General features: G+C 70.9%; 51 protein-coding genes (2 of these 51 only partly in view). 31 read left to right on the top strand and 20 right to left on the bottom strand.

The genetic code is table 11. From position 1 onward, the window contains the following. Positions 1-451 carry the 3' portion of a GntR family transcriptional regulator gene (locus EWH70_RS27455; protein WP_130478414.1) on the top strand. The gene continues 203 nt to the left of window position 1, outside the view, so the window shows 451 of its 654 coding nt (coding positions 204-654); its start codon lies off the left edge, out of view; the stop codon is at positions 449-451. On the opposite strand, the gene EWH70_RS27450 is transcribed toward EWH70_RS27455, so the two are convergent. Next, complete coding sequence (locus tag EWH70_RS27450) at positions 452-1,342, bottom strand: TetR/AcrR family transcriptional regulator C-terminal domain-containing protein (protein WP_130478413.1); 891 nt, start codon at positions 1,340-1,342, stop codon at positions 452-454. It abuts the gene before it with no gap. A 123-nt stretch (positions 1,343-1,465) separates the two neighbouring features. Here EWH70_RS27450 and EWH70_RS27445 point away from each other — a divergent pair, with 123 nt between their 5' ends. Further along, positions 1,466-2,335, top strand: coding sequence for an alpha/beta fold hydrolase (locus tag EWH70_RS27445; RefSeq protein WP_130478412.1), 870 nt, complete (start codon positions 1,466-1,468; stop codon positions 2,333-2,335). Then, positions 2,332-3,912 carry a carboxylesterase/lipase family protein gene (locus EWH70_RS27440; RefSeq protein WP_130478411.1) on the top strand — a complete coding sequence of 527 codons (1,581 nt, stop codon included), beginning with the start codon at positions 2,332-2,334 and terminating at the stop codon, positions 3,910-3,912. The genes EWH70_RS27445 and EWH70_RS27440 overlap by 4 nt, the downstream gene beginning before the upstream one ends. Here the strand turns inward: EWH70_RS27440 and EWH70_RS27435 are convergent. Continuing rightward, entirely contained in the window at positions 3,826-4,707 is an 882-nt protein-coding gene (locus EWH70_RS27435; RefSeq protein ID WP_240687256.1) for a helix-turn-helix domain-containing protein, read from the bottom strand. The two genes, EWH70_RS27440 and EWH70_RS27435, sit on opposite strands and share 87 nt — an antisense overlap. A 66-nt stretch (positions 4,708-4,773) precedes the next feature. On the opposite strand from EWH70_RS27435, the gene EWH70_RS27430 reads away from it, so the two are divergent. After that, entirely contained in the window at positions 4,774-5,667 is an 894-nt protein-coding gene (locus EWH70_RS27430; RefSeq protein WP_130478410.1) for an alpha/beta fold hydrolase, read from the top strand. Positions 5,668-5,922: 255 nt separating this feature from the next. Here EWH70_RS27430 and EWH70_RS27425 read toward each other — a convergent pair whose 3' ends face one another. Beyond that, complete coding sequence (locus tag EWH70_RS27425; protein WP_165436441.1) at positions 5,923-6,222, bottom strand: ArsR/SmtB family transcription factor; 300 nt, start codon at positions 6,220-6,222, stop codon at positions 5,923-5,925. A gap of 58 nt (positions 6,223-6,280) precedes the next feature. Between EWH70_RS27425 and EWH70_RS27420 the strand changes: the two genes are divergently transcribed. From EWH70_RS27420 to EWH70_RS27385, 8 genes are all read left to right on the top strand, one after another. Next, positions 6,281-7,045 carry an SDR family NAD(P)-dependent oxidoreductase gene (locus EWH70_RS27420; RefSeq protein WP_130478408.1) on the top strand — a complete coding sequence of 255 codons (765 nt, stop codon included), beginning with the start codon at positions 6,281-6,283 and terminating at the stop codon, positions 7,043-7,045. Between the two features lie 114 nt (positions 7,046-7,159). After that, on the top strand, positions 7,160-8,554 hold the full coding sequence (locus EWH70_RS27415; RefSeq protein ID WP_130478407.1) for an aminobutyraldehyde dehydrogenase: 1,395 nt from the start codon (positions 7,160-7,162) through the stop codon (positions 8,552-8,554). Further along, positions 8,551-9,666: a C45 family autoproteolytic acyltransferase/hydrolase gene (locus EWH70_RS27410; RefSeq protein ID WP_130478406.1), complete on the top strand. Its 1,116-nt coding sequence runs from the start codon at positions 8,551-8,553 to the stop codon at positions 9,664-9,666. The genes EWH70_RS27415 and EWH70_RS27410 overlap by 4 nt, the downstream gene beginning before the upstream one ends. Continuing rightward, positions 9,663-11,279, top strand: a complete 1,617-nt coding sequence (locus tag EWH70_RS27405) for an ABC transporter substrate-binding protein (RefSeq protein ID WP_130478405.1) — start codon at positions 9,663-9,665, stop codon at positions 11,277-11,279. Before EWH70_RS27410 ends, EWH70_RS27405 begins: the two co-directional genes overlap by 4 nt. Further along, complete coding sequence (locus tag EWH70_RS27400; protein ID WP_130478404.1) at positions 11,279-12,223, top strand: ABC transporter permease; 945 nt, start codon at positions 11,279-11,281, stop codon at positions 12,221-12,223. Before EWH70_RS27405 ends, EWH70_RS27400 begins: the two co-directional genes overlap by 1 nt. Beyond that, complete coding sequence (locus EWH70_RS27395) at positions 12,220-13,059, top strand: ABC transporter permease (RefSeq protein ID WP_130478403.1); 840 nt, start codon at positions 12,220-12,222, stop codon at positions 13,057-13,059. Before EWH70_RS27400 ends, EWH70_RS27395 begins: the two co-directional genes overlap by 4 nt. Beyond that, the gene (locus tag EWH70_RS27390) at positions 13,059-14,009 is read left to right on the top strand and encodes an ABC transporter ATP-binding protein (protein WP_130478402.1); all 951 of its coding nucleotides are present in this window, start codon (positions 13,059-13,061) and stop codon (positions 14,007-14,009) included. The genes EWH70_RS27395 and EWH70_RS27390 overlap by 1 nt, the downstream gene beginning before the upstream one ends. Further along, the gene (locus EWH70_RS27385) at positions 14,006-14,785 is read left to right on the top strand and encodes an ABC transporter ATP-binding protein (protein WP_130478401.1); all 780 of its coding nucleotides are present in this window, start codon (positions 14,006-14,008) and stop codon (positions 14,783-14,785) included. Before EWH70_RS27390 ends, EWH70_RS27385 begins: the two co-directional genes overlap by 4 nt. Here EWH70_RS27385 and EWH70_RS27380 read toward each other — a convergent pair. After that, positions 14,707-15,654 carry an alpha/beta hydrolase gene (locus tag EWH70_RS27380; protein ID WP_130478400.1) on the bottom strand — a complete coding sequence of 316 codons (948 nt, stop codon included), beginning with the start codon at positions 15,652-15,654 and terminating at the stop codon, positions 14,707-14,709. The genes EWH70_RS27385 and EWH70_RS27380 overlap by 79 nt on opposite strands. A 150-nt stretch (positions 15,655-15,804) precedes the next feature. Between EWH70_RS27380 and EWH70_RS27375 the strand changes: the two genes are divergently transcribed. The 4 genes from EWH70_RS27375 (at position 15,805) to EWH70_RS27360 (ending at position 19,410) form a co-directional block, all read left to right on the top strand. Continuing rightward, positions 15,805-16,572: an IclR family transcriptional regulator gene (locus tag EWH70_RS27375; RefSeq protein ID WP_130478399.1), complete on the top strand. Its 768-nt coding sequence runs from the start codon at positions 15,805-15,807 to the stop codon at positions 16,570-16,572. A 12-nt stretch (positions 16,573-16,584) separates the two neighbouring features. Further along, entirely contained in the window at positions 16,585-17,055 is a 471-nt protein-coding gene (locus EWH70_RS27370; protein ID WP_130478398.1) for an Lrp/AsnC family transcriptional regulator, read from the top strand. A gap of 358 nt (positions 17,056-17,413) precedes the next feature. After that, entirely contained in the window at positions 17,414-18,754 is a 1,341-nt protein-coding gene (locus tag EWH70_RS27365; RefSeq protein ID WP_240687255.1) for an aspartate aminotransferase family protein, read from the top strand. A gap of 17 nt (positions 18,755-18,771) precedes the next feature. Beyond that, on the top strand, positions 18,772-19,410 hold the full coding sequence (locus EWH70_RS27360; protein WP_130478396.1) for an HD domain-containing protein: 639 nt from the start codon (positions 18,772-18,774) through the stop codon (positions 19,408-19,410). Here EWH70_RS27360 and EWH70_RS27355 read toward each other — a convergent pair. Next, on the bottom strand, positions 19,407-21,431 hold the full coding sequence (locus EWH70_RS27355; RefSeq protein WP_130478395.1) for an AfsR/SARP family transcriptional regulator: 2,025 nt from the start codon (positions 21,429-21,431) through the stop codon (positions 19,407-19,409). The genes EWH70_RS27360 and EWH70_RS27355 overlap by 4 nt on opposite strands. A gap of 93 nt (positions 21,432-21,524) precedes the next feature. Here EWH70_RS27355 and EWH70_RS27350 point away from each other — a divergent pair, with 93 nt between their 5' ends. Further along, complete coding sequence (locus EWH70_RS27350; protein ID WP_130478394.1) at positions 21,525-24,299, top strand: AfsR/SARP family transcriptional regulator; 2,775 nt, start codon at positions 21,525-21,527, stop codon at positions 24,297-24,299. Between the two features lie 33 nt (positions 24,300-24,332). Here the strand turns inward: EWH70_RS27350 and EWH70_RS27345 are convergent, their stop codons facing one another. Beyond that, the gene (locus EWH70_RS27345) at positions 24,333-25,286 is read right to left on the bottom strand and encodes a helix-turn-helix transcriptional regulator (protein ID WP_130478393.1); all 954 of its coding nucleotides are present in this window, start codon (positions 25,284-25,286) and stop codon (positions 24,333-24,335) included. A gap of 84 nt (positions 25,287-25,370) precedes the next feature. On the opposite strand from EWH70_RS27345, the gene EWH70_RS27340 reads away from it, so the two are divergent. From EWH70_RS27340 to EWH70_RS27330, 3 genes are all read left to right on the top strand, one after another. Continuing rightward, entirely contained in the window at positions 25,371-25,856 is a 486-nt protein-coding gene (locus tag EWH70_RS27340; protein ID WP_130478392.1) for a VOC family protein, read from the top strand. Between the two features lie 22 nt (positions 25,857-25,878). Continuing rightward, the gene (locus tag EWH70_RS27335; RefSeq protein ID WP_130478391.1) at positions 25,879-26,451 is read left to right on the top strand and encodes a TetR/AcrR family transcriptional regulator; all 573 of its coding nucleotides are present in this window, start codon (positions 25,879-25,881) and stop codon (positions 26,449-26,451) included. A gap of 70 nt (positions 26,452-26,521) precedes the next feature. Further along, positions 26,522-27,688 (top strand): Cmx/CmrA family chloramphenicol efflux MFS transporter, encoded by a 1,167-nt coding sequence (locus tag EWH70_RS27330; RefSeq protein ID WP_130478390.1) that lies wholly within the window; start codon positions 26,522-26,524, stop codon positions 27,686-27,688. On the opposite strand, the gene pip is transcribed toward EWH70_RS27330, so the two are convergent. Then, the gene (gene pip, locus EWH70_RS27325) at positions 27,658-28,629 is read right to left on the bottom strand and encodes a prolyl aminopeptidase (RefSeq protein ID WP_130478389.1); all 972 of its coding nucleotides are present in this window, start codon (positions 28,627-28,629) and stop codon (positions 27,658-27,660) included. The two genes, EWH70_RS27330 and pip, sit on opposite strands and share 31 nt — an antisense overlap. Before the next feature lie 42 nt (positions 28,630-28,671). Between pip and EWH70_RS27320 the strand changes: the two genes are divergently transcribed. Then, positions 28,672-29,154 (top strand): MarR family winged helix-turn-helix transcriptional regulator, encoded by a 483-nt coding sequence (locus tag EWH70_RS27320; protein WP_130478388.1) that lies wholly within the window; start codon positions 28,672-28,674, stop codon positions 29,152-29,154. Here the strand turns inward: EWH70_RS27320 and EWH70_RS36525 are convergent. The 3 genes from EWH70_RS36525 to EWH70_RS27310 form a co-directional block, all read right to left on the bottom strand. After that, on the bottom strand, positions 29,142-29,270 hold the full coding sequence (locus EWH70_RS36525; RefSeq protein WP_276320582.1) for a hypothetical protein: 129 nt from the start codon (positions 29,268-29,270) through the stop codon (positions 29,142-29,144). The two genes, EWH70_RS27320 and EWH70_RS36525, sit on opposite strands and share 13 nt — an antisense overlap. A gap of 159 nt (positions 29,271-29,429) precedes the next feature. Then, positions 29,430-30,263, bottom strand: a complete 834-nt coding sequence (gene ku / locus EWH70_RS27315) for a non-homologous end joining protein Ku (protein WP_130478485.1) — start codon at positions 30,261-30,263, stop codon at positions 29,430-29,432. Between the two features lie 107 nt (positions 30,264-30,370). Next, on the bottom strand, positions 30,371-32,131 hold the full coding sequence (locus EWH70_RS27310; RefSeq protein WP_205669281.1) for a hypothetical protein: 1,761 nt from the start codon (positions 32,129-32,131) through the stop codon (positions 30,371-30,373). A gap of 116 nt (positions 32,132-32,247) precedes the next feature. Here EWH70_RS27310 and EWH70_RS27305 point away from each other — a divergent pair, with 116 nt between their 5' ends. After that, a complete protein-coding gene (locus EWH70_RS27305; RefSeq protein ID WP_130478387.1) occupies positions 32,248-34,710 on the top strand; it encodes a tetratricopeptide repeat protein in 2,463 nt (820 codons plus the stop codon). A 217-nt stretch (positions 34,711-34,927) separates the two neighbouring features. Here the strand turns inward: EWH70_RS27305 and EWH70_RS27300 are convergent, their stop codons facing one another. Further along, positions 34,928-36,769, bottom strand: coding sequence for a ricin-type beta-trefoil lectin domain protein (locus EWH70_RS27300; protein WP_240687254.1), 1,842 nt, complete (start codon positions 36,767-36,769; stop codon positions 34,928-34,930). Between the two features lie 186 nt (positions 36,770-36,955). Between EWH70_RS27300 and EWH70_RS27295 the strand changes: the two genes are divergently transcribed. Continuing rightward, positions 36,956-38,077 (top strand): serine hydrolase domain-containing protein, encoded by a 1,122-nt coding sequence (locus tag EWH70_RS27295; protein WP_130478385.1) that lies wholly within the window; start codon positions 36,956-36,958, stop codon positions 38,075-38,077. Positions 38,078-38,231: 154 nt separating this feature from the next. On the opposite strand, the gene EWH70_RS27290 is transcribed toward EWH70_RS27295, so the two are convergent. Then, a complete protein-coding gene (locus EWH70_RS27290; protein ID WP_130478384.1) occupies positions 38,232-39,845 on the bottom strand; it encodes an FAD-dependent monooxygenase in 1,614 nt (537 codons plus the stop codon). Continuing rightward, positions 39,832-40,857 carry an amidohydrolase family protein gene (locus EWH70_RS27285; RefSeq protein WP_205669280.1) on the bottom strand — a complete coding sequence of 342 codons (1,026 nt, stop codon included), beginning with the start codon at positions 40,855-40,857 and terminating at the stop codon, positions 39,832-39,834. Before EWH70_RS27285 ends, EWH70_RS27290 begins: the two co-directional genes overlap by 14 nt. A 134-nt stretch (positions 40,858-40,991) precedes the next feature. Here EWH70_RS27285 and EWH70_RS27280 point away from each other — a divergent pair, with 134 nt between their 5' ends. The 5 genes from EWH70_RS27280 to EWH70_RS27260 all read left to right on the top strand — a co-directional run bounded on the left by EWH70_RS27280 (position 40,992) and on the right by EWH70_RS27260 (position 45,051). After that, positions 40,992-41,732: an IclR family transcriptional regulator gene (locus tag EWH70_RS27280; protein ID WP_240687253.1), complete on the top strand. Its 741-nt coding sequence runs from the start codon at positions 40,992-40,994 to the stop codon at positions 41,730-41,732. Between the two features lie 67 nt (positions 41,733-41,799). Next, positions 41,800-42,804: an ABC transporter substrate-binding protein gene (locus EWH70_RS27275; protein ID WP_130478381.1), complete on the top strand. Its 1,005-nt coding sequence runs from the start codon at positions 41,800-41,802 to the stop codon at positions 42,802-42,804. Then, positions 42,801-43,568 (top strand): ABC transporter permease, encoded by a 768-nt coding sequence (locus EWH70_RS27270; protein ID WP_130478380.1) that lies wholly within the window; start codon positions 42,801-42,803, stop codon positions 43,566-43,568. The genes EWH70_RS27275 and EWH70_RS27270 overlap by 4 nt, the downstream gene beginning before the upstream one ends. A gap of 3 nt (positions 43,569-43,571) precedes the next feature. Next, the gene (locus EWH70_RS27265) at positions 43,572-44,351 is read left to right on the top strand and encodes an ABC transporter ATP-binding protein (RefSeq protein WP_130478379.1); all 780 of its coding nucleotides are present in this window, start codon (positions 43,572-43,574) and stop codon (positions 44,349-44,351) included. Beyond that, positions 44,344-45,051, top strand: coding sequence for a class II aldolase/adducin family protein (locus EWH70_RS27260; protein WP_130478378.1), 708 nt, complete (start codon positions 44,344-44,346; stop codon positions 45,049-45,051). The genes EWH70_RS27265 and EWH70_RS27260 overlap by 8 nt, the downstream gene beginning before the upstream one ends. Here EWH70_RS27260 and EWH70_RS27255 read toward each other — a convergent pair. The 6 genes from EWH70_RS27255 to EWH70_RS27230 all read right to left on the bottom strand — a co-directional run bounded on the left by EWH70_RS27255 (position 45,009) and on the right by EWH70_RS27230 (position 52,797). Beyond that, positions 45,009-46,190 carry a CaiB/BaiF CoA transferase family protein gene (locus EWH70_RS27255; protein WP_130478377.1) on the bottom strand — a complete coding sequence of 394 codons (1,182 nt, stop codon included), beginning with the start codon at positions 46,188-46,190 and terminating at the stop codon, positions 45,009-45,011. The two genes, EWH70_RS27260 and EWH70_RS27255, sit on opposite strands and share 43 nt — an antisense overlap. Then, entirely contained in the window at positions 46,187-47,605 is a 1,419-nt protein-coding gene (locus tag EWH70_RS27250) for an aldehyde dehydrogenase family protein (RefSeq protein ID WP_130478376.1), read from the bottom strand. The genes EWH70_RS27255 and EWH70_RS27250 overlap by 4 nt, the downstream gene beginning before the upstream one ends. Further along, positions 47,598-48,545 carry an ornithine cyclodeaminase family protein gene (locus tag EWH70_RS27245; protein WP_130478375.1) on the bottom strand — a complete coding sequence of 316 codons (948 nt, stop codon included), beginning with the start codon at positions 48,543-48,545 and terminating at the stop codon, positions 47,598-47,600. The genes EWH70_RS27250 and EWH70_RS27245 overlap by 8 nt, the downstream gene beginning before the upstream one ends. Continuing rightward, positions 48,542-50,116, bottom strand: a complete 1,575-nt coding sequence (locus tag EWH70_RS27240; protein WP_240687263.1) for a thiamine pyrophosphate-binding protein — start codon at positions 50,114-50,116, stop codon at positions 48,542-48,544. The genes EWH70_RS27245 and EWH70_RS27240 overlap by 4 nt, the downstream gene beginning before the upstream one ends. A 76-nt stretch (positions 50,117-50,192) precedes the next feature. Further along, entirely contained in the window at positions 50,193-51,176 is a 984-nt protein-coding gene (locus EWH70_RS27235; RefSeq protein ID WP_130478374.1) for a glutathione S-transferase family protein, read from the bottom strand. Between the two features lie 10 nt (positions 51,177-51,186). Beyond that, positions 51,187-52,797, bottom strand: a complete 1,611-nt coding sequence (locus tag EWH70_RS27230; protein ID WP_165436440.1) for a glycosyl hydrolase family 28-related protein — start codon at positions 52,795-52,797, stop codon at positions 51,187-51,189. Positions 52,798-52,996: 199 nt separating this feature from the next. Here EWH70_RS27230 and EWH70_RS27225 point away from each other — a divergent pair, with 199 nt between their 5' ends. After that, positions 52,997-54,370, top strand: coding sequence for a WS/DGAT/MGAT family O-acyltransferase (locus EWH70_RS27225; protein WP_130478372.1), 1,374 nt, complete (start codon positions 52,997-52,999; stop codon positions 54,368-54,370). 435 nt (positions 54,371-54,805) lie between these two features. On the opposite strand, the gene EWH70_RS27220 is transcribed toward EWH70_RS27225, so the two are convergent. Next, positions 54,806-55,795: a PQQ-dependent sugar dehydrogenase gene (locus tag EWH70_RS27220; protein ID WP_130478371.1), complete on the bottom strand. Its 990-nt coding sequence runs from the start codon at positions 55,793-55,795 to the stop codon at positions 54,806-54,808. 334 nt (positions 55,796-56,129) lie between these two features. Between EWH70_RS27220 and pqqA the strand changes: the two genes are divergently transcribed. Beyond that, positions 56,130-56,228, top strand: a complete 99-nt coding sequence (gene pqqA / locus EWH70_RS27215) for a pyrroloquinoline quinone precursor peptide PqqA (RefSeq protein WP_130478370.1) — start codon at positions 56,130-56,132, stop codon at positions 56,226-56,228. A gap of 78 nt (positions 56,229-56,306) precedes the next feature. Further along, positions 56,307-56,667, top strand: the 5' portion of a protein-coding gene (pqqC, locus tag EWH70_RS27210; RefSeq protein WP_130478369.1) for a pyrroloquinoline-quinone synthase PqqC. The gene runs 335 nt beyond the window's last position; 361 of the gene's 696 nt are visible here — the first part of the coding sequence; the start codon lies at positions 56,307-56,309; its stop codon lies beyond the right edge, outside the window.

The following is a 56,667-nucleotide window of genomic DNA, read 5'->3' as shown; positions in this document are numbered from 1 at the left end:
CCGCGGTGTCGCGCTGGCGGTCACCCGGATCGACCGCGCGGACGTGGTGGAGATCTACACCGCGCGGTTCCACCTCGAAACGGCCGGAGCGCGGGCGTTCAACACCGCGACACCGCAGGCACGGGAGGCACTGGAGCACAGCGTCGAGGCACTCGAAGCCGGGATCGCCGCGGCCGACCGGCGGTCACAGAGCAAGCTGGACTCGGCCTGTCACACCGCCGCCGTCGCCCTGACCGGGTCCCGGAAGCTGGTCGCGCTGCACAAGCAGCTCCTGGTGGAAGCGCGGCTGGCGACGCTCGCGGCCGGCCGTCCCGACCACGAGATCGTCGTCGCCAACCACCGGCAGTTCGTCGACCTGCTCAAGGCCGGCCGGATCGACGACGCGTGCGATCAGCTCAAGCAGCGCATGGACGTCGCGATGGAACGCCTGCTCCGGATACTGCCCGAGTAGTCAGCCCCGCACCAGCACGGCGAGGCCGTCGAGGTGCCGGGCGAGGCCGTACTCGAACAGACCGTCCAAATCGGACACCGTTTCCTCCGGAATCGCCGCCAGCAGCGGAAACCGCTGCCCGTCGACCCGGTTGCGCTGCGCGGTGAACCAGCCGGCGAGGGGCACGCCGGTGTCGTGTTCCGCCTCGACCTCCGCCGCCATGGTCAGCGCGACGGTGACGACGAGCGAGTGCAGCGTGAGCGCTTCCCGAACCCGCGTCGCCATGGGCAACCCGAGCCCGCCGAGTGCCCGCAGGGTCCATTCGGTGCAGGCCATCATGTTGGGCGCGGGCAGCGGGCGGGTGAACGACACGGCCTTGGACAGCCAGACGTGCCTGCGGCACAGCCGCCACTGCGCGCGGGCGACCAGTTCGAGCTTGGCCCGCCAGCCCTCTGGCCCGTCGTCGGGCAGGTCAATCCCGGCGAACGCCTCGTCGACCATGCGGGTCACCAGTTCGTCCTTGCCGGCCACGTGGCGGTACAGCGACATGGGACCGACGCCGAGCGCGGCGGCGACCCGCCGCATCGACACGGCTTCCAGCCCCTCGGCGTCGGCGATGGCGATGGCGGCACGCAGGACCTGCCCGCCGTCGACCGCCCGCCCGGGCCCGGTGCCCGGCCGCGCTGTCCCCAGCCGCGCGCTGACCACCGTGCCCGAACCGACCCTCGCCTCGACCAGCCCCTCGTCGCGGAGCGCGCCGACGGCACGGTTCGCCGTCGCGGTCGCGACACCCCAGCGGCGCGCGAGATGCCGGACCGAGGGCACCCGGTCGCCGGGCCGCAGCTCCCCCGCCAGTATCCGGCCGCGGATCTCGGCGACTATCCGGAGATACGGCGGGTCCGTCCGCGACATGGAATCCCCCCTCGTTAGGACACGCATACACCGTAACTGTACTAGTTCGATCAGAATTGAGGCAGCACACTTTCTCCCATTTCTTGTTGCCGCTCCCGCGTATGGGCGGAATATCTTTGTCGCATGACCTCGAATACTCTGGTTTTCGTCCACGGCACCAATTCCAACTCGTACGGCTGGTCCGGGCTGATCAGCGAACTGACCTTGCGCGGCCACCGGGCGGTGGCCGTCGACCTCCCCGGTCACGGGAACGAGCAGTTCATTCCCCGCGCCTATCAGGCGCCACAGGACCTCGACGCGCTGGCGACCGAGCCGTCGCCGCTGGCGAAGTTCACCATCGAGGACTACGTCGAACGTGTCGTGGACGTGCTGCGCCGCGCCCGCGAGCACGGGCGCGTGATCCTGGTCGGAGCCAGCCAGGGCGGGATCACCGTGAGCAGGGTCGGCAACGCCGTTCCGGAATTGCTCGACCGGGTGGTCTACGTGGCCGCGTACTGCTGCGTCGATCTGCCGAACCTGCACGCCTATCTCGAAACGCCGGAAAACGGCGACAGCCTGCTGCCCCGGGTGGCGGCACTGGCGGTGGGTGACCCGATGACTCTCGGGGTGAGCCGGGTCAACTGGCGTTCGGCCGATCCCGCGGCGATGGAGGCGGTCCGGGAATGCCTGGCGGGCGATTTCACCGACGAGGGACTACGGTGGTTGCTCAACATGCTCGAACCGGACGAGACCGCCACCATTCCCGTGGCCGAAGCCCGAGGACAAGCAGACACCTGGGGCCGGATTCCCCGTACCTATGTCCGGTTCACCCGCGATCGCCTGATCCCGCCCGCGCTGCAGGACCGGTTCATCGCCGAAGCCGACCGCCTCACGCCGGACAACCCGACCGACGTACGCAGCGTCGACGCGCCCCACGTCGGCCCGTTCCACCGCCCCGACCTGGTGAAGCTGTTCGCCGAACTCGCCTGCGCCGAGAAAGGATTCCCCTCATGACGCGATGGCAATGGTGCGTGCCACTCGCACTCGTCGCGGTGCTCGCGGCCTCCGGCACCAGCCAGGCCGCGATCCCGGACGACGCGGTGGTACGGACCGAGGCCGGCGCGGTCCGCGGCACGGTGACCGAGGATGCCCGGGTGTTCCAGGGAATCCCCTACGCCGCGCCACCCGTGGGCGCGCTGCGCTGGCGGGAACCGAAGCCCGCACCGCACTGGAGCGGGGTACGGGATGCGACCCGTCCCGGTCCGCCGTGCCCGCAGGGCCCCGGGGAGATTCCCGGCGGCAGCACCAACGAGGACTGCCTCTACCTCAACGTAACCACGCCGTCCGCCGGCGCGGCGAAACCCCGGCCGGTGGTGGTGTGGGTGCACGGTGGCGGCTTCTACATGGGCGCGGGAAGCAACTACGACGCGCACCGGCTGGCCGCACGCGGTGACGTGGTCGTCGTGACGATCAACTACCGGCTCGGCATCTTCGGATTCTTCGGCCATCCCGGCCTGCCCGGGTCGGGCACTTTCGGGTTGAGCGACCAGCAGGCCGCGCTGGCGTGGGTCCGCCGCAACGCCGCCGCGTTCGGCGGCGACCCGGGCAACGTCACCGTCGCCGGTCAGTCCGCGGGCGCGATCAGCAACTGCGCGCATCTGACCGCTCCCTCGTCGCGTGGCCTGTTCGACAAGGCCGTGCTGCAGAGCGGTTCCTGCGAGACGAGCTGGCTGCGCAACTTCGACTACCGCGGCCAGCCCGCCGACGCGATCTACGAACCGCTGCCGAGCCTGCGGGACCAGGGAAGCCGCGTGGCGGCCGAACTCGGCTGTACCGGCGCGGACGCGGTCGCCTGCCTGCGCGAGCTGCCCGTCGGCGCGTTGATGCCGAAGCTGCAGAAGTTCATCCAGCCGGCGTACGGCACGGCAATACTGCCGGTGAACCCGGCGGACGCGGTGCGCGCCGGGCGCGTCCACCGGGTACCGGTGCTGTCCGGCAGCACCCGCGACGAGACGACGCAGTCCACCGCCCTGTACGACAAGGGCAAGCCGATGGGCGAGGAGACCTACCGGGCGGTGCTCGGCGACACCTTCGGCGACCGCCTGCCGCAGGTCGAGGCCGAGTACCCGCGGCAGAGCTTCGATTCGGCCGCGCTCGCGTGGTCGGCCATCACCACCGACCGGAAGTGGGCGTGCACCCAGTACGGCACCTCGCTGCACCTGGCCCGGCGAGTCCCGGTGTACCAGTACGAGTTCGCCGACCCGGACGCGCCGCTGCTGTCGCCGCTGCCACCCGGGATGCCGATGGGCGCGCAGCACGCGTCCGACCTGTGGTCGCTGTTCGACCTCCGCGGCATCCCGCCGAAGTTCACCCCGGAGCAGCAGCGGTTGTCCGACCAGATGATCGCCTACTGGGCGAACTTCGCGGCGACCGGCGACCCGGGCAACGCCGAGGGTCCGCGCTGGCCCCGGTTCGATCCGGCGGACCGGCAGCCGTACGTGCAGTCACTCGCGCCCGGCGCGGGTGGCGTGCGGCCGGTCGACCTGCCGGCCCAGGACCACTGCCGCTTCTGGGCGGGGTTCGAACGCTGACCCGGGCCAGGCCGAGGCGTCGGCGGCCAGCCACGGCTCGTTCGCCGCGACGGCGGGAGTCGTCCCGGTGAACGCCCGGATCTCGTGATGCAGGTGGGACTGGTCGACGTAACCGCCGTCGGCCGCCACCCGCGCGGGCGCGTCCCCGCGGACGAGGCGGTGGACGGCGTGGTCGAAGCGCACCAGCATGGCGGCACGTTTGGGGGTCAGGCCGAGCTGCGCACCGAAGCGGGACCACAACCGCCCGCGGCTCCAGCCGACCCGCGCGGCGAGGTCGCCCACCCGTGCCCGGCCGCGGCTGCCGACGATCTCCCGCCACGCCCAGACCACCTCGGGATCGGCCCGCCTGCCCCGGTGCAGCCGGGCGGCCAGCTCCGACTCGATCAACGCGAACCGCTCCGGCCAGGAGCGCGCACCGTGCAGCCGTTCCCGCAGGCGTGACGTCGCGTTGCCCCACAGGTCGTCGAGTGCGAGGACGCCGTCGGTCAGCTCACCGAGCACGGCGTACGCGACGACCGGGGACAGGCGGATCTGCACGCACTCCACCCCGTCGGTGCGCACCCTGAACGCGCCGAAGCCGAGGCCGGCGGCCAGCGTCCCCGTCCGCATCCGGCCCTGCGCCCCGTGGATGTCGAACGCGCGATCGCCGAACTCGACGCCCACGGTGACGGCCGGATGGGGAATGGCACGAAGCTCGGTGAGACCGTCCGCGCGGATGCGGAATCCGGCCATGTCCACACCGGGCAGCGCGACCTTCCGCGGCCGCGCGATCTCCCAGCCGGAAAGGTCTCGCACCTGCCCGACTGTACGCGCGGAACATTTCTCCAATACCCGTCGGTCCGGCCACGCGAGGCTGTCGGCATGGGTGCGAAGAAACGCCGGATCGTCCTGCTGACCGTCGGTGCGCTGGCCGTCCTCGTCACCGGGAACACGGTGGCCGTGCTGACCGAGACGGCCGAAGCCGCCGGTGAGCGGATCGTGCGGGACCTGCACGTCGTGCGCCAGGGTCCCGCCGACGCGCCGACCGTCGTGCTGTTGCACGGGCTCGGCGGTTCGACGGGATGGTGGGATCCGGTGCTGCCGGCGCTGCGTGACCGGGACCTGGTGCGGATCGACCTGCTCGGCCACGGCCGGTCGGCGAAACCGGTACGCGGCTACGGCATCGCGGAGCAGGCACGGCGGATCGGCGCCGTGCTCGACGAGCTGGGCGTGCGCCATGCGACCGTCGTCGGGCACTCCACCGGCGGTGCCGTCGCGACGTCCCTGGCCGAGCAGCGTCGTGACCTGGTGGCGGGGATCGGGTTGATCGCCACCGGCCCGCGCGTCGACGCGTTCCTCGGGGAGAGTTTCGCCGGCAGGCTGATGACCACGCCGGTGATCGGGGAGCTGATCTGGCGGCTGCGTTCCGACGGCACGATCCGCGACGCGATGAGCACGGCGTTCACGCGCGAGGTGCGGGTGCCCGACCAGCTCGTGGCCGACGTCGCGGGGATGACCTACCGCGGCCTCACCGGGACCGACGAGGCGGTCAGCGAGTACCTGACCGAACGGCCCGTCCCCGACCGGCTCGCCGGGCTCGGCCTGCCGGCGCTGGTGGTCTTCGGCTCGCGGGACCGGCGGTGGCAGCCCGCGTCCGCGCAGGACTACCGCCGGGTCCCCGGGGCGCGGATCGAGATCCTCGACGGGGTCGGCCACACGCCGATGTTCGAGGACCCCGGCGTCACCGGCACCCTCCTGCACGACTTCACCGGCTGAGCCGCCGGGGCCACCGGCTCACCCACGCGCCAAAGCACGTGAAGGCCACCTTCACCACGTCTGGCGACAGGAACTCGGCCTTCACGCGATCCCAGGTGTCCCGCTGGCATCGCGGGCCACGGCAGTCCCACCAGCCACACCCGTAAGGCAGCAAGGGAGCTTTACTACCCTTCTTCGCCAGTAAAGCTCCCTTGCGCACGCACCCCACGCCCGACTTTGCCGGGGCCCTGACGTCTCACGTGGTGAAGGTGGCCTTCACGTGCCTGTGCCCGACCGGTCGACCAGCGCGGTCAGGCTGCGGACCAGGTCGGCGACCTCCGGCGAGGCGAGCCGGTAGCGGACGAGCCGCCCGTGCCGTTCGGCGGTGACGAGGTCCGCGGCCCGCAGGACGGCGAGGTGGTTCGACACGTTCGGCTGAGTCGTGCCCGAGCGCCGGACCAGGTCGCTCACGCACGTCTCACCCTCGGCGAGCACCTGCAGCATGACCAGCCGGAAGCGGCAGTTCAACGCGCGGCCGAGTGCTTCCAGCCGCTCTTCGGTTCCGTTGCCATCCATCAGTATCCGATGATACCTTGCCGAATATATCAGCAACCCATGATGCTTTGGGGGATTCATGCCACGGAACGCAGTCGTCACCGGCGCCAGCAAGGGCATCGGACTGGCCACCGCCCGAGCCCTTGCCGACGAGGGGTACCGCGTCGTCGCCGGCGCGCGCACGATCAGCGCCGAACTGAAGGAGGTCACCCCGCACGCGGTGCCCGTCGACCTGACGACCGCCGAAGGCCCGGCGCGGCTCGTCGGCACCGCGCTGACCGAGCTGGGCGGGATCGACCTGCTGGTCAACAACGTCGGCGGCACCCGGCCCCGCACGGAGGGCTTCCTCGCCGCCACCGACGACGACTGGCAGTACACCCTGGACCTGACACTGTTCAGCGCGGTCCGCGCCACCCGGGCGGCATTGCCCAGCCTCGTCGAGCGGCGCGGGCAGGTGGTGAACATCGGGTCGGTCAACTCGCGGAAGTCGGCTCCGCACCTGCTGGCCTACTCGGCGGCGAAGGCCGCGCTGGCCAGCTTCGGCAAGGGGGTCGCCGAGGAGTTCGGGCCACGCGGGGTGCGGGTCAACACCATCTCGCCGGGACCGGTGCGCACCGCCGTGTGGACCCAGCCGGACGGCACCGGCGACGTCCTGGCCAGGCAGGCGGGCCTGCCCGTCGAGGAATTCCTGACGACTTTCCCGGCGAAGATCGGCATGTCCACCGGACAGATGACCGAGCCGGAGGAGGTCGCCGCACTGGTGGTCTTCCTGGCCTCCGGCAAGGCGCCCAACATCAACGGCTCGGACCTCGTCATCGACGGCGGCATGCTCAAGGAAGGCTGACCAGCCAGATCGCGGGTTGACAACGCGAAAAAATAGGTTCCAGCCAGCTCTTGCTATCGAACCAGTTGTATCGCACTATCTTCGCAACGGTTTTCGTCGTTCGAAGGGTGCACGATGGCGGCAAAGCGCAGGCTGTACAACCTTATCGACGGGAAGCGGGCCGACAGCCGTGACGGCGGGGAGACCGAGCTGGTCGACCCGGCGACCGAGGAGGTCACCGGCACGGCACCCCGGTCCGGTCCCGCCGACGTCGACGCCGCCGTGGCTGCCGCCGCACGCGCACAGGCCGCGTGGCGCGCCACCACCCCGGCTGACCGGCAGCTGGCACTGCTGCGCATCGCCAACGCCGTCGAGGCCCGCGCGGACGAACTGATCGACGCCGAGTGCGCCGACACCGGCAAGCCGCGCGGGCTCACCGCGACCGAGGAACTGCCGCCCGCGATCGACCAGCTCCGGTTCTTCGCCGGGGCGGCCCGGATGCTGGACGGCCGCGCCTCCGGCGAGTACCTGGCAGGCCACACGTCCTGGCTGCGCCGCGAGCCCATCGGGGTCTGCGCGCAGGTCACACCGTGGAACTACCCGCTCATGATGGCGGTGTGGAAGATCGCGCCGGCACTGGCCGCGGGCAACACCGTCGTCCTCAAACCCGCCGACACCACGCCGTCGTCGACGGTGCTGCTCGCCGAGATCTGCGCGGACGTCCTGCCACCCGGGGTGTTCAACGTGATCTGCGGCGACCGGGAGACCGGCCGGGCACTCGTCGAGCATCCCCGCCCCGACCTGGTTGCCATCACCGGCTCGGTGCGCGCCGGACGGGAGATCGCCGCGGCCGCCGGGCTCCGGCGCACCCACCTGGAGCTGGGCGGCAAGGCACCCGTGCTGGTCTTCGCCGACGCCGACCTCGCGGCCGCCGCCGAAGGCATCGCCGAGGCCGGCTACTTCAACGCGGGCCAGGACTGCACCGCGGCCACCCGCGTGCTGGTCGCCCGCGAGGTGCACGACGAGTTCGTCGCGGCACTGACCGAACAGGCCCGCGCCACCACCGTCGGCCCGCTCAACAACGCCGCCCAGCTCGCCAGGGTGAGCGGCTTCGTCGACCGCCTGCCCGCCCACGCGACCGTCCACACCGGAGGCGAACGGGCAGGCGACCGGGGCTACTTCTACCGGCCGACCGTCGTTTCCGGACTGCGGCAGGACGACGAGGCCGTCCAGGAGGAGATCTTCGGCCCGGTCATCACCGTGCAGCCGTTCACCGGCGAGGACGAGGCGATCGCGCTGGCCAACGGCGTCGACTACGGCCTGGCCTCCTCGGTATGGACCCGCGACCACGCGACGGCCATGCGTACCAGTGCCGCGCTGGACTTCGGCTGCGTCTGGATCAACACTCATATCCCCCTCGTCGCGGAGATGCCGCACGGCGGTTTCAAGCACTCGGGCCACGGCAAGGACCTCTCGCTGTACGGCCTGGAGGAATACACCCGGATCAAGCACGTGATGAGCGCACTATGAGCATTCCGACGATCGAGATCAGCGGCGACCCGCACACGCGGGGAACGCAGTACGGCGAGCAGACCCGCGAGGCCGTCGCCACCGCGATCGGGTACTACACCGAATCGCTCGGCAAGGCCACAGGCCTGACCTGGGCACAGATCCGGGACAAGGCACGGCGCTGGCTGGAGCCCGCCCGCGAGTTCGCCCCCGAACTGGTCGAGGAGATGGACGGCATCGCCGCGGGCGCGGGCGTCCACCCCGGCGACATCCTGGTGCTCAACGTGCGCGGCGAGGCCAGCTACGACCCGACGTTCCGCGACGTACCGGACGGCTGCACCTCGTTCGCCATGACAACCGCCAGCGGCGACGGCCACGTCTACTGTGGACAGAACTGGGACTGGCGGGACGGCGTCCGGGACACCGTCGTCCTGCTCCGGATCGTGCAGCCACCCAAGCCGACGGTCGTCATGCACGTCGAAGCGGGCCAGGTCGGCAGGCAGGGCGCCAACTCGGCGGGGATCGGCCTGAACGCCAACGGGCTCGGCGGCCGCTTCGACGCGACGATGGGCGTCCCGCAGACGCTGATCCGCCGCAAGGCGCTGGACTGCGCGTCGCTGTCGGACGCACTGGACGTCCTGGTCCGCACACGCGGGCACATCGCCAGCAACGCGCTGCTCACCCATCGGGACCGGTTCGCGATCGACGTCGAGACCACGCCCGGCGCCTGCGGCTGGATGTACCCGGACGACGGTCTCCTGGTCCACGGCAACCACTTCCAGGCGTTCGTGCCGCCCCAGCTCGCCGCCGAGCACCGCCCGTTCTCCCCTGACTCGCTGATCCGCGTACCCAGGGCGACCGAGGGCCTGCGGCGCTGCGCCGACGCCACCGACCCGGCCGAGGTCCGCAAGCGCATCCGCACCGCGCTGTCGGATCATCTCGGCTACCCGGACTCGCTGTGTGCCCACCCCGACCCGGCCCGCGAGCCGGTGCGCCGCTGGGCCACCCTGCTGTCCAGTTGCGTCGACCTGACCGCCGGCGAGTACCGGGTGACGCCGGGCAACCCGTGCGCGAACGAGTACCAGCTCGCGCCGTGGAACCTCTACGACGGCCCCGGCGAGGTGCGACCGTGAGGCGCCGCTGGGCGGCCATCGCCGGACTCGCCGCCGTCACCACCGCCTGCTCCGGCGCGCAGGCCATCGACCCCGGCGCCATCCGGCTCGACGACACCACCCCGCGGGCGTCCGGCGCCGTCGACAACGTCACCTGGCTGCTGGCGTCCGAACCCCGCAGCCTCGACCCGGACCGCAAGGGCGGCACCAACGAGGGCACGGTCACCGCGAACATCTGCGACCGGCTGTTCCAGCTCCAGCCCGACCTGTCCCCCAAGCCGCACCTGGTCGCGCGCTTCGACTATCCGGACCCGCGCACGCTCGTGCTCACCCTGCGCGAGGGCGTCCGCTTCCACAACGGGAGCACGATGACCGCCGACGACGTGGTGTGGAGCCTGCGCAGGCACGCCGAGCCGAGCAGGCAGCAGGCCGACGAGTTCGGCAACGTCACGGCGATCGAGGCGACCGGCCCGCTCACCGTGACCGTCCGGTTCAGCAAGCCGGACTCGATGTTCCAGCAGGCCCTCGCCGGTGACGCCGGCGTGGTGTACGACCGCGAGTACGTCGAGCCGCTCGGCAAGGACTACGGCACGCCGAGCAGCGGCGACGGTTGTTCCGGCCCGTACCGGCTGGCCCGCTGGCGCTCCGGCACGGACCTGGTGATCGAGCGGGTCGACGACTACTGGGACCCCGCCGTCCGCCCGCTCGTGCGGACCGTGACGTTCCGCTGGGCCGACGACTCCACCGTGGTCAACAACCTGACCACCGGCGCCGCCGACGGCACCTACCTCAAGTCGCCGACCCCGGCGGTCCCGCTCACCCGTAACAGCGACATCTCGGTGTTCTACGGCCCGACCACGGCCGTCTGGTCGCTGATCCCGACCGCCCGCGGCGCCATGGCCGACACCCGGGTGCGGCGCGCGCTGTCGCTGGCGATGGACCGTTCCGGCATCGCGAAGGCCGGATTCACCGGGCTGGCCCAGCCGTGGAAGGCACCGGTCGGCTCGGGTTCGTGGAGCTACCAGCGCGAGCGGTTCGCCGCGGCCTACGACCGGCTCGGCGGCGCACCGGCCAGCCCGGGCGACGCCGACCTGGCCGAGGCCGCCAGGCTGGTGCGGGAGGCAGGCAGTCCGGCTAAGCCGATCGTGGTGGCCAGCGACGGCAGCCAGGCCCGCTCGGTGGTCGCCAACGCCGTCGTCGACGCGGCGCGGCGGATCGGGCTGACCGCCGAGATCAGGACGATGTCCAAGCAGCAGTTCTCCGCGATGTACACCGACGAGGCCGCCCGCGCGGACATCGACCTGAGCCCGGAACCCTGGTACATCACCAAGAGCGACCCGATCGGCTTCTACAAGAACGCCGCCACCGACGCCCCGAACAACTGGGTGGGCTACTCCTCGCCGGACTACGACCGGCTGATGACCGAGGCACTGCGGGCGCTGGACGACGGTGAGCGCGCCCGACTGGCCATCGAGCTGCAGGACCGGTTCACCGCCGACGCCGTGTGGATCCCGCTGGTGCAGGTCCCGAACGTCCTGGTGCTCAACCGGAAGCTGACCGGCCCGCCCGCGTCCATGGCGTTCGTGAGCTACCCCTGGGCCGCCCACCTCGGCGCGAGCCGGACGGAGGACTGATGCGCATCGTCCGCAAGACACTGGGGCTGCTGGTCACGCTGCTGGTGACCTCGTTCGTGGTGTTCGCAGCGATGTTCGCGGCACCCGGCGACCCGGCCGCGTTCCTGGTCGGCGGCCCGGACAAGGCCACCCCGGAGAACCTGGCCGCGGTCCGCGCCGAGTACCACCTCGACGAGTCCCTGCCCGCCCAGTACTGGCACTGGCTGACCGGGGTGCTCCAGGGCGACCTCGGCCGCTCGTTCCACTACGACGAGCACGTGCTGGACCTGATCGCCGCCCGCGCGCCGACGACGCTGCTGCTGGTCGCCTACGCCACCGTGTTGTTCGTCCTGCTCGGCGTCGGGCTCGGGGCACTGGCCGCCGTCCGCCGCGGTGCCGTCGACTCCGCGGTGGTGACCTCGACGACGCTGGCCTCGTCGATCCCGCAGTTCGTGGTCGCCATCGCGCTGGTGTCGCTGTTCGCCGTGCAGCTGGGCTGGTTCCCGGTCAGCGGCACCGGAACCGGCCTGCTCGGCACGCTGTACCACCTGACGCTGCCCGCGCTGTCGCTGGCGCTGGGCGCGATCGCCATCACCACCCGGATCACCCGGCAGACGATGGTCGAGCAGTTCTCCCGCGACCACGTCGAGGCCGCCCGCGCGGCCGGGCTCAGCGAACGGGCCATCGTGTGGCGGCACGTGTTCCGCAACGCGCTCGGCCCGGTGCTGACCATGTGCGGCCTGATCACCGCGAGCCTGCTGGCCGGGACCGTCGTGGTGGAGACGGCGTTCGGGATCAGCGGCGTCGGTTCGCTGCTGGTCAACGCCATCAACACCCAGGACTTCCCGATCACCCAGGCCGTCCTGTTGCTGATGGTGGCCGCCTACGTGCTGGTGACCACGCTGATCGACCTCGCCTACCCGCTGCTCGATCCGCGGGTCCGCGCCGAGAGGAGCGCGTTGTGACCGTGCTGACGTCCACAGTGGACATTAAGAAGCGGGGTATCGCGGCCGGGATCTCCGCCGGCTTCCTCGGGATCGTGGTGATCGCCGCGGTGTTCGCCCCGTGGATCGCCCCCTACGAGCCGGACGGCATCGACCTGTCGGCCACGCTGGAGGGGCCGAGCTGGCAGCACCTGCTCGGCGTCGACCAGTCCGGGCGCGACCTGCTGTCCAGGATCATCTGGGGTGCGCGGGAAACGCTGCTCGGCCCGCTGGCGCTGCTGGCCATCGCCGCCGTGCTCGGCGTCGTCCTCGGCACGGTGGCGGCCTGGCGTGGCGGCTGGCTGGACACGGTGATCTCCCGGCTGACCGACGTGATGTACGCGTTTCCCGGGCTGCTGTTCGTCGTGCTGGTGGTGGCGGTGTTCGGCGACGGCATGGTCACCGCGGTGATCGCGCTCGGGCTGGCGTTCGCGCCGACGATCGCCAAGTTCACCCGCAGTCTCGCGCTGGCCGAACGGACCCGGCCCTACATCGACGCCTACCGCGTGCAGGGCGTCGGCGGTGTGCAGCTGTGCACCCGGTACCTGGTGCCGAACATCGCCCCGGCGATCCTCGGCTACCTGGTGGTGCTGTTCGGTGAGGCGCTGATGGGCCTGGCGACGTTGAGCTACCTGGGTTTCGGCGCGCAGCCGCCGAGTGCCGACTGGGGTCTGATGGTGCAGGAGGGCCAGCCCGCGCTGGTGCTCGGCGCCGCGCTGCCGGCGCTGGTGCCGGGCCTGACCATCGCGCTGGTGGTGGTCGCGTTCAACGTGGTCGGCGTCCGGCTGGCCGACCGTCTCAAGCCTGGAGGCCGCTGATGTTGCTGGAGATCTCCGACCTGACCGTCGAGGTGGGCACCGCGCGGCCGGTGCTGCGGGAGGTGTCGCTGCGGGTCGCGGCAGGCGAGGTGGTCGGGCTGGTCGGCGAGTCCGGTTCGGGCAAGTCGACGACGGCGAAGGCGGCGCTGGGCATGTTCCCCGCCGGGGCACGGGTCCGCGGCGGCGTGCGGTTCGCCGGCACGGACGTGCTGGCACTGGACGGCGCGGCGCTGCGGCGGCACCGGGCGCGACGGGTGGCGATGGTCCACCAGGACCCGCGTGCCGCGCTCAACCCGATGCGGCGGATCGGCGACTTCCTGGTCGAGCGGCAGCCGGATCTGTCCAAGAAGGACGCCCGGCGGCGAGGCGTCGAGCTGCTCGGCAGAGTCGGCCTGCGCGAACCGGAACGCCGGATGCGGCAGTACCCGCACGAGCTGTCCGGCGGGATGCTCCAGCGGGTCGTGCTGGCCGCCGCGCTCGCCCGCGAACCGGAACTGCTGCTGGCCGACGAGTCGACCAGCGCACTCGACGTCACCACGCAGGCGGAAACGCTGGCGCTGCTGCGGTCGGTCCAGGCCGAACGTGGGCTCGGTGTGTTGTTCGTGACCCACGACCTGCACCTGGCCGCCGCCTACTGCGACCGGGTGTGTGTGCTCTACGCGGGACAGGTCGTCGAGGACCGGCCGGCGGCGTCGCTGTTCACCGGGGCGCGGCATCCGTACACGACCGGCCTGCTCGACTGCGCGCCCGCGCTGGGCGAGCACCGGCCGATCGTGCCCATTCCCGGTCAGCCGCCGTCACTGGACGACCTGTTGCCGGGCTGCCCGTTCGCGCCGCGCTGCGGGCAGGCCGAGGCGGAGTGCGCGGACTGGACCGTGCGGATGCTGCCCGCAGGCGACGGCGAGGCGGCCTGCCGGCGGATCGACGACCTGGTGAGGGAGCCCGCATGAGCGTGTTACGGGTGGACGGCCTGCGAAAGACGTTCGGCGACCTGGTGGCCGTCGGCGACGTGTCGTTCGAGCTGAACGAGGGCGAGGCACTCGGACTGGTCGGCGAGTCCGGTTCGGGCAAGTCGACGCTGGCCCGCATGCTGGTCGGCCTGTTGCGGCCGGACGCGGGCACGGTGACCGTGCACGGCGAACCCCGCGAGTACCGCACGCGGGGCAGGGCGGCACGGCTGCACCGGGCCAGGCAGCTGCAGATGGTGTTCCAGGACCCGTACCTGTCGCTGGACCCGCGGTTGCGGGCGGCCGACTGCCTGCGCAGGGTCCTGCGGCTGCACGGCAAGGACGAGTCCACTGTGGACGCCCTGCTGGCGCGGGTGGGGCTCGGCTCCCGGGAGGCACAGGCCCGCCCCGGAGAGCTGTCCGGCGGGCAGCGGCAGCGGCTGGCGATCGCACGGGCACTGGCCGTCGAACCGGCCGTGCTCGTGCTGGACGAGGCCGTCGCCGCGCTGGACGTGTCGATCCAGGCGCAGATCCTGCGGCTGCTCGACGAGATCCGCGAGGAGTCCGGCGTCGCGCTGTTGTTCGTCAGCCACGACCTGGCGGTCGTCGGTCAGGTGACGCAGCGGACGATGGTGCTGCGGCTGGGCGAGGTGGTCGAGTCCGGGCCCACCGGGCAGGTGCTCGGTGAGCCGCGGCACGACTACACGAAGCTGTTGCTGGCTTCCGTGCCCGGACCCGGATGGGATCCCGCCAGGGTGGCGGAACTGCGCCCGGCGTAGAAGTCGTCCAGCAGGCGGACCAGATGCGCGAAGGTGGGGTGATCGTCGTGCATCCACTCGGTGTGCCCGGCGCCCTCGATCAGTTCGAGGCGCTTGGGTTCGCGGGCGCAGGCGTAGAGCGAGTAGGCCTCCTCCGGCGAGTGCAGGCCGTTGCGGGCGCCGTGGACCAGCAACAGGGGACGCGGCGCGATCCGGGCCGCGGCCAGCTCCGGGCGGAAGCGCAGCAGCAGGTCGCCGGATTCGAGGCTGACGCCGGAGCCGAACCCGGGCGCGCGGTAGAGCTCCGAGCTGACGTAGCCGTCGGTTCCGGTGTCCCGGTCGAGACGGACGATGTCCCATGGCGAGGTGATCTCCGAGCGGCCCAGCTCGGCCCTGCGGCCGCGGTCGCCGTCGATCCGCTCCAGCAGGCTCGTCCAGGACCGCTCGTCGTGCATGCCCCGGACCGACCGGGCGCCGTCGCCGATGCCGTTGACCGCCGCGACGGCGGCGACCCGCGGATCGTCGGCGGCCTCGGCGACCACCACCCCGCCGCCGAGCCCCCAGCCCAGCAGGAAGATGCGGTGCGGGTCGACCAGGTCACAAGCGGCGAGCCGGTCGACCGCGGCGCGCACGTCGTCGACCCAGTCCTGCGGGGCGAGGCGGCCGCGTTCCCCCTCGCTGGCGCCGAACCCGCGGTAGTCGAACGCCAGCACGGCGTAGCCCAGCGGGACCAGCGCCCTGGCGAACCGTTCCGGGTGGATCACCTTCAGCCCGCCGTAGCCGGACGCGACGACCACCACCGGCAGCGGCCCGGTCGCGCCGGGCGGCAGGTGCAGATCGGCGTCGACGCGAGCACCGGAGCTGAAGAACGGCAGCTGTTTTCGTGTCATGTCAACGATGCTGCTCGGTGGCCGGGACGGGCGACAACGCGCGGTGCGCCCCGCGCACGGCACCGTTGCCGCCACCGCTCCCCGCCCCGGATGGGTGCGCCGAGCGCAACCCGGGTTGCCACCCGGCGCGCCGCCGACGAGGGTGGCTGGATGACGAGCGAAGGTCTGTCGAGTGTGCAGCGGGCGATCAGCGTGCTGGACGCGCTCGGCGACGAGTCACTGGAACGCACCGGCGTCGTCCAGATCGCCCGGCATCTGGGCAGGGAGAAGACGCAGATCTCCCGCACGCTCAAGGTGCTCGACGAGGCCGGCCTGGTCGAGCGCGACCCGGACACCCTGGAGTACCGGCTGGGGTGGCGACTGTTCACCCTCGCCGCGCGGGCCAGCGACCGCAGGCTGCTGGCCGCCGCGCCCGGTGCGTTGCGTGAGCTGGTGGCGACCGTCCACGAACGCGCGCACTTGAGCGTGCGCAACGCCGACGAGGCGCTGACGGTGACCTCGGAGAACCCGCGTCGCGCGGTGCAGACCGGCGGCTGGATCGGCCGGACGACGCCGCTGCTGTGCACGTCGGCGGGCCGCGCGTTGCTGTTCGACACCCCGGACGACGAGGTCGTCGAGCTGTTCGAGAGCACCCGGCACGCCGAGGCGGGCCCGAAGGCACCCCGCACCGCGCGCGAGTGCCTCGACCGGCTGCGGCGGGCCCGCAAACTCGGTTACGCGCTCGCCGACGAGGAGCTGGAGGCGGGCCTGGTCGGCGCCGCCGCGCCGGTGCGTGACTTCAGCGGAGCCATCGTGGGGGCGGTCAACGTCTCCGCGCCGCGGTACCGCACCGGCCGCAGGCTGCCGGCGATCGGCCGCGCGGTGATGGTGGCGGCGCAGCAGCTCACCGAGCGGTTGCGCGGAAAGTCGACCGGTTGACAGGATGCGCCGATGACCAGGAACGACCGCAATTCCGTCCTGCTGGACGACGTGTCCAAGCAGATCATCGAACAGCTGCAGCAGGACGGCCGTCGCTCGTACGCGGCGATCGGCAAGGCCGTCGGGCTGTCCGAGGCCGCCATCCGGCAGCGGGTACAGCGGCTGGTCGACGCGGGCGTGATGCAGATCGTCGCGGTCACCGATCCCATGCAGGTCGGGCTGTTCCGGCAGGCGATGATCGGGATCAAGGCCAGCGGCGACCTGGAGAAGGTGGCCGACCGGCTGGCCGAGCTGGACGAGGTCGCCTACGCCGTCATCTGCGCCGGGTCGTTCGACGTGATCTGCGAGGTCGTCACCGAGGACGACGACCACCTGCTCGAGGTGCTGTCCAAGCGGATCCGGGCCGTCGAGGGCGTCGAGACCACCGAGACGCTGATCTACCTCAAGCTGGTCAAGCAGTCCTACCAGTGGGGCACCCGCTAGCCCGAGGCCGGTTGCCGCGGACACGTGGGCGGATAGCCCGCTGTCCGGATGAAGGCCGAGTTTCTGTCGTCTCATGTGATGAAGGTGGCCTTCACGAACTCCCGCCCCGGCGTCGCGGCCTCACCAGTCACACCCGACCCAGCAGACCCAGCCGCCACCACGAAAGAGATCCAGCAACCTCCCCCAATGGGGGCACACAGCACCCGGATTTTTGCCGGGCCCTGACGTCAGATGCCGCGACGGTGGCCTTCCCGCGCTGGGCACCAACGGACCCACTCATGCGTGTTCCGCAACCAAGAGGCTGTGATCTCTACGGAATCCATTGCCAAACGGGCCTATGTCTGCGATAAACGTAGGTATGAGCGCTGAGCATCTGTGGCTGCACTTCAGTCAGCACGCCGGGTTCGCCGACGCCCCGCCGCCGGTCATCGTGCGGGGCGAGGGCGCCTACATCTACGACGACACCGGCAAGCGCTACCTCGACGGGCTGGCCGGGCTGTTCACCGTCCAGGCCGGCCACGGCCGGTCCGAGCTGGCCGAGGCCGCCGCGCGGCAGGCATCCGAGCTGGCCTACTTCCCGCTGTGGTCCCACGTCCACCCACGCGCGGCGGAGCTGGCCGAGCGGCTGGTCGCGCAGACCCCCGGCGAGCTGAACCGGGTCTTCTTCACCACCGGCGGCGGCGACGCGGTCGAGACGGCGTGGAAGCTCGCCAAGCAGTACTTCAAGCTGACCGGGAAACCCCGCAAGCACAAGGTGATCAGCCGCTACTCGGCCTACCACGGCACCCCGCACGGGGCGTTGTCGATCACCGGCATCCCGGCGGCGAAGGAGGACTTCGAACCGCTCGTGCCCGGCGCCTTCCGCGTGCCGAACACCAACTTCTACCGCGCCCCCGAGCACGCCGACGACCACCACGCGTTCGGCCAGTGGGCGGCCGAACGCATCGCGCAGGCCATCGAGTTCGAGGGCCCGGAAACCGTCGCCGCCGTGTTCCTCGAACCGGTGCAGAACACCGGCGGCTGCTTCCTGCCGCCACCCGGTTACTTCGAGCGGGTCCGGGAGATCTGCGACGCCTACGACGTCCTGCTCGTCTCCGACGAGGTGATCTGCGGGTTCGGCAGGCTGGGCCACGCCTTCGGCGCGCTGCGGTACGGCTACCAGCCCGACATCATCACCTGCGCCAAGGGCCTGACCTCCGGCTACGCCCCGATCGGCGCGATGATCGCGCACGAGCGGCTGATGGAGCCGTTCACCCGCGGCGGCACGAGTTTCCTGCACGGCTACACGTTCGGCGGCCACCCGGTGTCCTGCGCGGTGGCCCTGGCCAACCTGGACCTGCTGGAGCGCGAAGGCATCTACCAGCACGTGCTGGACAACGAGAAGTCGTTCCACACCACGCTGTCGGCGCTGGAGGAACTGCCGATCGTCGGAGACGTGCGGGGCGCCGGGTTCTTCTACGGCATCGAGCTGGTCAAGGACAAGGCGACCAGGCAGACGTTCGACGCGGCCGAGTCACAGCGGGTGCTCAGCGGGTTCGTCTCCGGCGAGCTGTTCCGGTCCGGGCTGTACTGCCGGGCCGACGACCGGGCCGAACCCGTCGTGCAGCTGGCGCCGCCGCTGATCTGCGAGCAGCAGCACTTCGACGAGATGACGCAGATCCTGCACGACGTTCTCGACCGGGCCTGGGCCCTGCTCTGACGGGTAGGCTCCGGGGCGTGGAACTCCTGGTGGACAAGACCCCGTTGCCCGAAGGTATCGACGAGCGGCTGAGCAGGCAGCTCACGTTCCTGATCGAGGTGGACCGGCTCAAGGCGGTGCTGCGGCAGTCACCACTGGCCGCGGCGGAGCGCAGGGAGAACGACGCCGAGCACTCCTGGCACCTGGCGATGATGGTCGTGCTGCTGGCCGAGCACTCCGACGAACCGATCGACGTCGGGCACACGGTCGAGCTGGTTCTGGTGCACGATCTGGTCGAGATCTACGCGGGCGACACCCCGCTGTACGACACCGGGGCCGGTCACGACCAGGACGCGCGTGAACGGGCCGCCGCCGACGCGTTGTTCGGGCTGCTGCCCGTCGATCAGGCGGAGCGGGTGCGGGCGCTGTGGGACGAGTTCGAGGAGCGGCGCACGCCCGAGGCGAAGTTCGCCAAGGCGATGGACAGGCTGCAGCCGCTGCTGCTCAACTGGATGGCCCGCGGCGGCACGTGGAAGACGCCCGGCGTCACCACCGGCGACATCCGCGAGCGCAAGGCGGTGATCGGCGACGCGTCGGCTGGCCTGTGGCAGGCCGGGCAGCGGCTCATCGACGAGGGCGCCGCGCGGGGCTGGTCGCGGCCGGACGCCGGCGGTTAGGAGACCGGCGCCGGTTCCCGCTCGAAGTAGGGCGCCCACGCGTGACTCAGTTCGGCCGCGTGGAACACGTAGCCGACCTGGATCGCCCGGTTGATCACCGCGGGCAGGTTGCGCCGCTCGGTGCTCAGCCAGGTCAGCGCCGCCTCGACGTCGTCCATCGGCGGCACCTCGCCGGGCACGTCGGCCAGGTCGGGCACCACCTGGTCCTGGCCGGACAGCACGCTCAGCGCCCTGCCGCTGCCGTCGAGGTAGAAGCCCAGCGTGCGCGACGTCGCGGCCGACTCCGTGCTCGCCGAGGTGGCCTCGTCGACCGTGGACCGGAGGTGGTCACGCACCAGCTCGTGGACGCGGTACCGCCCGGCCACCACCGGCAGCAGCAGCCCGGCGTCCCGGATCCGCCGCAGCTCCCTGCCGGCGACGTCGACGGGCAGCTCGGCGAGCGTCGCGGCGAGGTAGCGGTCGAAGTGCACGACCGGCGCGTACGCCAGCACGGTGAGCAGCCTGCGCTGCCTCGGCGTCAGCCGGACGGCGGCGCTGTCCAGTGCTCGCGCCAGGTCCCGGCCGCCGGCACGCAGTTCGGACAGCAGCCAGCCCGGCGTGCACAACCGGCGCAGCAGGTCGGCCGGCTGGTCGCCGAGCCGGTCCGCGGCGAACCGCAGCGCCAGCGGCAACCGGCCGCACCCGGCCGCGATCTCGCGGGCGAGGTTCGGCTCGACCGGCCGCCGCGCCAGGCCGGTGAACATCTCGGTCGCCTGCGCCGCCGACAGCACCCCCAGTGAGCTCCGGGTGTCGGCGGCGAGCCCGACCAGGCGATACCGGCTGGTGACGATCACGACGCAACCGGCCGAGCGCGGCAGCAGCGGATCGATCTGGGCGGCGTCCAGCGCGTCGTCGAGAACGAGCACCATGCGCAGGTTCGTGGTCCGGTCCCGCCACAACGCGACCCGTTCCTCCAGGCTCTGCGGAACCGGAGCCCCGAGGTCGGCCAGCAGCCGGCCCAGCGCCTCCGCCGGCCCGGCGTGCCCGCCCAGGTCGACGTACAGCCGCGCGTCCGGGCACCGTTCGCTCAGCAGGCCGGCCGCCCGCACCGCGAGCGCGGTCTTGCCGATGCCGGCCATCCCCTCGACGACGTGCACCGCCGGGGGCGCGGTGAGCAGCCGCGCCAGCGTGTCGGCGCGGCCGGTGAACACCGGCGGCTCGGCGGGCAGCGTGCACACCCCGGCGATCGTGGGCCGGGTCACGACGGCCGCCCGCCGCGGAGCGGACTCGGCGAGCACCGGGTCGCCGCGGAGGATCGCCGTGTGCAGGCCACGCAGATCGGCGCCGGGTTCGATGCCGAGTTCCTCGACGAGCCCGGCACGCGTCCGCTGGAACACCGCGAGTGCCTCCGCCTGCCGCCCGCACCGGTAGAGACCGGTCATCAACAGCACTGCCAGCCGCTCCCGCAGCGGATGCCTGGACAGCAGGGCGCTCAGCTCGGCGACGACGTCGGCATGCCTGCCCAGCCGCAGATCCAGCCCGATGCGTCGTTCCCGCACCGCCAGCCCGCGTTCGACCAGGTAGCGCCTGCGGGCAGCGGCGAACGGGCCCGGAATGCCCGCCAGCGGCTCGCCCGACCAGCTCTCCAGCGCCCGGGTCAGCAACCCGGCTGCCTCGACGAGGTCACCGCGTGCCTCGGCGGTACCGGCGGCACGGACCGTCCGCTCGAACCCGGCGACGTCCACGCGGTCCTCGTCCAGCCGCAGCAGGTAACCCTCCCGGCGGCTCAGGATCGGCGTCTCGCCGTCTGTCTCCAGTGTGCGGCGCAGCCGGTAGATGTAGGGCGCGACGACCTTCCTGCCGGTACTCGGCGGCTCGTCGCCCCAGACCGCCTGCAGGATCTCACCGGCGGTGACCAGCCGGTTCGGGTTGAACACCAGCGTGGACAGCACCGCCTGCTGGCGAACCGGCCCCAGGTCCAACTCGGACTCACCGCTCCACGCGCGCAGTGCCCCCAGCACCGAGAAACGAAACGAACACACCCGGCGACGCTAACCAGCGCCACTCACCGTCCGGTCATATCGCGGTCACGTGCCTTAGGCTGGCCACCTGGGCGCCACGCACAAAGGAGCACGATGGGTACTGGATTCGAGTTCCGGATCCTCGGCCCGCTCGAAGTGCTGGCCGACGGCGTGCCGGTGGAGATCGCGGCCAGGCAACGGGTGCTGCTGGCCAGCCTGCTGCTGGACGCCAACCGCACGCTCAGCATGGACGCCCTGATCACGCGCCTGTGGGACGACGCCGCGCCGCCGGGCGCCCGCAACACCGTGCAGAACCTCGTGCTGCGGTTACGCAAGGCACTCGGCCCGGACAACCCCGTCCGCACCCGTCCCGAGGGCTACCTGATCGAGGTCGGCGACGACGAACTGGACCTGCGGCGGTTCACCGATGCGGTGGACGGCGCCAAGGAAGCGCTGGCGGCGGGCGACACCGACGGTGCCGCGGCCGGTCTGCGTGCGGCACTGGCGCTGTGGCGCGGTGATCCGCTCACCGACGTCCCTTCCGAACAGCTGCACCGCGACCAGGTGCCCGCGCTGACCGAGCTGCGGCTGGCGGCTCTCGAACTGCGCATCGACACCGACCTCGAACTCGGCAGGCATGCCGACGTCCTGCCGGAACTGCGGGAGTTGACCGCCACGCATCCCCTGCGGGAACGGTTCTGGGCCCAGCGTGTCCTCGCCCTGTACCGCGCCGGACGGCAGGCCGACGCGCTGGCCGCCTACCGGGAGGTCAGCCGCCTGCTCGCTGACGGGCTCGGCATCGACCCCGGCGCGGAACTGCGTGAGCTGCACCAGCGGATCCTCGCCGCCGATCCGGGCCTCACCACCCGGGCCGAACCGGTCGACCGCCGCCACGGGAACCTGCCCAGCGAGCTGACGACGTTCGTCGGCAGGCAACGCGAGCTGGCGAGGGCGCGCCAGCTGCTGGACGACGGCAGGCTGGTCACGCTCACCGGCCCGGGTGGTGTCGGCAAGACGACGCTCGCGCTGCGCGTCGCCCGGCAACTCGCCGGCACGACACCCGACGGCGTCCGCCTCGTCGACTTGTCCACTGTGGACGAGCCAGGGCCGCTGACCCGCACGGTCGCCGAGGCACTCGGCACCTGCGACCGGTCCGGCGACGTCGACCTGCTCATCGAGCACCTGACCGGCAGGCGGCTGCTGCTGGTGCTGGACAACTGCGAGCACGTGCTGCCCCCCGTCACCGCGCTGGTGCTGCGCCTGCTGCGGGCCACACCCGGACTGCGGGTGCTCGCCACCAGCAGGCAGCGGCTGGGCCTGCCGGGCGAACAGGTCCTGCGGGTGCCGCCGCTGCCCGAGGACGAGGCCGTCCGGCTGCTCTCGCTGCGGGGCGCCGCCGCGACCGGGGACTTCCAGCTGACCGAACGGTCCAGGGACACCGCGGCGCGGCTGTGCCAGGCACTCGACGGCATCCCGCTGGCCATCGAGCTGGCGGCCGTCCAGCTGACCGCGTTGTCGCTGGACGACATCCTCGGCAGGCTGGACGACCGCTTCCACCTGCTGACCGGGTACGACCTGCCGGCGGGGCCGAGCCACCACCGCACCCTGCGGCACGTCGTCGACTGGAGCCACGAGCTGTGCTCGCCCTCCGAGCAGCTGTTGTGGGCGCGGCTGTCGGTGCTGGCCGGCTTCGACCTGGCCGCGGCCGAACGGATCTGCGCCGACGCCGAACTGCCCGCGGGCGCGGTCACCGCACACCTGGTCAACCTGGTGAACAAGTCGATCGTCGTCGCCGACACCCGTGACGGCCCTGCCCGTTACCGCATGCTGGAGACGATCCGCGAGTACGGCACGCAGCGGCTCGCCGAGCAGGGCCGCGCCGCCGAGTTCCGGCGCAGGCACCGCGAGTACTTCCACCGGATGGCCGCGACGGCGGTCTCGGAGAACCTGGGCAGCTCGCGGGAGGTCGAGTGGCAGGCCCGGCTCGAGCGTGAGCTGCCGAATCTGCGGCTGGCGATGGAGATCGGCGAGGACGAGCCACCGGCGCAGGCGCTGGCCGCGCTGGAGATCGCCACCAACATCACGCGTTGCTGTTTCTACAGCGGCAACATGAACGAGGGCAGGCACTGGCTGGCACACGCGCTGGCCTGCGGCCCGGTGCTGCCGCCGCGGCCGCGGGCCGAGGCGCTGGCGCTGCAGGCGTACCTGGCGACGATGCAGGGGGACCAGGACGAGGCCGAGGCCCTGCTGGCGCAGGCAACCGAGCTGGCCGGAGCGGAGGCCGGGGCGACCCTGCTGTTCGGACAGGGCGTCTACGCGTTGTGCGCGCACGCCGACCCGGCCTCGCTCGGCCTGCTGACCCGGGCGCGGGAAGGGTTCACCGCGAACGACGCCCCCGGCGACGCCCACATGGCCCTGATCTTCGAGACGATCGCCGCGGTGTTCCTCGGCGACCGGGATACGGCCGAACGGGCCACCGCCGTGTGCCTGGCCGAGGCCGAGGCGCGTCAGGCCGCGTGGGCGCGGTCCTGGGGCCGCTGGTGTGTCGGGCTGTCGCACATCTGGCACGGCAACCCGGCCGACGCGGAACCGTTGCTGCGCAAGGGCTTGGTCGAGCAGCGCGACATCGGCGACCGCTGGGGGCCCGCGTGGGGCCTTTCGGCACTGGCCTGGGCGGCCGCCGCGACCGGCCGGCCCGAACGGGCCGCCCGGCTGCTCGGCGCGGCCCAGCGGCTGCGGGAGCGCGCCGGGGTCCGGTTGATCGGCCTGTTCCGCGAAGCGCACGTCACCACCGAGCGGCAACTGTCCGGCGCACTGGGCCGGGACGCCTACCTGGCCGCGTTCCGCGAGGGCCTGGACGCCGAGGACGGCATCTCCCTGGCCCTGTAGCCCGAAAGTCCCCCAATGCCACATTGGGGGACTTCACCCGGCGGCGCGAACGGCCCGTTCGCCCAGGGCTCGCAGGTGCTCCACGAGTTCGGGCGGCTCGTGCACCTCGAACTCGCAACCGAGGCCGAGCAGCCGGAACGCCAGCCAGTCCAGGGTGTCGGTCTGCCCGTCGAGGCGGCAGGAGCCCTCGTCGACCGGCTCCAGTTCACCGGCGAAATCGCCAAGCCTGCCCCGTACCTCCCCGATCGGTGCGTGCAGCGTCGCCACCGCGCGGTAGGTCGGCGCCGACGAGTAGAGCGTGCTCTCGACGTACTCCGTGGGTGGCGCGGGCAGCTCTCGCGGCGGCATCCGGCCGCCGGTGGCCAGCGGGTCGGTGATCCGGTCCACCCGGAAGATCCGCCAGTCGTCCCGTTCGCGGTCGAAGGCGACCAGATACCAGCGACGCCCCATCGCCACCAGGTGGTGCGGCTCGGCCAGCCGCCTGCTCGGCGCACCGGCGAAGCCGCGATAGCCGAACCGGACCGTCTCGCGGTTGCCGATCGCGCCGGCCAGGGTGGTCAGCACGGCTGGGTCCACCGCCGGGCCGGCCGACGGCGTCGCCGACGTCGCCCGGCTCAACGTCGTCACCCGGTACCGCAGCCGCGAGGGCAGGACCTGCTCGAGTTTGGCCAGTGCCCGGACCGAGGCCTCGTCGATCCCGGCGACCGCCTGCCCCGCCGCCGCCCGGAGCCCGACGGCCACCGCGACCGCCTCCTCGTCGTCGAGCAGCAGTGGTGGCATCGCCGCACCGGCGACCAGCCGGTAACCGCCCTCGGCTCCCATCGTCGCCTCGACCGGGTAACCGAGCCCGCGCAACCGGTCGACGTCCCTGCGCACGGTCCGCCTGCTGACCTCCAGCCGCCGGGCCAGCTCCGCGCCGGACCACTCCCTCGGCGTCTGCAGCAGCGACAGCAGGGTCAGCAGGCGTGCCGGAGTGTCGGTGCTCATGCCGGAAAGAATGCCAGCCAAGTAGGTCATGATCTGTCCTACTGGGTCCGTACGGTCGCCTCGACATCGAATCGAGGAGGACCCATGAGCCAGCACCCCACCGCCGTTCCCGCCGGCTACAACACCGTCTCGCCGTGGATCATCAACGCCGACACCGCGGGCGTGCTCGACTTCATGACCACGGTCTTCGGCGCCGAGGAACTGGGCAGGATGGTCGGCGAGGACGGCACGATCGGACACGCCGAGGCCCGCATCGGCGAGTCGGTCGTGCTGCTGTTCGACTCCCGGCCGGACTGGCCGGCCACGCCGGCCTTCCTGCGGATCTACGTCGAGGACGGGGACGCCGTGCTGGACCGCGCCACCGCGGCGGGTGCCACGGTGGTCACCGAGCTGACCGAGCTGTTCTGGGGCGACCGGGTCGGCCGCGTCCGCGACCCGTTCGGCAACCTCTGGTGGATCCAGCAGCGGGTCGCCGACCTGACGCCGGAACAGATCGAGCAGCGGATGACCGAGCCGCGGTTCGTCGAGGCGATGGCGTACGTCACGAGTTCGGAACTGGTATTGAACTGACCGTTCCAATATGGTGAGGGTCATGCCCCGCCCGAGGAAGTTCGACGAGGAGAGCGCGGTGGCGGCCGCCATGGCCGCCTTCCGCGCCACCGGCTACGAGTCCACGAGCACCGAGGACCTGTGCACGGCGACGGGGCTCGGGCGCAGCAGTATCTACAACACCTTCGCCAGCAAGCACGACCTGTTCACGCGCTCACTCGCGCACTACATCGACACGGTCACCACGCGCCAGATCGCCATGCTGGAGAGCGAGGCCCCGGCGAGGGAGAAGGTCTGGGCCCTGCTCGACGAGGTGGTCGCCGACGAGACCGGCGACCGCCTCGGCTGCCTGGTCGTCAACACGAGCATCGAGCTGGCACCGCGCGACCCGGTCGTGGCCGAACTGCTGCGCAAGGACTACGAACGGCGCATCGGCGCCATGACCCAGCTGTTCCGCCGGGCGCAGCGGGACGGCGAGATCGCGCCGGACCGTGACCCCGAGGCGCTGGCCCACTTCCTGTCGGCGTCGATCAGCGGCATTCGCGTCGCGGCGCGGACCGGTGCGGGCCGGGGCGCTCTGAAGGACATCGCCGCCACCGCACTGGCAGCCCTCTGACCTGCTGAGACGTCAACGTGGACGTCATGCTGCGCAAGTTTTGGACTGAACGATACAAAAGGAGCCACGCATGCCACTCGCCGTCTACCTGCTGGGACTGGCGATCTTCGTCCAGGGCACCTCGGAGTTCATGCTGTCCGGCCTGCTCCCGGACATCGCCGCCGACCTGGGCGTCACCATCCCGGAGGCGGGTCTGCTGACGTCGGCGTTCGCGCTGGGCATGGTGATCGGCGGGCCGCCGCTGGCGGTGGCCACGCTACGGTGGTCCCGGCGCAGGGCCCTGGTCTGGTTCCTCGCGGTGTTCGCGGCCGTGCACGTCGTCGGCGCGCTGACCACCAGCTACGAGCTGCTGCTGGTCACCCGCGTGGTCAGCGCCGTGGCCAACGCCGGGTTCTGGGCGGTCGCCGCCGCGACGGCCATCGGCATGGTGGCGCCGGACGCGAAGGCCAGGGCCATGTCGGTCGTCGTCGGCGGAATCACCGTCGCCTGCGTGGCCGGTGTGCCCGGCGGCGCGGTGCTCGGCCAGCTGTGGGGCTGGCGCTCGGCGTTCTGGGCCGTCGCCGTGCTCTCCGTGCTGACCCTCGCCTTCCTCGTGCGGGTGCCCGCGGGCAGGGGGCAGGCCGCCACCGGGCTACGGGGCGAACTGCGCGTACTGGCCAACCGGCGCCTGTGGGTCGCCTTCGCGACGATCGCACTGGCCGAGGCCGCGATGTTCGGCGTGTTCACCTACCTGGCACCGCTGGCCACCGGCACTGCCGGGTTGCCGGCGAGCTGGGTCCCCGGCCTGCTGGTGCTCTTCGGCGCGGGCTCGGTGCTGGGCATCACCGTCGGCGGGCGGATCGCCGACGCCCGGCCGTACCAGACCCTGTTCGCCGGCCTGACCGCGCTCACGCTGGCGTGCGCCGCGCTGGCCGTCCTCGCCGACAGCGGCCCCGCACTGATCGCGCTGGTGTTCCTGATCGGGCTGCTCGGGTTCGGGATCAACCCGGCGATGAGCTCGCGGGCGTTCTACCTCGGCGCCGCCGCACCGACCCTGGTCGGCGCGAGCGTCACCTCGGCGTTCAACGTCGGCAACATGCTCGGCCCATGGCTCGGCGGGGTCACGATCGGCGCCGGGCTCGGCTTCGGCTCGGTGGCCTGGATCGGCGCGGCGCTGGCCGCGGCGGCGATCGCCACGGTCGCGCTCGCGCTGACCCTGCGTGGCCGTCAGCCCGTGCCGGCCCAGGCGCGGGCATAGCGGTCGGTGGCCGCGACGATCTGCTCCCCCATGCCCGTCGAGCGCGAGGTGTGCCCGCCGGTTTCCACGATCACCAGCTCACCGTCGGGCCAGACCTTCGACATCTCCCACGCGGTACGCAGCGGGCCGCCCAGGTCGAACCGGCCGTGGACCATGACCCCGGGGATCCCGGCCAGCTTGCCGGCCTCGCGCTGGAGGACGCCGTCGTCGAGGAAGCCGTTGTTGGCGAAGTAGTGGGCGCAGATGCGGACGAGGCCGTACCGCAATTCGGGGTCGGTCCAGAACGGGCTCGGTTCGCCACCCTCCAGCGAGGTGACGGCCAGTTCCCAGTCCGCCCAGTCCTTCGCGGCCTTCTCCCGGACGGCCGGGTCGGGGTCGTTCAGCAGGCGGTTGTAGACCGGGACCAGGTTGCCGTCGCGCTCGTCCTCCGGCACGCCGTCGCGGAACCGTTCCCATTCCTGTGGGAAGATCGCGCCGACACCGTGGTAGAGCCAGTCGATCTCCGACGGGCGGGTGTTGGTGATCGCGGACAGGACGATCTCGCTGACCGACTCCGGGTGCGCCTCGGCGTAGGCGAACGTCAGCGTCGCGCCCCACGAGCCGCCGAACACCAGCCACCTGTCGATGCCGAGGTGGCGGCGCAGCAGTTCCATGTCGGCGATCAGGTGCCGCGTGGTGTTGGTGGACAGGTCGGTCGCCGGATCACTGGCCCGCGGGGTGCTGCGGCCGCAGTTGCGCTGGTCGAACAGCACCACCCGGTAGACGGCGGGGTCGAAGTACTGCCGCATGCCCGGGGTGCAGCCGGTACCCGGCCCGCCGTGGACGACCACCGCCGGCTTGCCGCCGGGATTGCCGACGACCTCCCAGTAGACGTGGTTGCCGTCCCCGACGTCCAGCATGCCCCGGTCGTGCGGTTCGGTGATCGGATAGAGCTCGGCCATGGCACTTCCTCCCAGTTGCAACAGTGCTGTTATATTAGCCCCATGACGGTCTACCCTGTCGGCCCGGGCCTGGGCACCCGGATGCGCCACCTGCTCGAGGTCATGGACGGTGACATCGCCAAGACCTATCCACACCTGGGGATAACCGACTACCGGCCGCGGTTCACCCCGGTGGTGCGGGCACTGGTCACGCTCGGCCCGAGTTCGATCAAGGACCTGGCGAAGGCCGTCGCGGTGACCCACTCGGCGGCCAGCCAGACCGTCGGCCAGATGGCCAAGTCCGGCCTGGTGACACTGGAGCCGGGTACCGACGCCCGGCAGCGCATCGTCCACCTCACCGACCGGGCACGTGACCTGCTGCCGCTGCTGGACCGCGAATGGGACGCGACCGAGGCGGCGCTGCGCGATCTGGAGGCCGAACTGCCGTTCTCCCTCACCGAGCTGGTGCGGGCGACATTGGACGCGCTGGAGCGCCGGCCGATGGCCGACCGGATCCTCGCCCAGCTACGCGCTCAGGAAACCTGAGCCACCAGCTCGGCCGCGGTGCAGAGGCAGCCGCCGTCGACGGTCGTGCAGTCGATGACCAGGGTGTGCCACACCGGCGTCAGATCGGTGCAGCCGTCGTCGGTGCACTCGGTCACGCCGTCCAGGTGAACCACCAAGGTGCCCGTGCAGTGCATATGGCCCTCTCTTCGTTCGGGCGTCGGCCGGGCTGGCTTTAGCCCGGCGCGAATCGTGCACCGTTCCTTGGTACCACCGCACACCGACAGCACAACCACCGGCGCCCCGCGTGTCGGCCGTCAGGCGCTCTTCGACTTCTTGGTGGCGGACTTGTCCTTGGCCGCGGCCGGCTTGCGGCTCTTCTTGGCGGCCGACACGCTGGCCTTCAGGGCACCCATCAGGTCGACGACCTCGGCGTTGTCCTCCGGCTGGGCGACGGTGGTCGTCTCCCTGCCCTTGACCTTGTCCTCGATCAGCGACTCCAGCGCCTCGCGGTAGCTGTCCTCGTACTTCTCCGGTTCGAACACCGGCTCGGACAGCGAGTCGATCAGCGTGCCCGCCATGGTCAGCTCCTGTGGCCTGACCTGCGGTTGTTCCTCCTCGAGGAACTTGAAGTCCGGCCTGCGTACCTCGTCCGGCCACAGGATGGTGGTCATCACCAGCACGTCGTTGAGAACCCGCAGGACCGCCATCGACTCCCGCTGCCGCAGCGCCACCTTGGCGACGGCGACCTGTCCCGACTTGTGCAGCGCGTCGCGCAGCAGGACGTACGGCGTGACCGCGGCCTTCTCCGGTTCGAGGTAGTAGGTCCGGTCGAAGTAGATCGGGTCGATCGACTCCAGCGGGACGAATTCCAGCACGTCGATGCTCTTCGACGTGGCCAGCGGCAGCGTCGCCATGTCCTCGTCGGTGAGCACGACCATCTCACCGTCGGACAGTTCGTACCCCTTCGCGATGTCGCTGTAGGGCACCTCTTCCCCGTCGATGGTGCAGAACCGCTTGTACTGGATCCGCCCACCGTCGGTGACGTGCACCTGCCGCAACGACACGTTCTTGTTCTCGGTGGCCGTGTACAGATGGATCGGAATGGTCACCAACCCGAACGACACGGCGCCCTTCCACATCGACCGCATCCGCTTTTCGACCTCCCACACCGGCGATTCCCCGACCGTACGCGCTGAAAGGTACCTCGGGAAATACCCCGACCAGGACAGATACACCGTTTCTTGATCCAGGACGGTCAGGGCCGGGGCACGGCGATGCCGCCGTAGCGGTCCCACCCCTGGGAGATGCGCGTGTGGTAGGTGCCGGCCTGGGCGGCGTCGACCACCCAGTTCCACTCGCCGCTCGCCGCCGGGTCCGGGTAGGACCGGATCCGCGCGGCCAGTTCCTTCGCCGCGTCCAGGCCGGACCAGATCGTCCGCCGCAGCTCGGCGGTCTGGTGCTCGGGACCGCGGACGTAGACGCGGTAGCCGTAGTAGGCCTTGGTGACCGCGTGGTGCAGCCGGGCGGTGAGCACCGTGCGCTCGAAGTAGGCCCGCAGCTGCCGGAAGTGCTCCGGCGCCAGCATGCGCTCGGCGGCGACGATGTCGGCCAGCGACTCCTCGGCCAGCCGGATGCCGTGTTCCTTCTCCGCGACGAGGTACCCGAGGTAGGTCAGGTCCATCTTGTTCCGCGGGGTAACCCAGCCGTTGTCCAGCACGTGCGGTGCCTCACGGCGCAGGACGCCGTCCGTCTTGCAGGAAACCGGCGCGATCGTGTCGACAATGTCCTTCCAGTAGTGAAACCGGCGATTCACACCGTGACCCACCGTCACTTCGGGTGGGTCGATCCATTTCCCGCTGACACTGCGGTGGTAACTGGAGCAGTACGGCTCGTAGTCCAGCTTGGAGTGGTTGGCGTTGTTGGTGCCCAGGCTGTACAGGACCGAGAGGACGATCTCGCGCGACCGCGACAGCGCCCTGCCGACCCTGGCGGCCGCGGGCCGTCCGTACTCCTTCGCGGCGAACTCCCGGTAGATCTGCCAGGTCTGCACGGACGGGTCGGCGTCCGCCCTGGCCAGGCCGTACAGGTTGATCTCGGTCGGCGTACCGACGATGCGTGACTCGCGGTACCGGTCGGTGCGCGCGACGTAGCCGATGACGTTGGGCAGTGTGCGGTAGTAGCGCATGCGGTCCACATGCGACTCCGGCATCGCGTTGGCGATCTTGCCCTGGCCGTTGTACTCGCCCGCGGTGTCGTACTCGATCAGCGTGGGCCTGCCGATCCTGGCGACGGTCGTGTCGTTGGGGTGGGTGAGGAAGAAGTCGTGCGGCACCTCCTTGGCCATCACCCTGACCTGGCGGTTGGTCACCAGGTCGATCGCGCCGATGGTGCGGGCCATCTCCGCCGGGTAGTAGCCGAACGTCCGCAGGTAGAGGTTGAGCCCGCGTTCCTCCACGACGACGTCGGCGACCTGGTCGACGAGGTAGGCGAGCTTCTGCTCGGCTGTGCGCAGCCTGGTCGAGTGCTGGTTCTCCACCCGGGCACCGGTCTCGATGAACGTGAGTGTCAGGCCGTCGATGTCCGGGACCAGGTCGAGCATCGTGCGGTAGTCCTGCCGGAACCACTCCCAGAACGCGGGGTTGTCCAGGTCGATCGTGCCGCCAGGCCCGGTGCGGAAGCGCTCGGGGTAGTAGGACAGGCCGTACAGCGAGTGATCCCAGACCACGACCTCGGCCACGCCCGAGCGATGCGCGAGGCCGGTGAGCCGGTTGACCTGGGCCCGCCGCGCCGGTTCCTTGACCTCTCGCAGGTCGTGGACGATGTCGTGACTGAGCTGCAGGTGGTTGATCCGGTGCTCGGCCGTCGCGGCGATGACCTCGCCGGCACCCGCCTCGCTGTCGGAGAGCAGGGTCCAGCCGCGGACCCGCGATCCCGGCCCGTCCGGCGCCGCGACGGCGGCCGTCGACGACGCCAGCAGCAGCAACCCGGCCAGAACCGCGAGTACACGCCTCATCATGGCGAGATATGATATATCAGACTCCTCGCTGAACGGTGGGCCGAACGGATGAACGCTGGCGCGTGGTGTAACGGCACGCGCACGGGCCGCGACCGCATCGGGTGGGAGGGCACACGATGGGGCGCGCGCGGTCGACCGAGGTCGAGTACGCCGAACTGCCGCCGGCACGACCTGCCCGCTGGTGCGTGCTGGCCGCGGCGTTCACGATCCTGACGTTCGCCCTGCTGGTCCTTCCCTACGTCGTGGCGTTTCCCGCGCGGGCACCCGCCGGCGCGATCACGCTCAGCGTGGTGTTCAGCGTCGCGGTCGTGGCCTGCGTGGTGCTCGCGTTGTACGGCGTCGGCCGGGCCCGGCTGGAACGCGCCGCGCTGAACGCGAACCGGCTCGACGTCGCCGAGTTCACCTACACCCACGAGGACATCGATGTCGGCGAGACGGCCGCCGAGCTGACCGCGCGGTTCAAGCGCAAGCTGACCGAGTCGAAGCTGTACACCCCGGCCGCGGTGCCCGGTGTCGCGGGCTCGTACGACTTCATCCGCATCGTCGAGGGCGCGGGCGAGGGCACGCAGGGCTGGTGGCAGGCGGCGACGCGGCTGGTCACGCTGGTCCGGCCGCCACCGGCGTTCCGGGTCGTCGGCACCATCCACCAGGGTCCGGGCCGGACGCACACGCTCGTCGTCGAGTTGTTCCGCCAGCCCGGCTTCGCGGCGAGCCCGGTCATCCTGACCGGGGACGACCTGCCGGACCTGCTCGGCCGCGCCGCCAACGCCATTGCCGCGCGGGTCATGCCACGCAGCAAGCACTGCCGCAGCGTGCAGTGGGCGGCCTGGCAGGACGCGCGGGTGCCCGACGAGCTGTTCGACGCCTACGAACGGGCCAACCAGCTCAGCGGCCAGCGCCGCTACGACGAGGCGCTGGCCGAGTACCACCGTGCCCTCGCCCACGATCCGTCCAATGTGTACATCCGGCTGGAGATCGGCAACCTCCAGGAACGGCTGGAGATGCACCTCGACGCGCTGGTCACCTACGACGACGTCGTGACGCTGTGCAGCAGGCACAATCCGAAGCTCGCGGCGTGGTGGAACACGCAGGCGTCCGGCGACGTGCCGCAGGGCGAGCTTGCGGCCGCCCTGCTGCTGGCCCGCTACCGGCACGCGCTGGTGCTGGCCCGTGGTGACTGGATCGCGCACGAGTGGTGGGAACCGGAGGAACTGGAGCACCAGGCGTGGAACGCCAGGGAGGCGCGCCGGGTCCGGCTGCGGGAGATCATCCGGCAGCGGTTCACCCGCTACTCCGGCATCGACGGCATTCCCGACCCCGGCGACCTGCTGAAACCACGCGACCGGCTGGACGCTGACAACGCCGTCCAGCTGCGGGCGTACCTGTGCCTGCTGGCGCAGTACGAGATGGAACGGCTCATCCACGACTACCAGCCGGCCCGCAAGATCCGCTGGCGTACCGCCAGGACGCTGGCCGAGTTGCTGTCCCCCGGCACGTTGCGGCTCGGCCTGCTGTCGGTGCTGCTGCGCAGGGCGATGGCCGAGTTCGAGATGCGGCAGAAGCTCGACCAGCCGTTGCGGCCGCTCAACGGGCCGCCGGGTACCGGACCGCTCTACGCCGCCGCGTCGTGGCCGCCGGACGCGGGCAAGCTCACCGCTGCCGTGCGAACTGGGATGGGCAGAACATCCGGATGGCACGAGCATTACAACGCCGCCTGTGTCTACGCCATCGCGTTGCTGCCCACCGGCCTGCGGGCGCGCACGCGCACCGGGTCGGCCGGGGTCCGGGACCCGGAGACGTTCGCCCGGCTGGCGGTCGAGGAGCTGGAGAAGGCCGCCGCGAACGCCCACAGTGGACGGCTGGGCCGGCGCCGCCCGTGGGTCATGGTCGAGGACCCGGACCTGTCCGCGTTGCGTGGGCACGCGCGGTGGCGTGACTTCGAGATGGTGACGTTCGCGCCGGAACGCCCCGCGCCGGTCCGTCCGCACCGGGTCCACATCTGGGAGCTGGTCTGCTACTGCACGGCGCTGGTCGCCGAGTCCGCGCGGCAGCACGAACGGTGCTGGCGGCTGCGTGACGCCGGCCCACCGGCGGGCTCGGGTCAGCTGGCGGACTGGCAGGCCGCGGAAACCGCCGCGTGGGAGGCGATCTCCGCGCTGGCGACCAGCCACCAGGACTGGCTCACCCGGTACGCCGCGCTCACCGCGCTGTGCGACACCGCCCGCGAACGGGGCGCGCCCGTGCCGGAAGTGCGGTTCCCGCCGTACAGCGAGCGCGAGCTGTTCACGCGATACGCCGCCCTCAGCGGTGACACGGCGGCCGCCGAGGAGTGGAAGAAGGATCCGGCGCCGCGGCGGGTTGACGAGGCGACCGCGGACTACATCTCCCGGTGTGACGAGCGGATGCGGCTACTCGCCGAGGCACTGCGCGACCGCGGGCTGCCCGACCAGCACGGCGAGGACTTCGCCCACGTCGCCCACCGCTGGGCCAGGCTCGCCGAGTGGTTCCGCGACACCCCGGGCGCGGCCCCGGTGAAGCGCCGCCGCGAGGCGTTCACGGCGACGCTGTCCGGCGCCTGATGCCGTGAAGGGCGCCTTGGTGCCAGGGAGTCCGGTGCCGGGCGCGAACGAGGGAGCTTTACTAGTGTCCCGAGTCGGGACCTTCCGGCCCCGGCGGTCGCGGCCTCACCAGTCACATTCGGCCCAGCAGCCTCCCCCGATGCCACATTCGGGGCACAGCGCCCGGACCTTGCCGGAGCCTGGCGTGTCTCATGCCGTGCTACGCGGGCTACGCGGGCTACGCGGGGACGGTCCACTTCTGGTTGGACGCGCCGGTGCAGTCCCAGATCTGGAGTCGCGCGCCGTTGGCGCTGTTGTTGCCGGTCACGTCGAGACATCGTCCGGACGCCGGATTGACCAGGTCACGGCCCGCCGTCGGGGTCCACTGCTGCGCACCGCCGCCGTGACATTCCCAGAGCTGCAGCTTCGCGCCGTTGACGGTCGACGCTCCCGTGACGTCCAGGCACAACCCCAGTGCCCGCAGTGTCCCGTCGCCGGCACGGGTCCACCGCTGCGCGGTCGTCCCGTTGCAGTCCCACAGCTGCACGGCTGTCCCGTTCGCGGCCTGTGCGCCCGCGACGTCCATGCACTTGCCCGCCAGCCCGGTGACGGTACCCACCGGGCCGAGTGAGCCCTGGGTACCGCTCCAGGTGAAGGTCGCCGACGTCCGAGCGGGCAGGTCGTAGGTGAACGACTGGTTGCCCCAGTTCACCCGGACGTTCTGCTGCGTGCCACTGGTGTTGTACGCGATCAGCGCCTTGGAGCCGTCCGGGTTGCGCCACGCGACGTTGCGCACGGCCGCGTTGTCGTTGCTACCGATACGCACGGCCCCGGGCTTCACGAACTTCGTCAGGTGGCCCATCGTGTAGTACTCGATGGTGTAATCGACCCTGCCGTGGTTCGGCCCTCCGTTGTGGACGGTTATCAGGCCCGTGCAGATACCGCAGCCTCCGTTGTGCGGCCCCTGGTTCTGGTCCACGGCCAGGCTCCACTTGACGTGGCTGCGGCCCCAGTTGCGGGTGTAGTCGATGGTGTTGTTCATGTCCTCCAGGTGCTGATCGGCGATCCAGTTGCCACCCGAGTGCTCGGTGTCGTAGGTGTTGAGCCCGGGGAACTCGTTGTGCGCCTGGGTCTGCGTGGCGACGTCGCCGCCGTAGCCGTGCCACGCGATGCCGCCGAACAGCGGATCGTCGCGGATCGCCGGGTCCTGCAGCTGCGGACGGGCCCAGGTGGCGTAGCCGTCCCAGTTCCAGTCGTTGATCAGGGTCTTGGTCGTGATACCGGCGGCGCGGAACGCCGGCCACAGCGCGTTCTTCGTGAAGTACATGAGGCCCTCGGTGTTCCAGTGCATCGACGGGTAACCCGCGCAGCAGGTCGGCTCGTTCTGTGGTGACACGTAGTCGATGCGCACACCCCGGGCCTGGTACTCCTGGATGTACTTCGCGAAGTACTGACCGTAGGCGCCGTAGTACTGGGCCTGCAGCCAGCCCTGGTGCATGTGGTTGTTGTCCTTCATCCACGCCGGCGCGCTCCACGGCGAGGCCATCACCTTCAGCGGCGGGTTGAGTTCCCTGGCCCGCTTGGTCAGCGGCAGCACGTCGGCGAGGTCGTGACCGATGTCGAAATCGTTGACGTCGCAGCATGTGTTGTCGAACGAGTAGTCGAACCGGGCGAGGTCGGACGCGCCCATCGGGTTACGCAGGAACGACAGGCCGATGCCGGTGTTCGGGTCGAACAGCTTGCGCATCGTGTCCTCGCGGGTCGCGGGCGAGAGCGCGCCGCTGGAGTTCATCAGCCATGCCGCGGTGTCGGTGAACGACGCGCCGCCGCCCTCGAACTGCTGGTAGGTGACGGTTTCGTCGACGGTGATGGTCTGGCCACCCGTGCCGGTCCCGGGAGTGAACCGGACCTGCGGCTGCGGCTGGAGGCCGCGGGTCACCACCCTGCCGCGGGAGTCGGAGGTGGTGGTGAGCCAGCTACTGACGACCTCGCCGGCTGCCTGCGCCGGCAGGGTGACCAGACCGCCCGCGGCCAGCACGGCCACGAGCACGATCGACAGGCGTCCACGAAATGGGGACACGGCGGTACCTCCTCGTCCGTCGTCGCACAGGAGGGTTCGCCGCCCGCCGGTCGTTGGCGAAACCATTTTGTTTTCAGCTAGAACAAATTAGCAGCAGGCTACGGGGGAGGCAATAGAGCTGACCGCACCCCCGAATCGGCGGCCGGCTGCGTGGTGCCTGCCGGGCGGCGTTCCTAGCGTCGGACCATGGTCAGAACCCGGATCGTCGCCGCCATCGCGCTCACCGCGTCCCTGCTCACCGCAGCCCCGGCCGTCGCCACCGGCAGACCGGTCCAACCGCACCTCGACGCGCTCACCGCTGCTGGAATCAGCGGTGTACTCACGGAAGTAGACATCGGCGGACATCGTTACGCCGCGCGCAGCGGGGTGGCGACACGCGGGTCGGACCGGCCGGTCCCCTACGGTTCGCACTTCCGCATCGCCAGCGTCACCAAGACGTTCGTCGCCGTCGTGGTCCTGCAACTGGTCGCGGAGGGCAGGCTGGCGCTGTCGGACACCGTGGAACAGCACCTGCCCGGCCTGGTCGCGGGCAACGGCAACGACGGGTCCCGGATCTCCGTGCGACAGCTGCTGCAACACACCAGCGGGCTGTACGACTACAGCCACGACCTGCCACTGAACACCGAGCGCGAGTTCATGGCACACCGCTTCGACAGCTACACCGACCACCAGCTGGTCACCATGGCGATGAAGCACCGGCCGGAGTTCGAACCGGGAACGAGCTGGAACTACTCCAACACCAACTACGTGCTCGCCGGCCTGCTCATTCAGAAGCTCACCGGCCACAGCTGGCAGCACGCCGTCTCCGAGCGCATCCTGCGGCCGCTGCGGATGCACGACACGTTCGACCCCGGGTACTGGCCGGGCCTGCCGCGGCCGCACGCCACCGGTTACACGGTGTTCCCCGGCGGCGAGCCGGTCGACACCACGCGGATGCTGCCGCGCTGGAGCAGCGCAGCGGGCAGCATGATCAGCACGACCGGCGACGTGCTGACGTTCTGGAAGGCGCTGCTGGGCGGCAGGCTGCTGCCGCAGGCACAGCTGACCGAGATGCGCACGACCGTGCTCGCGGTGACCTGGCAGGAAACCGATCCCGGCGCGGAGTACGGCCTCGGCATCGGCAGTGACCCGCTGCCCTGCGGCGGCAAACGCTGGGGGCACGGCGGCGACATCCACGGGTTCGCCACCGAGGCGGCGTTCGCCGAGGACGGCGGCAAGGGTGTCGTGCTGTCCCAATCGACGCAGATCATCGGCAACACCGAGGTACGCGAGAAGGCCAAGGCGGTGCTGGAACACGTGCTGTGCTGAAGGTAGGCCGCGTTTCACAAGTCACGTTCGCGGTCTTCGCGCCCAGGCGGCCCCTGGACGGCACGGGCGGATGCGCCCGAGTACGGCCCAGTACGAGTGCGATCCGTGTCCACCTGGATCACGAAGCCCATCGAACAGACTTATGAAACACGGCCTAGCCCCAGCCGGTCACCAGACGGGCCAGCGCACCGGCGTCGGCCGGGACGCGGTCACCGCGCCAGGCGATGTGCAGGTCCGGGCGCAGCAACAGCAGGCCGTCGCCGTAGACCTCGGTGGCGTCGGCCGTCGCCGGATCGCAGACCCGGAACGGTGCGCCGAGCCTGGCGAAGGCCAGCGCCAGCGGGCCGGCGTCGGCGGCCCGCCCCGCGCCCGTGCGCAGCAAGGTGAAACCCCGGCCGATCAGGTCCTGCAGCGGACGCCCGTCGTCGAGCCACGTGTGTGGCAGGCGCGCGCCCGGACAGGTGGTCGGCGTGTAGTCGAAGCTGTCCGGGTCCGGCCCCTCATCGTCCTCATTGGACACAATGGGCGAGCCGAGGTAGCGGTAGCCCAGCTCGATCCCGTACAGGTCGTTGCTCAGCCGCTGCTTGCGGTCCGCCGTCGCCGCGAGCGCGCGGCGGGCCGCGTGGCCAGCCGGGGTGTCCTCGGTGATCTCAGGCCGCCACAGCTTCCGCCAGGCCCGCCTGCCCGCCGACGCCTTGCGGGAGGCGGCGATGTTGCGCACCGCGATGGGCCTTCGCTCCGCCTCGTAGGAGTCGAGCAGCCCCGGTCCGCCCCAGCCGTGCAGCGTGGCGGCCAGCTTCCAGGCCAGGTCGACGGCATCGGCGTGCCCGGTGTTCATGCCCAGCCCGCCGGTCGGGATCACCAGGTGCGCCGCGTCGCCTGCGAGCAGCACCCTGCCGTCGCGGAACCGGTCGGCGACCATCAGCCGCTGCCGCCATCCGCCGGTGTACAACGTCCGGTAGGACACCGGGAATCCGACGATCCGCTCGAACAGCCGGGGCATCTCGGCGTCGGACTCGACGGTGGCGTGCAGCGAGAAGTGCCGGGTGTCGTCCTGCACGATCAGGAACGTCGAGGTGTCGTCCGCGATGTGGTAATGCCTGCCCCTGCCGATCGGGATGCGGTCGAACAGCTCCGCGCTGGCGAACAACGCCTGCCGCATGCGCAGCAGCGAGTCGCCACGCAGTTCGATCCCCAGCCGGGTACGGACCGTGCTGGCCGCGCCGTCGCAACCGACCAGGTAGGCCGACCGGACCGTGCGCGTGCCCTCCACCGAGCGGATCTCCGCCGTCACCCCGGCGTCGTCCTGAGCGAAGTCCACCAGGTCGTGTCCGAACAGGACGGTCACGCCCGGCGTGCGCTCGGCTGCCTCGCGCAGCAGCGGTTCCAGCGTGTACTGGGAGATCAGCTGGTACGGCTCGGCAGGAACGCTGCCGTCGCGCACCTGCCGGTAGCGCACCCGCAGCTGGTTGACCGAGGGATACGGATGGTGCACCAGTGGCGGTCTGGTGAGGTTCTCCAGGCAGATGAACACGTCCATCGGCACGTCGCCGTCGAGCCCGGCCGCCCGGATCCGGTCCGCCAGCCCGAGCCGCCGGAAGTTCTCCATGGTCCGGGCGTTGCACCGTTCCATCTTCGGCAGCATGCCGGGGGCGGGCCGCCGGTCGACCAGCAGCACGGAGACACCCTGCTGCCCCAGCTCGATCGCGAGCGTCAGCCCCACCGGCCCGCCGCCGGCGATCACCACCTGGACGTCAGGCGCGGACACCGAGATCGGTCAGCCTGGTAACGTTGCCGTGGTAGATCGCGGCACGCTCGTCGTCGGTGAGGTCGAGGTCGGTCAGGTTCCGGATGGTGGCGCGGATGAAACCTGGCCCCTTCTCCGGGTCGTACGGGCTGTCCGAGGCGAACAACACGCGGTCAGCGCCGAAGAACCGGATCGACGTCCGCAACGCGTCCTCGGCTCCGAAACACGCGGTGTCGGCGTAGAACATCTTGAAATAGTCCAGCGGCCGCTTGGTCAGCGGGTACCCTTCGACGTCGGCCTTCTCGCTTTCCGGCGTCCGCGCGCCGAGCTGGTCCCAGCCCGGCCCGACCCGGCCGGCGAAGTGCGGGACCATCGCCCCGCCGTGGTGGATCAGGAACTTCAGTTCGGGCCAGCGTTCCAGCACACCGGAGAACACCATGCGGGCCATGAACGCGGACAGGTCGTATTCCCAGCCGAAGGTCCACCAGATCTCGAACCGCGACCGGCTCTCCGACGGGTAGTCCGGCCACGCGGCCGTCCGGTTGGGATGGACCTGGATCAGCTTGCCGCTGGCCGCCAGCCGCTCCCAGAACGGGTCGAACCGCGGTTCGTCCAGCGGATGGCCGTCGACATGGCTGTAGATCTGCACGCCCAGCGCACCCAGCTCACCGAACGCGTAGTCCACTTCGTCCAGTGCGCGGTCGACGTCGTTCAGCGACACCGCGGCACAGAACCCGGCGAACCGGTCGGGATGGTCCCGCACCAGCCCGGCGAGGCTCTCGTTGCCGAGCCTGGCGAACTCCGCACAGCGGCCGGGCGGGCCGAAGTCCTCCAGCGGCGGGGCCGCGACGTTGATGATCTGCCGGTAGTCGCCGAACTCGTCCATCTGCCGGAACCGGACGTCGAGGTCGACGAGCGCGGGGATGTTCCTGGTGCGGTTCTGCAGGTTGCGCAGGGCGGGGGCGTCGTCGATGGCGAAGAACCGGTCGGCGTAGGCCCGCGGGAGAAGGTGGCAGAACGCGTCGATCTTCACGTGGATCAATCCATTCCGCGGCGTTCTTATATCGTGCTAACGTGTTCGTCTATTGTGAAATCTGACCGTATGCGCGCCGCCCCGAAGAGGTCAAGATGACGCACCCGACCAGTCGAACCCCAGGTGTCACGCCCGTGCGCAAGACGCCCGGTGCGAACAGTTCGCGGAAGGTCCTCCAGCTGCTGCTCGGCTTCTCCGAGCAACGGGTGGACGCCAGTGTCGCCGAGCTCGCGAAACTGGTCGGCACGCCGATCGCCACCACCTACCGCTACGTCGCGCTGCTCAAGGAACTGCAGCTGCTGGAGGAGGGCAGGGCCGGCCGCTACCACCTGACGTCGCAGGTGATGCCGCTGGCCAGGGCCGCGCAGCTGGCGAACAACCTCGCCCGGCTGGCCCGGCCGTCGATGGAGGAGGCGGCGCAGGAGCTGCGTGAGACGGTCATGCTGTTCCAGCACTTCGGCGACGCGGCCGTGTGCTCCGAGCGCGTCGAGTGCGACCGCGCCATGCGCTTCACCTTCCAACCGGGACACACGCTCCCGCTCGGCGTCGGCGCCAGCGGCAAGATGGTGCTGGCCACGATGCCCGAGGCCGAGCGCGGCCGTTACCTGCCCGACGTCGTCGCCCGGCGCGGCGAGGGCATCCGCGAGGAGCTGCGCAAGGCCTACGCCAACCGCTACGCCGTGAGCTGGGGCGAGCTGGACGAGGGCGTCTGGGCCTGCTCGGTGCCGGTGCCGCTGAACGGCCAGCGCACCACGGTGCTGAGCCTGGCCGGCCCGGCCGCGCGGATCACCGACGACGCGAAGCGGCGGGCGATCACCGCGCTGCAGGGGTACGCCCGGAAGATCCACAACGCCGTCGCATCGTTCTCGCTGTAGTTCTTGACGGGCCGGGTGGGCCGGATTAGATTCCGGCATCTCCATACGCCCCAATGGAACGAGCGCAATGTATCGACGCTGGCGCATTTTCGCGTCCGTAGTGGTGCTGCTCGTCTCCGGCTGCGCGAGCGTCGTCGCCGATCCCGACGACAACGTCGTGACCATGACCATCGCCGCGCCGACGGTCACCGACTTCGACGACTACGTCGCCAAGGCGAAGGGCTTCTACGACGCGCGTGGCGTCACCGTGCGGCGGGTGCAGACCGGAACGGCCGCCCAGTCGGTCCAGCTGCTGGCCACCGGTGAGGCGGAGATCGGCCGCGGCCTGGCCAACGCCATCCAGGCCAGGGTGCGCACGAGCGGGCAGCTCGACTTCGTCAACGTCGCCGACCCGACCGTTCGCCCGCCCTACGTCATGACCAGCAAGGGCATCCGCGACTTCGCCGCGCTGACCGGGACCAGCCTCGGCATCACCTCGGTCACCGACCAGGGCACGATCGTCACGATGCAGATGCTGCAACGGCGCGGCGTCGACCCGGACGGCGTCCAGCTGCTGCCGACCGGCGGAACGGCGAGCAGGCTGGCGGCGATGAACGCGGGCGGTATCGCGTCGACGCTGCTGCTGCCGCCGGTCAGCTTCACCGCCGAGCAGCAGGGCGCGGTGCGGATGGGCTACCTTCCCGAGTTGCTCGGCGAGGGCTACCAGTTCTCCTTCACCGGCATCGTCGTCCGTGAGTCGTGGGCGAAGGCCAACCGCGACCGCCTGGTGCGTTACCTCGCCGCCAGGGACGACGCGTTGCGCTGGCTGAACGACCCGGCCAACGCCGCGGAGGCCACCGCCATCCTGGCCAGGGAGACCAAGATCTCGCCGGAGAAGGCGCGGCAGACCTACGAGCTGCTGTTCCGGTCCACAGTGGACGCGTTCGCGCCGCGGATCGGCGTCAGCCTGCCCGCCGGCGAGGGCGTGCTGAGCGGCCTGCGGCTGGCCGGGCTACTGCACGACAAGGATTCCAGGATCGAGGAGTTCGTCGACGACTCGTACGCGGCGGGCGCGCGGGAGGTGACCGGATGAGCCGAACCCGTTCCCGGGTGATCGGCGCGGGGTCGATCGTGGCCGGTGCCGGGCTGTGGGAGCTGGCCTCCCGCCTGCTGTTCGACCCGCTGTTCCTGCCGCCGCCCAGCGCGGTGTGGGGCCGCTTCCTCGAACTGCTCGCCGACGGCAGCCTGCTCGGCGACATGGCCGCGTCCGGCCAGGCCTACGGGCTCGGCCTGCTGGTCGCCGTCGTCGTCGGCGTGCTCGCCGGTGTCGCCATGGCCGCGTCGACGGTGGTGCGGGACATTCTCGACCCCTGGGTGTCCGCGCTCAACGCCACGCCGACCATCGCGCTGGCACCGTTGTTCATCCTGCTGCTCGGCCTCGGCATCGAGTCCAAAGTGGCCATCTGCGCGATCGTGATGCTGTTCCCGATCCTGCTCAACACCTACTACGGCTTCTCCACCACCGACCAGCAACTGGTCGAGGTCGCCAGAGCCTACGCCGCGACCCGGTGGCAGACCTACGTCAAGATCAAACTGCCGATGGCACTGCCGTCGCTGATCGCCGGGCTGCGGCTGGCCGCCGCGCACGGGCTCGTCGGCGTGGTGGTGTCCGAGCTGTTCGGCGCACGGGCCGGGATCGGGCTGCTGATCCAGAGTTCGGCGGAGACCTTCGACACCCGCGCGTTGTTCGTCGGCATCACCCTGCTCGGCATCGTCGGCGTCGCGGTGACCTACGCGTTGATCGCCGTGGAACGCCGCGTCGGACGCTGGCGGGTCGCGCAGCAGGAAGGTGGGTGAGCCGTGCCCGAGCTACGCATCGACCGGCTGAGCAAGACGTTCCAGCGCACCGAGGCACTGCGGGAGGTGAGCCTCGACGTCGCCGACGGCCAGTTCGTCAGCTTCGTCGGCGCGTCCGGGTGCGGGAAGAGCACGCTGCTGCGCCTGGTCGACGGGCTGATCCCGGCGTCGGAGGGTTCGGTGCTGCTGGGCGGCAGTCCGGTCACCGGTCCCGGCAACGACAGGGCCATGGTGTTCCAGGAGGACCGGCTGCTGCCGTGGCGCACGATCGAACGCAACGTGGTGCTGGGGCTGGAGTTCCAGGGACAGTCCAAACGGGACAGCCTGGCGCGGGCACGGGAGCTGTTGCAGCTGACCGGCATCGGGAAGTTCGGCTCGGCCTACCCGCACGAGCTGTCCGGCGGCATGCGGCAGCGGGCCAACATCGCCAGGGCACTGGCCGTCGACCCGGACGTGCTGCTGATGGACGAGCCGTTCGCCGCGCTGGACGGGCAGACCAGGGAGCTGATGCAGGCGGAGCTGGTCCGGATCTGGCAGGACAGCCGCAAGACGGTGCTGTTCGTGACCCACCAGGTCGACGAGGCGGTGTACCTGTCGGACCGGATCGTGGTGCTGACCGCGCGGCCGGGCAGGGTCAAGGCGGACATCGAGGTGGCGCTGCCCAGGCCGCGCACGCTGGCGACCAAGCGGTCGGCGGAGTTCGCCGGGTACGTCGAGCGGGTGTGGAGCCTGATCGAGGAGGAGGTCAGGGAGTCGATGGAGCGGGAAATGCGGGATGCGTGAGGCGCGGCTGAGGGAGCTGGTCTGGCAGGCGGGGCGCATCCTGGACCGGCTCGGGCTGGTCGACTACCTCGGCCACACCAGCGCGCGAATCCCCGGGACCGACCGCGTGATCGTCAAGCCGAAGCACTCGCCGAAGATCCGGGGCATGGCGTCGCTGCGACCGGACGACCTGGTGGTGGTCGACCTGGACGGCAACCTCGCCGACGGCGAGCACCGGCCGCCCGCTGAGGTGTTCATCCACACCGAGATCTACCGCGCCCGGCCGGACGTCACGGCGATCGTGCACACCCACCAGCCCGCGGCCACCACCGCCGGGGTGCTCGGCGTCCCGATCCTGCCGACGCTGCACGTGCCGGCGACGTTCGTCCCGGCCGATCCGCCGACGTGGCCGTGCCCGCTGCTGGTCGACAATCCCGCCCGGGGCAGGGAGCTGGCCGAGCACCTTGGTGATCAGCGGTTCTGTCACCTGCAGGGGCACGGCATCGTGAGCGTCGCGGGCGACGTGCGGGAGGCCGTCGTCGGCGCGGCGATGCTGGAGCAGCTCGCCGAGGTCGCCCTGCGGGCCGAGCAGACCGGCCGGACGCCGCGGGTGATCACCGACGCGGAGATCGCCGTGCTGCGTGGTCAGCTGGCGGGGGTCGACGGCCGCTGGGCCTACTACCTCGACCTCGCGAATTCGGCGATCTCCTCGTCGGTGTAGCCGAGTTCGGCCAGCACCTCCGCCGTGTGCTGCCCCAGCAGCGGCGGCGGTGACGTCGGGTGCGCGAGGGCGTCCGCCTTCACCGGGAAGCCGGTGCCGACGTAAGTTCCGACGCTGGGATGCGGCATGCGCACCACCTGATCCCGTTCCTGGGCCCAGCCGTCGGAGTACACCTCGTCGATCGTGTTGATCGGCCCGGCGGGGATGCTCGCCTCGTCGAAGATCGCCATCCACTCCGCGACCGTCCGCGTGCGCAGCACGTCGGCCAGCAGCGGGATCAGTTCCTCGCGGTGCCGTGCGCGCTGGGCGTTGGACACGAACCGCGGGTCCTCGGCGATGTCCAGTCCCAGCACGGCACAGAACCCACGCCACAGCTTCTCGCTGCCGACCGCGATGTTCAGCCAGCCGTCGGACGCCTCGAACGCCTGGTACGGAACGATGCTCGGGTGCGCGGACCCCATCCGCCGCGGCCGTGGCGTGTCGTAGAAGTGCGCGCCCGCCGCGTAGACGTGCCATGCCACCTGGGCGTCCATGAGGGACACGTCGAGGTACTGCCCGCGACCGGTGGTGTGCCGTGCCTGCAGGGCCGCCAGAACCGCGATGATGCCCCACGTCCCGGCGTTCAGGTCGGCGACCGGCAGCCCGACCTTGGCGGGCGCGCCGTCGGGCTCGCCGGTCAGGTCCATGACACCGCCCATGCCCTGCGCGATCAGGTCGTACCCGGGCCGGTCCCGGTACGGCCCAGTCTGCCCGAACCCGGTGATCGACAGGTGGATCAGCCGCGGATTCAGCTCGGACAGCGTCGCGTAGTCCAGCCCCCAGCGCTCCAGCGTGCCGGGGCGGAAGTTCTCGACCAGGACGTCGGCCCGCTCGGCGAGCCTGCGCACCGCGTCGCGGCCACGGTCGGACTTCAGGTCCAGCACGATGCCGCGCTTGTTCCGGTTGGCGGCGAGGAAGTACACCGCCTCGCCGGTCTCGCCGACGAACGGCGGCCCCCACGTGCGGGTGTCGTCGCCGTGCCCCGGCGGTTCCACCTTGATCACGTCGGCGCCCAGCTCGCCGAGGTACTGCGTGCAGTACGGCCCGGCCAGGATCCGCGACAGGTCGAGCACGCGGATGCCGTCCAGCGGCCTGGTCACCGCTGGATCGCCTTGACCTCGCAGAACTCCTCCAGCCCGAACGAGCCCAGCTCCCTGCCGTTGCCGGACTGCTTGTACCCGCCGAACGGCGCCAGCGGGTTGAACACCCCGCCGTTGACCTCGACCTGCCCGGCCCGGATCCGGCGCGCGACGGCCGTGGCGTGGGCGGTGTCGGCCGACCACACCGCCGCGGCCAGTCCGTAGCTGGTGTCGTTGGCGATGGCGACGGCCTCGTCCTCGGTGTCGTAGGTCAGCACCGACAGCACGGGACCGAAGATCTCCTCACGCGCGATCGTCATGTCCGGCGTGACGTCGGCGAACACGGTGGGACGCACGTAGAAACCGGTGTCGAAGCCCTCCGGCGGCAGTGAGCCGCCAGCCACCAGCGTGGCGCCCTCGGCGAGGCCCTTCTCGATGTACCCGCGAACGCGGTCGCGCTGCGCCGCCGACACCAGCGGGCCGATCCGGGTGGCCGGTTCCGCCGGATCGCCGACGGTGAACCGCGCGAGGCCTGCCGTCAGCAGCTCGACGGCCTCGTCCCGCCTGCCGCGGTGCACCAGCATCCGGGTCAGCGCGGTGCAGGTCTGGCCGCCGTTGAGGTAGGCGTTGCCGAGCCCCGCCTTCACCGCCGCCGCCAGGTCGGCGTCGGGCAGGATCACGTTGGGCGACTTGCCGCCCAGCTCCAGCGCGACCCGCTTGACCGTCGCAGCGGCGACGGCGGACACCCTCGACCCGGCCCTGCCGGACCCGGTGAACGACACCATGTCCACGTCCGGGTGCTCGGCGATCGCCTCCCCCACCACCGGGCCGGTGCCGCTGACCAGGTTGAACACACCCGCCGGCAGCCCGGCGTCGTGCACGATCTCGGCGAACAGGTACGCCGACAGCGGCGCCACCTCGCTCGGTTTGAGCACGACCGTGCACCCGGCGACCAGCGCCGGGGCCACCTTGGCGACGATCTGGTGCAGCGGATAGTTCCACGGCGTGATCGCGCCGACCACGCCGACCGGCTCCCGCACCACCAGCGAGTTGCCGACCTCGGTGTCCGCGAGGGCCGCCGCCATGGCGGCGCCGTCGGAGAAGCTCCTCGCCACGGTCACCGGCAACGCTGCCTGGACCAGCTCGGCGATCTTGGCCGGGGTTCCGACGTCCGCGGTGATCGTGCGGGCGATCTCCTCGCTCCGCTCGGACAGGCCGGCCGCGATGGCGGCGACGTAACCGCACCGCTTCTCGACCGGCGTCGCCGCCCAGCCGTCGAAAGCACGCCGCGCGGCGGCGACCGCTATGTCCACATCGGACTTCGCACCCGCGGGGACGGTGTCGATCACCTGCTCGGTGGCGGGGTTGACGACCTCGATGGTCTCCGGGGACGCCGACGCGGTCCAGCCACCGTCGATGTAGATACGCTCAGGCATTCTCTGGCTCCAGTGCTGTCCATACCGCGGCGGCGTCCTGCACGCCGACTCCGGTGCTGTTGTAGAACACGATGTCACGTTGCCCCGTCCGGCCCGGGCTTGTGCCGACGAGCACGTCACCCAGCTGCTCGATGCCGGATTCGGTGAGGATCCCGGCGGCGATGCCGTCGACGATCGGGCCGGCGTGCGCGCGGGCGGTCGGCAGGTGGTCGACGACGACCGTCGCGCGGCGCAGGGTGTCCAGCCCGACCTCGCTGCGGTGCGGTTCGAACGAGCCGACGCTGAGCACCGTGCAGCCGTCGGCCAGCCACGCCGACTCGACGACCGGGGTGGTGCTGACCGTGCACAGCGCCACCAGATCGGCGCCCTCGACGGCGTCGCGGGCACTGTCCACGGCGCTGACCTCGACGTCCAGTTCGGCCGCAAGCGTTTGCGCGGCAGCCCTTCTGGACTGCCCGGTCCGGCTGAACAGCCGCACCCTGCGCAGCGGCCGGACCGCTGCGATGGCCCGGACGTGCGCCACACCCTGCACACCGCAGCCGATGACGGCGAGGTCGCCGGAATCCGGTGTGGACAGCACGTCGACCGCGACGGCGCTGGCCGCAGACGTGCGGATGGTGGTCACCTCCGCGCCGTCCAGCACGGCGACCGGCACCCCGGTCTCCGCGTGCAGGGCGACGATCAGACCGTGGATGCTGGGCAGGCCCCGTCCGGCGTTGCCGGGGTTGAAGCTGACGAACTTGCACACCGGGCCGGTCTCGGCCGACACCCGCGCCGGGTAGGCCAGCGCGAGCGCGCCGTCGGCGCCGGGGACCAGGCTTTTCGGCGGCATGACGGCCGTACCCTCGCCGAGCGCGCGGAACGCCAGCCGCTGCGAGGCGATCGCGGTGCCGACGTCCAGCGCGGCCCGTACCGCGGCCGCGTCGAGGTGGCGGGTCACGGTTGTTCCCTGCGGTACCACCGGGGTGAGGTGTTCAACGGCGGCCGCAGCGTCGCGTCGACCACCAGCAGGTTGGGCTCCTCCTCACGCACGAACTGCCCGAGCTGCCTGCGGAACGCGCGGCCGAAGCCCTTGACGTGATCGGCGCGGATGCCGAACGACCGGGCCAGGCCGAGGAAGTCCGGCGTCACCAGGTCCACGCCCCGCCGTGGCAGGCCCTCGCGGTCCTGGTCGAAACGCAGCATGCCGTAGCCACCGTCGTCGACCACGACGACGGTGACCGGCAGGCGTTCCTGCGCCAGCGTGGCGAGGTCGCCGCAGCCGTAGAGGAAGCCGCCGTCGCCGGTCAGGCAGACGGTCCGGCCCGCGCCGGCGGCCGCCCCCAGCGCCGCGGGGAAGCCGAAGCCCAGCGTGCCCCAGCCCATCGGGTAGGCGAGCTGACGCGGGGCCGGCACCCGGTGGAAGCCACCGACCCAGTACCCGGCGACGCACATGTCGGTGACCAGCATCGTCCCTGTGGGCAGAACTTCCTCCAGGGTGGAGAGCAGATCTGCCGCCTGCGGTTCCTCCGTGCGGACCCGCTGCCGCAGCCGGGCGGCGATGCCGCGCAGCTCCGCGGTGACGTCTCCGAGCCCGGGGCGCGCGGGCAGGCCATCGGCGAGCGCGGTGACGACCTCGGTCGCGTCGCCGGTCAGCGTGAGGTCCGGCCGGTAGTTCTTGGCCGCGTCGACGGGGTCGATGTTGACCGTCAGCAACGCGGGCGGCTGCGGCATCAGCCAGTTCTGCGTCATCAGGCCGTCGAAGTCGGTGCCGATGCCGATCACCAGGTCGGCCTGGTCCCACAGCCTGCCGACCTCGGGCGCGTGGACCGGATTGGGTGCCAGGCACGGGTGGTCCAGCGGCAGCAGGCCGCGGGCGGCGAACGTGGTGAGCACCGGAGCGGCCAGTTTCTCGGCCAGCTCGCCGATGGCGGGCCCGGCACCGGACCGCAGCGCGCCGCCACCGGCCCAGACCAGCGGCCGGGCGGCGGCGTCGATCATCCGGCGGGCACCGTCCAGGTCCACCGGCCCCGGCGCAGGCACCGGGTCGGACACGGACGCGGCCCGCTCGGCACGCTGGCGGAGCAGGTCGGTGGGGATGCCGACGTAGACCGGGCCACTCTGCGGCGCCAGTGCGAGGCGGGCGGCGCGGTAGAGCGCGGGGGCGATATCGCCCGCGGTCTCCACCGTGAACTGCCCCTTGGTCAGCGGCGCGAACATCGCCGCCTGGTCGCTGGTCTCGTGCAGCACGCCGCGGACGACGCCGGGCCGGCGCAGTGTCGAGGGGACGTCGGTGGCGATCACGACGAGCGGCGACCCGGACGCCTGCGCCTCACCGACGGCGGCCAGCGTGTTGGCCGCGCCCGGCCCGGTGGTGACCACCGCGACGCCGAGCCTGCCGGTCGCCCGCGCGTAGCCGTCCGCCGCGTACCCGGCCGTCTGCTCGTGCCGGACGCCGACGAGCCGGACGTCCGTGGCGGCCAGCGCCTCCCATACCGGCAGGTTGTGCACTCCCGGCAGGCCGAAGGCCATGTCGACGTTGAGCTCGGTCAGGGCATCGGCGAGGTGTTCGGCTCCGGTCCGCGGTTCGATCGACACCTCCCCGAGGTTAGGGGAAACCCCCGCGCTCGTGTCGCCCCGGCGGGGTGCCGTCGCCGAACGGGCGGCCGGGCAGTGCCTCGCGGCCGTGCGGGGCGTCGAAGCCCGACAGGTCCGGTCCGAGCGGCACGATCCGCGCCGGGTTGATGTTCTCGTGCACCTGGTAGTAGTGCCGCTTGATGTGGTCGAAGTCGACCGTGTCGCCGAACCCGGGCGTCTGGTACAGATCGCGCGTGTACGCCCACAGCACCGGCATCTCGCTCAGCTTGTTCCGGTTGCACTTGAAGTGCCCGTGGTACACCGCGTCGAAGCGCACCAGCGTGGTGAACAGCCGGATGTCGGCCTCGGTGATCGTGTCGCCGACCAGGTACCGCTGCTTCTCCAGCCGTGCGGACAGCTCGTCGAGCTTGGCGAACAGCCTCCGGTAGGCGTCGTCGTAGGCGGACTGCCTGGTGGCGAACCCGGCCTCGTACACCGCCGCGTTGACGTCGGCGTGCACGCCGCGGTTCAGCTCGTCGATCTCGTCGCGGCGGGCCTCCGGGTACAGGTCGGGCGCGCCCTCGCGGTGGTACGCGGTCCACTCGGTGGACATGTCGAGGGTGATGCGCGGGTAGTCGTTGGTGACCAGCTTCCCGCTCGGAATGTCCACAATGGCCGGAACGCTGATGCCGCCGTCGTAGCCCGGGTCCGCGGCGTGGTAGGCCTCGTGCAGGTACCGGATGCCGAGCACCGGGTCCCGGTCATCGGGATCGAGGGTGAAGCGCCAGCTCTGCTCGTCCTGGATCGGGTCGGCGACGGCGACCGAGATCGCGTCCTCCAGGCCGAGCAGCCTGCGCACCACAAGTGCCCGGCTCGCCCACGGGCACGCCTTGCTCACCACCAGCCGGTAACGGCCCGGCTCGGCCGGCCAGCCGTCCCGGCCGTCGGCGGTGATGCGGTCGTCGAACCGGTTGGGTGCCCTGACGTACTCGCCGGTCTCCGAGTCGATACCCATACCTCCGAGGCTAGGCCAGCTCCGCCCGCTGGGCGAGGTAGAGATCCGGGATCGACGGCGTGACGCCGAACTCCAGGCCGACGGAGTGCAGGTCGCCCGCGTAATCGGGCTTGAGGTTGCCGGTGTCGGTGATCCCCCGGACGCCCACCGTCGCGCTGTACGGCGCGAGCGTACGCGTGTCGACCGCCCGCGCCTTGCCGTTGAGCACCCGCGCGTTCCAGTGCACGTTGCGGTTGCCGTAGTACGGCCCCGCGTCGCCCGCGCCGCCCACGCCGCCGTCGTTGTAGAGGTTGACGTCGGTGCGGACGATGTCGAACGGCAGCCCGCGGTGCGAGTCGAACGTCCCGTTCGCCATGTCGCCGCGCCGGAAGACGATTCCGGCGGTCAGCCCCTCGACGTTGAGGCCGTGGTGCAGTGCCCCGGCGACCGGCGGGACCGTCCAGTTCTCGATCTTGAAGTCCTCGAAAAGGTTGTCGAAGGACTGCATCCGGTTGATGAACGCGTGGTGCCACGCGCGGCCGCCGACCGACACACCGGTGAACGTGATGTTCTTCGACCCGGTGCTGGCGAACGCGGCGTCGGCGTGCTCGACCCGCACGTCCCGGACCCAGCAGTCGATGCCGTTGTGCACGCAGACACCGTTGGAGCCCGGGTGCATGAGGTGGGTGGTCTCCGTGATCAGCCGGTTGGCGATGGTCAGGTGTTCCACCCCGGATTCACTGATCATCGGACCGGGTTCACGCAGGATCGCGGGCCACTCCGGCCGCAGGTCCCACTTCAACGGCTGTTCCAGTACCAGCGTGGCCGGGGTCGGCGCGGCGGTGAACCGCACCGGGTACCGCAGCACCTCGAAGCCCGGCCACATTCCTTTCGCGCCCCGCACCAGCTTGGCCGCCTTGGTCTGCCACGGGTAGCTCTGCGCACCGGCAATACCGCCGGTGAGGTGTTTGAGCAGGGCGGCGTCCGGCGGGTTGGTCACCTCCAGCACGTACTGGCGGTTCAGCGGGTAGCGGGACGAGTCGTCGACGTGCAGCACCAGGTCACCCCGGCGCGCGGACCCGACGGCGCCCAGTTCGGCGCCGATCATCCAGGTCTCGTAGCCCGCGTAGTCGTCGGCCTCGGACTGCCGCTTGCGGCCCGGCGGCATCAGGAAGACCTGGCCGCCGGTGTAGGACCAGCGGGACTGGCCGTTGTCCGAGCGGATGTTGGGCCGGTAGCCGGTCTCCAGCGGGTTCGGGAAGTACAGCCGGGTCCGGCGCTGACCCGCACCGCGCAACACCACGCCGGACTGGGTGAGGAACACCGGCCTGCTGAGCAGCCACGTCCCGGCCGGTACGTACACCGCTCCGCCGCCGGCCTTCCCGGCCGCGGCCAGTGCGGCGTCGAACGCCGCCGAGCAGTCGGTACGGCCGTCCGGCCGGGCGCCGAAGTCGGTGACCGTGGCGACCACCGGCGGTGTCGGCAGCGGACTGCCGAGGCGGTACCCGGCCTGGCTGATGTTCGGGACGAGCGGGTGACTGTGTGGCGTCGCGCGCCACTGGTCGAACAGCTCGCGGGACGATCCCGCCGCCGACGCCGGCCACGCCGATCCCGCGAAGACGAGCCCGCCGACTGCCGCCATTTGGAACACATTTCGGCGGGTGAAGTTGCGTTCACGCATATGAACACTCTCCGAGTATCCGGCAGCACGGGCCGCGTCATTCTGCGTCGTGTCGCCGTCGTTGTCCAGACCTGGGAAAACCGTTGTGGACCACGCGTAAACTCTGCGACCCGGCGTAGCGTGTGCACGACGCGCCGTTGCTCGACGAGAGGTGGCCGGTATGGCGTTCATGCCCCTGACGGACTCGATGTTCCTCCTCGTCGAATCCCGCGAGCACCCCATGCACGTCGGCGGGCTGCAGCTGTTCCGCAAACCCGAGGGCGCGGGTGACGACTACCTGATCAAGCTGCGCGAGGACCTCCGCGCGAAGACCGAGATGCGCAGTGCCTTCCGGCGCAAGCCGGCCAGGCCGGTCAACATTCTCGGCTACACCAGGTGGGTCGAGGAAGCCGAACCGGACATGGACTACCACTTCCGGCATTCGGCGCTGCCGCAGCCGGGCCGGATCAGGGAACTGCTCGAACTCACCTCGCGCTGGCACAGCACGCTGCTGGACCGGCACCGTCCACTGTGGGAGATCCACCTGGTGGAGGGTCTGCGCGACGACCGGTTCGCCATGTACAGCAAGGTGCACCACGCGTTGCTGGACGGCGTCGCCGCGCTGCGGCAGCTGCAGAGCACGCTCAGCGAGGACCCGGACAACCGGGACTGCCTGCCGCCGTGGGCGTCGCCGGCCCGCGAGGGCGAGCGGGACACGCCGGCGGCCCGTTCGCCGCTGGTCACGGCCCGCGAGACGCTGCGTCAGCTCGGCGGCATCCCGTCCGCGGTGACGAAGGTGGTCAACGAGGCGGTGCGTCAGCAGACGCTGACCCTGCCGATGCAGGCACCGAAGACCATGCTCAACGTCCGCATCGGCGGCGCCAGGCGGTTCGCCGCGCAGTCCTGGCCGCTGGACCGGGTGCGGACCGTGGCCCACGCGGCGGGGGTGTCCCGCAACGACGTCGTGCTGGCCATGTGCTCCGGCGCGCTGCGCGACTACCTGATCGAACAGCGTGCGCTGCCGGACGCGCCGATGATCGCGATGGTCCCGGTGTCGATGCGCAAGCGGAACGACTCGGGTGAGGCCATCGGCAACAACATCGGCGCCCTGCTGTGCAACCTCGGCACCGACCGCGCCGACGCGGCCGACCGGCTCAAGGTCATCCACAAGTCGATGCGTGAGGGAAAGCGGATCTTCAAGGACCTGACGCCGATCCAGGCGCTGCTGCTGTCCGGGGTTAACGTCGCCCAGCTCGGGCTGTCCACCGTCCCCGGCATGGTCACCAACGCCAAGCCGCCGTTCAACCTGGTGATCTCCAACGTTCCCGGCCCGCGCAAGACCATGTACTGGAATGGGGCCGAACTCGACGGCATCTACCCCGCGTCGGTGCTGCTCGACGGGCAGGCCCTCAACATCACGCTGACCAGCAACGGCGACAACCTCGACTTCGGGATCACCGGCTGCCGCCGCAGCGTTCCGCACCTGCAGCGGATCCTGACCCACCTGGACACGGCGCTGACCGAGCTGGAGGTCGCCTCCGGCGTCACCCGCTGACGCGTGTCGGGCCGCTGCCCTGGCGCGCCAAGCACGTGATTGGTCCCGAGCGCAGAAGTCGCGGACCGGAACGCGGAACTCGCGTGCGTGAGCGCAGAACTCACGACGTGGAACAGGTTCTCACCTGGTGCCGGTCGCCCGCGTGAACGGCCCGTTCGCGCGAGTTCTCCGTTCCCGACCCGCGAGTCGACCATTCCGGACCCGCGAGTTGCACGTTCCCGCCTCCCTGGTCCCACCGCCTGGCGCGCCGGTCCAGATTGCGGGACGAACCCGTCTTCGCCCGGCCGAACGGGCCGCTCGCGCGGCGGTGCCGGGCCGGAGCGCGAGTCTCGCGTTCCTGAACACGTCTTTCGCGTTCCTGAACGCGATACTCGCCAGCCGGACGCGAACGGCCCGTTCACCGGGCTGGTGAACGGGCCGTTCGTCGCGTTGCCGTCAGTTGCCGTCGGCCGTGTAGATCGAGCCGGGGGTCACCACCCAGAGCTTGCCGTCCGGGCCGGCGACCTCGTCGCGGGTACGGCCCTGACCGGTGTAGATCTTGCCACCGGAGCCGCTGGTGTTGGTCTTGTAGGTACCGCCCTTGAGCGAGGCGATGTAGAAGCTGTTCTTGTAGTAGGCGATCCCGCTCGGCGTCGCCTGCGAGGTCGGCCAGGTCTTGATCGGGTTGGTGTAGGCCGGGTTGCTGCCGTTGCCCATGTAGGACGGCCAGCCGTAGTTCTTGCCGACGTCGATCTTGTTCAGCTCGTCGACGTTGCTCGGGCCGATGTCGGTGGCGTAGAGCTGGTTGCCCACCCAGGTCAGGCCCTGGACGTTGCGGTGCCCCTTGGAGATCCACTTGCGACCGCCCGGATTGCCCGGGGCGGCGTTGCCGTTGGCGTCGATCCGCAGGATCTTGCCGCCGAGCGAGTTGTCGTTCTGCGCGTTGCCGCCGTTCTGCCCGTCACCGGTGCCCGCGTAGAGATGGCCGTCGGGCCCGAACCGCAGCCGGCCGCCGTGGTGGAACTGGCTTCCCCTGGGGATGCCGGTGACGATGGGCGTCGGGTTCTGCCCCAGCTTGAGCTTGGCGATGCGGTTGTCCGACGAGGTCGTGTAGTAGATGAACACCGTCTGGTCGGTCGCGTAGTTCGGCGACACGGCCAGGCCGAGCAGACCGGCCTCCTTGGTCACGCTGACCCCGGAGATGGTCTGGACGTCGACCACCTTGCCGTTCTCGATCTTGCTGATCTTGCGGGCGTCCTTCTGCGTGAACAGCGGAGTACCGCCGGGCAGGAAGTCGACCGCCCATGCCTGGTTCAGACCGCTGGCGACCCGGGTGATGGCCAGCGGGGACATCTCGGACGGCTCCGCCGCCGTCGCGATGCCGGCGGTCGCCACCGCCGCCATCGAGGTCGCCGCCACGGCGGCGAGGCTTCGGCGCAGGGACATGAACTCCTCCTTTGGAGCTACCCATGGCTTCAGGATCGCGGCGGACATGGATGCACGGGACACATCCACGGGTGGATAAAAACACCCTGATCGGTTCCCCCGACACCACCGATAGTGTTGACCTTTTCGTAATGATCGGATCTATCGACCACGACGGGTAACATCACAGACTATTTACTACTCCATCCGGTGGGATCGACGTACCTGGAATGGACCCAAAGTCCCAGCCGTGCCTAGCTTCCCCGAAGCAGGCGCTCATAGTGTGCAGTCTGCCCGGCCCTCTGACCGGGCATCGGTTCGACGACAGCGTCGTCAAAGATCCGAGGAGTGCATCATGATCGAAACCACCGAGTACGAGGTCTGGACCACTCCCGACTTCGTGGAGTACGAGACGCCGATGGAGGTCACAGCCTACGCGGCCCGGATGGACTGACATCCGGCGTGGTGGCGGGGCGGTGATCCCGGCCCGCCACCGTGGCCTTCCCCGTCCCCCACTCATCGGAGGTCTCTGATGATCGCTCCCCGTACCGACGACGAGTTCGTCGCCGCTCTGCGCGGCCTGTCCCACCGTTACTGGGGCACCCACCCGTTCCATCACCGCATGCACGCGGGCGAGCTGAGCGAGCACGAGCTGCGGGTGTGGGCGGCCAACCGCTGGTACTACCAGTGCATGCTGCCGCAGAAGGACGCGGCGATCATCAGCAACTGCCCGGTCCCCGAGGTCCGCAGGCTGTGGCTCGACCGGATCGTCTACCACGACGGCCGCGCCGACGGCGCCGACGGCGGGATCGAGCGCTGGCTGCGGCTGTGCGAGGCCGTCGGGCTGGACCGGCAGGAGGTCACCGACCAGCGGCACGTCGTGCCGGGCGTGC

It is taken from the genome of Amycolatopsis suaedae, from assembly GCF_004214935.1.
GTDB classification, from domain to species: domain Bacteria; phylum Actinomycetota; class Actinomycetes; order Mycobacteriales; family Pseudonocardiaceae; genus Amycolatopsis; species Amycolatopsis suaedae.
Note: the sequence above shows the minus strand (reverse complement) of the source record. Positions and strands in the feature narration are given on the sequence as shown.

What these genes read in the sequence shown, in the direction of transcription:
- EWH70_RS27420 (WP_130478408.1), top strand. Translation starts at nt 6,281, where the DNA reads ATGCCACGGAACGCAGTCGTCACCGGCGCCAGCAAGGGCATCGGACTG.
- pip (WP_130478389.1), bottom strand. Translation starts at nt 28,629, where the DNA reads ATGGCCGAGCTCTATCCGATCACCGAACCGCACGACCGGGGCATGCTG.
- EWH70_RS27440 (WP_130478411.1), top strand. Translation starts at nt 2,332, where the DNA reads ATGACGCGATGGCAATGGTGCGTGCCACTCGCACTCGTCGCGGTGCTC.
- EWH70_RS27390 (WP_130478402.1), top strand. Translation starts at nt 13,059, where the DNA reads ATGTTGCTGGAGATCTCCGACCTGACCGTCGAGGTGGGCACCGCGCGG.
- EWH70_RS27275 (WP_130478381.1), top strand. Translation starts at nt 41,800, where the DNA reads ATGTATCGACGCTGGCGCATTTTCGCGTCCGTAGTGGTGCTGCTCGTC.
- EWH70_RS27410 (WP_130478406.1), top strand. Translation starts at nt 8,551, where the DNA reads ATGAGCATTCCGACGATCGAGATCAGCGGCGACCCGCACACGCGGGGA.
- EWH70_RS27335 (WP_130478391.1), top strand. Translation starts at nt 25,879, where the DNA reads ATGCCCCGCCCGAGGAAGTTCGACGAGGAGAGCGCGGTGGCGGCCGCC.
- EWH70_RS27220 (WP_130478371.1), bottom strand. Translation starts at nt 55,795, where the DNA reads ATGTCCCTGCGCCGAAGCCTCGCCGCCGTGGCGGCGACCTCGATGGCG.
- EWH70_RS27345 (WP_130478393.1), bottom strand. Translation starts at nt 25,286, where the DNA reads ATGAGCACCGACACTCCGGCACGCCTGCTGACCCTGCTGTCGCTGCTG.
- EWH70_RS27230 (WP_165436440.1), bottom strand. Translation starts at nt 52,797, where the DNA reads ATGGCGGCAGTCGGCGGGCTCGTCTTCGCGGGATCGGCGTGGCCGGCG.
- EWH70_RS27305 (WP_130478387.1), top strand. Translation starts at nt 32,248, where the DNA reads ATGGGGCGCGCGCGGTCGACCGAGGTCGAGTACGCCGAACTGCCGCCG.
- EWH70_RS27260 (WP_130478378.1), top strand. Translation starts at nt 44,344, where the DNA reads ATGCGTGAGGCGCGGCTGAGGGAGCTGGTCTGGCAGGCGGGGCGCATC.
- EWH70_RS27350 (WP_130478394.1), top strand. Translation starts at nt 21,525, where the DNA reads ATGGGTACTGGATTCGAGTTCCGGATCCTCGGCCCGCTCGAAGTGCTG.
- EWH70_RS27415 (WP_130478407.1), top strand. Translation starts at nt 7,160, where the DNA reads ATGGCGGCAAAGCGCAGGCTGTACAACCTTATCGACGGGAAGCGGGCC.
- EWH70_RS27450 (WP_130478413.1), bottom strand. Translation starts at nt 1,342, where the DNA reads ATGTCGCGGACGGACCCGCCGTATCTCCGGATAGTCGCCGAGATCCGC.
- EWH70_RS27365 (WP_240687255.1), top strand. Translation starts at nt 17,414, where the DNA reads ATGAGCGCTGAGCATCTGTGGCTGCACTTCAGTCAGCACGCCGGGTTC.
- ku (WP_130478485.1), bottom strand. Translation starts at nt 30,263, where the DNA reads ATGCGGTCGATGTGGAAGGGCGCCGTGTCGTTCGGGTTGGTGACCATT.
- EWH70_RS27375 (WP_130478399.1), top strand. Translation starts at nt 15,805, where the DNA reads ATGACGAGCGAAGGTCTGTCGAGTGTGCAGCGGGCGATCAGCGTGCTG.
- EWH70_RS27320 (WP_130478388.1), top strand. Translation starts at nt 28,672, where the DNA reads ATGACGGTCTACCCTGTCGGCCCGGGCCTGGGCACCCGGATGCGCCAC.
- EWH70_RS27235 (WP_130478374.1), bottom strand. Translation starts at nt 51,176, where the DNA reads ATGGGTATCGACTCGGAGACCGGCGAGTACGTCAGGGCACCCAACCGG.
- EWH70_RS27330 (WP_130478390.1), top strand. Translation starts at nt 26,522, where the DNA reads ATGCCACTCGCCGTCTACCTGCTGGGACTGGCGATCTTCGTCCAGGGC.
- EWH70_RS27240 (WP_240687263.1), bottom strand. Translation starts at nt 50,116, where the DNA reads ATGGCCTTCGGCCTGCCGGGAGTGCACAACCTGCCGGTATGGGAGGCG.
- EWH70_RS27385 (WP_130478401.1), top strand. Translation starts at nt 14,006, where the DNA reads ATGAGCGTGTTACGGGTGGACGGCCTGCGAAAGACGTTCGGCGACCTG.
- EWH70_RS27270 (WP_130478380.1), top strand. Translation starts at nt 42,801, where the DNA reads ATGAGCCGAACCCGTTCCCGGGTGATCGGCGCGGGGTCGATCGTGGCC.
- pqqA (WP_130478370.1), top strand. Translation starts at nt 56,130, where the DNA reads ATGATCGAAACCACCGAGTACGAGGTCTGGACCACTCCCGACTTCGTG.
- EWH70_RS27295 (WP_130478385.1), top strand. Translation starts at nt 36,956, where the DNA reads ATGGTCAGAACCCGGATCGTCGCCGCCATCGCGCTCACCGCGTCCCTG.
- EWH70_RS27430 (WP_130478410.1), top strand. Translation starts at nt 4,774, where the DNA reads ATGGGTGCGAAGAAACGCCGGATCGTCCTGCTGACCGTCGGTGCGCTG.
- EWH70_RS27380 (WP_130478400.1), bottom strand. Translation starts at nt 15,654, where the DNA reads ATGACACGAAAACAGCTGCCGTTCTTCAGCTCCGGTGCTCGCGTCGAC.
- EWH70_RS27425 (WP_165436441.1), bottom strand. Translation starts at nt 6,222, where the DNA reads ATGGATGGCAACGGAACCGAAGAGCGGCTGGAAGCACTCGGCCGCGCG.
- EWH70_RS27445 (WP_130478412.1), top strand. Translation starts at nt 1,466, where the DNA reads ATGACCTCGAATACTCTGGTTTTCGTCCACGGCACCAATTCCAACTCG.
- EWH70_RS27370 (WP_130478398.1), top strand. Translation starts at nt 16,585, where the DNA reads ATGACCAGGAACGACCGCAATTCCGTCCTGCTGGACGACGTGTCCAAG.
- EWH70_RS27250 (WP_130478376.1), bottom strand. Translation starts at nt 47,605, where the DNA reads ATGCCTGAGCGTATCTACATCGACGGTGGCTGGACCGCGTCGGCGTCC.
- EWH70_RS27400 (WP_130478404.1), top strand. Translation starts at nt 11,279, where the DNA reads ATGCGCATCGTCCGCAAGACACTGGGGCTGCTGGTCACGCTGCTGGTG.
- EWH70_RS27225 (WP_130478372.1), top strand. Translation starts at nt 52,997, where the DNA reads ATGGCGTTCATGCCCCTGACGGACTCGATGTTCCTCCTCGTCGAATCC.
- EWH70_RS27340 (WP_130478392.1), top strand. Translation starts at nt 25,371, where the DNA reads ATGAGCCAGCACCCCACCGCCGTTCCCGCCGGCTACAACACCGTCTCG.
- EWH70_RS27310 (WP_205669281.1), bottom strand. Translation starts at nt 32,131, where the DNA reads ATGATGAGGCGTGTACTCGCGGTTCTGGCCGGGTTGCTGCTGCTGGCG.